General features: G+C 59.2%; 51 protein-coding genes, 1 tRNA gene and 1 pseudogene (1 of these 53 cut by a window edge). 34 read left to right on the top strand and 19 right to left on the bottom strand.

The window, feature by feature from the left end:
* The first annotated feature begins 218 nt into the window (after nt 1-218).
* The 5 genes from dapA (at nt 219) to ACA073_RS06740 (ending at nt 3,908) form a co-directional block, all read left to right on the top strand.
* A complete protein-coding gene (gene dapA, locus ACA073_RS06720; protein ID WP_497402540.1) occupies nt 219-1,097 on the top strand; it encodes a 4-hydroxy-tetrahydrodipicolinate synthase in 879 nt (292 codons plus the stop codon).
* A 17-nt stretch (nt 1,098-1,114) separates the two neighbouring features.
* Nucleotides 1,115-2,230, top strand: a complete 1,116-nt coding sequence (gene bamC, locus ACA073_RS06725; RefSeq protein WP_497402542.1) for an NlpB/DapX family lipoprotein — start codon at nt 1,115-1,117, stop codon at nt 2,228-2,230.
* 4 nt (nt 2,231-2,234) lie between these two features.
* Nucleotides 2,235-2,993 (top strand): MBL fold metallo-hydrolase, encoded by a 759-nt coding sequence (locus ACA073_RS06730; RefSeq protein WP_008034928.1) that lies wholly within the window; start codon nt 2,235-2,237, stop codon nt 2,991-2,993.
* Nucleotides 2,994-3,021: 28 nt separating this feature from the next.
* Nucleotides 3,022-3,735, top strand: coding sequence for a phosphoribosylaminoimidazolesuccinocarboxamide synthase (gene purC, locus ACA073_RS06735; protein ID WP_008034929.1), 714 nt, complete (start codon nt 3,022-3,024; stop codon nt 3,733-3,735).
* A gap of 83 nt (nt 3,736-3,818) precedes the next feature.
* A tRNA-Ser gene (locus ACA073_RS06740) sits at nt 3,819-3,908 on the top strand.
* A gap of 96 nt (nt 3,909-4,004) precedes the next feature.
* Here the strand turns inward: ACA073_RS06740 and ACA073_RS06745 are convergent.
* Nucleotides 4,005-4,289 (bottom strand): DUF3077 domain-containing protein, encoded by a 285-nt coding sequence (locus ACA073_RS06745; protein ID WP_497402544.1) that lies wholly within the window; start codon nt 4,287-4,289, stop codon nt 4,005-4,007.
* A 602-nt stretch (nt 4,290-4,891) separates the two neighbouring features.
* Here ACA073_RS06745 and ACA073_RS06750 point away from each other — a divergent pair.
* From ACA073_RS06750 to ACA073_RS06770, 5 genes and pseudogenes are all read left to right on the top strand, one after another.
* Nucleotides 4,892-5,086 carry a hypothetical protein gene (locus tag ACA073_RS06750; RefSeq protein WP_497402546.1) on the top strand — a complete coding sequence of 65 codons (195 nt, stop codon included), beginning with the start codon at nt 4,892-4,894 and terminating at the stop codon, nt 5,084-5,086.
* A 737-nt stretch (nt 5,087-5,823) separates the two neighbouring features.
* A pseudogene (locus ACA073_RS06755) lies at nt 5,824-5,928 on the top strand (hypothetical protein); the annotation flags it as partial.
* A gap of 279 nt (nt 5,929-6,207) precedes the next feature.
* The gene (locus ACA073_RS06760; protein WP_497402548.1) at nt 6,208-6,399 is read left to right on the top strand and encodes a YegP family protein; all 192 of its coding nucleotides are present in this window, start codon (nt 6,208-6,210) and stop codon (nt 6,397-6,399) included.
* A 143-nt stretch (nt 6,400-6,542) separates the two neighbouring features.
* The gene (locus ACA073_RS06765; RefSeq protein WP_497402550.1) at nt 6,543-7,469 is read left to right on the top strand and encodes a LysR family transcriptional regulator; all 927 of its coding nucleotides are present in this window, start codon (nt 6,543-6,545) and stop codon (nt 7,467-7,469) included.
* Nucleotides 7,470-7,526: 57 nt separating this feature from the next.
* Nucleotides 7,527-7,892, top strand: a complete 366-nt coding sequence (locus ACA073_RS06770) for a 5-carboxymethyl-2-hydroxymuconate Delta-isomerase (RefSeq protein ID WP_497402552.1) — start codon at nt 7,527-7,529, stop codon at nt 7,890-7,892.
* Nucleotides 7,893-7,895: 3 nt separating this feature from the next.
* Here the strand turns inward: ACA073_RS06770 and ACA073_RS06775 are convergent, their stop codons facing one another.
* A complete protein-coding gene (locus ACA073_RS06775; protein ID WP_497402554.1) occupies nt 7,896-8,831 on the bottom strand; it encodes a LysR family transcriptional regulator in 936 nt (311 codons plus the stop codon).
* Nucleotides 8,832-9,014: 183 nt separating this feature from the next.
* Nucleotides 9,015-10,199 carry a cyanate transporter gene (locus ACA073_RS06780; protein WP_497402556.1) on the bottom strand — a complete coding sequence of 395 codons (1,185 nt, stop codon included), beginning with the start codon at nt 10,197-10,199 and terminating at the stop codon, nt 9,015-9,017.
* 514 nt (nt 10,200-10,713) lie between these two features.
* Here ACA073_RS06780 and ACA073_RS06785 point away from each other — a divergent pair.
* From ACA073_RS06785 to ACA073_RS06810, 6 genes are all read left to right on the top strand, one after another.
* Nucleotides 10,714-12,096: a glutamine synthetase family protein gene (locus ACA073_RS06785; protein ID WP_497402558.1), complete on the top strand. Its 1,383-nt coding sequence runs from the start codon at nt 10,714-10,716 to the stop codon at nt 12,094-12,096.
* A 168-nt stretch (nt 12,097-12,264) separates the two neighbouring features.
* Nucleotides 12,265-13,914, top strand: coding sequence for a phosphoethanolamine transferase (locus tag ACA073_RS06790; protein WP_497402560.1), 1,650 nt, complete (start codon nt 12,265-12,267; stop codon nt 13,912-13,914).
* Between the two features lie 75 nt (nt 13,915-13,989).
* Nucleotides 13,990-14,652 (top strand): class I SAM-dependent methyltransferase, encoded by a 663-nt coding sequence (locus ACA073_RS06795; protein ID WP_497402562.1) that lies wholly within the window; start codon nt 13,990-13,992, stop codon nt 14,650-14,652.
* Nucleotides 14,653-14,775: 123 nt separating this feature from the next.
* Nucleotides 14,776-15,909 carry a ribonuclease D gene (gene rnd / locus ACA073_RS06800; RefSeq protein WP_497402564.1) on the top strand — a complete coding sequence of 378 codons (1,134 nt, stop codon included), beginning with the start codon at nt 14,776-14,778 and terminating at the stop codon, nt 15,907-15,909.
* Entirely contained in the window at nt 15,906-16,199 is a 294-nt protein-coding gene (locus tag ACA073_RS06805) for a YcgL domain-containing protein (protein ID WP_007898694.1), read from the top strand. Before rnd ends, ACA073_RS06805 begins: the two co-directional genes overlap by 4 nt.
* 120 nt (nt 16,200-16,319) lie before the next feature.
* Complete coding sequence (locus ACA073_RS06810) at nt 16,320-17,252, top strand: D-2-hydroxyacid dehydrogenase (RefSeq protein WP_497402565.1); 933 nt, start codon at nt 16,320-16,322, stop codon at nt 17,250-17,252.
* A 127-nt stretch (nt 17,253-17,379) separates the two neighbouring features.
* Here the strand turns inward: ACA073_RS06810 and ACA073_RS06815 are convergent, their stop codons facing one another.
* Nucleotides 17,380-17,973, bottom strand: a complete 594-nt coding sequence (locus tag ACA073_RS06815) for a nitroreductase family protein (RefSeq protein WP_212550555.1) — start codon at nt 17,971-17,973, stop codon at nt 17,380-17,382.
* Between the two features lie 279 nt (nt 17,974-18,252).
* On the opposite strand from ACA073_RS06815, the gene ACA073_RS06820 reads away from it, so the two are divergent.
* Together ACA073_RS06820 and ACA073_RS06825 are read left to right on the top strand one after the other, a co-directional pair.
* Complete coding sequence (locus ACA073_RS06820) at nt 18,253-18,702, top strand: YcgN family cysteine cluster protein (RefSeq protein ID WP_262164531.1); 450 nt, start codon at nt 18,253-18,255, stop codon at nt 18,700-18,702.
* 18 nt (nt 18,703-18,720) lie between these two features.
* Nucleotides 18,721-19,950, top strand: coding sequence for a hypothetical protein (locus ACA073_RS06825; protein WP_497402567.1), 1,230 nt, complete (start codon nt 18,721-18,723; stop codon nt 19,948-19,950).
* Nucleotides 19,951-20,062: 112 nt separating this feature from the next.
* Here ACA073_RS06825 and ACA073_RS06830 read toward each other — a convergent pair whose 3' ends face one another.
* The 4 genes from ACA073_RS06830 to ACA073_RS06845 form a co-directional block, all read right to left on the bottom strand.
* Nucleotides 20,063-20,440 (bottom strand): YgaP family membrane protein, encoded by a 378-nt coding sequence (locus tag ACA073_RS06830; RefSeq protein ID WP_497402568.1) that lies wholly within the window; start codon nt 20,438-20,440, stop codon nt 20,063-20,065.
* 92 nt (nt 20,441-20,532) lie between these two features.
* Nucleotides 20,533-21,003 (bottom strand): RNA methyltransferase, encoded by a 471-nt coding sequence (locus ACA073_RS06835; RefSeq protein ID WP_497402569.1) that lies wholly within the window; start codon nt 21,001-21,003, stop codon nt 20,533-20,535.
* A 190-nt stretch (nt 21,004-21,193) separates the two neighbouring features.
* Nucleotides 21,194-21,565: a YajD family HNH nuclease gene (locus tag ACA073_RS06840; RefSeq protein WP_110966870.1), complete on the bottom strand. Its 372-nt coding sequence runs from the start codon at nt 21,563-21,565 to the stop codon at nt 21,194-21,196.
* 48 nt (nt 21,566-21,613) lie between these two features.
* Nucleotides 21,614-22,300, bottom strand: coding sequence for a spermidine synthase (locus ACA073_RS06845; RefSeq protein ID WP_497402571.1), 687 nt, complete (start codon nt 22,298-22,300; stop codon nt 21,614-21,616).
* A gap of 93 nt (nt 22,301-22,393) precedes the next feature.
* Between ACA073_RS06845 and ACA073_RS06850 the strand changes: the two genes are divergently transcribed.
* Nucleotides 22,394-22,684 (top strand): hypothetical protein, encoded by a 291-nt coding sequence (locus ACA073_RS06850; RefSeq protein ID WP_497402572.1) that lies wholly within the window; start codon nt 22,394-22,396, stop codon nt 22,682-22,684.
* A 10-nt stretch (nt 22,685-22,694) separates the two neighbouring features.
* Here the strand turns inward: ACA073_RS06850 and ACA073_RS06855 are convergent, their stop codons facing one another.
* Both ACA073_RS06855 and ACA073_RS06860 read right to left on the bottom strand, forming a co-directional pair.
* Nucleotides 22,695-23,168 carry a cyclic nucleotide-binding domain-containing protein gene (locus tag ACA073_RS06855; protein ID WP_497402573.1) on the bottom strand — a complete coding sequence of 158 codons (474 nt, stop codon included), beginning with the start codon at nt 23,166-23,168 and terminating at the stop codon, nt 22,695-22,697.
* Nucleotides 23,169-23,379: 211 nt separating this feature from the next.
* The gene (locus ACA073_RS06860; RefSeq protein WP_497402575.1) at nt 23,380-25,434 is read right to left on the bottom strand and encodes a S9 family peptidase; all 2,055 of its coding nucleotides are present in this window, start codon (nt 25,432-25,434) and stop codon (nt 23,380-23,382) included.
* Between the two features lie 249 nt (nt 25,435-25,683).
* Between ACA073_RS06860 and ACA073_RS06865 the strand changes: the two genes are divergently transcribed.
* From ACA073_RS06865 to ACA073_RS06875, 3 genes are read left to right on the top strand one after another with little or no spacing between them, the layout of a single operon-like run.
* Nucleotides 25,684-26,181 (top strand): MFS transporter, encoded by a 498-nt coding sequence (locus ACA073_RS06865; RefSeq protein ID WP_497402577.1) that lies wholly within the window; start codon nt 25,684-25,686, stop codon nt 26,179-26,181.
* 30 nt (nt 26,182-26,211) lie between these two features.
* Nucleotides 26,212-26,988 carry a class II glutamine amidotransferase gene (locus ACA073_RS06870; RefSeq protein WP_475271625.1) on the top strand — a complete coding sequence of 259 codons (777 nt, stop codon included), beginning with the start codon at nt 26,212-26,214 and terminating at the stop codon, nt 26,986-26,988.
* Nucleotides 26,989-27,000: 12 nt separating this feature from the next.
* Entirely contained in the window at nt 27,001-27,543 is a 543-nt protein-coding gene (locus tag ACA073_RS06875; RefSeq protein ID WP_497402579.1) for a DUF2937 family protein, read from the top strand.
* A gap of 156 nt (nt 27,544-27,699) precedes the next feature.
* Here the strand turns inward: ACA073_RS06875 and ACA073_RS06880 are convergent, their stop codons facing one another.
* Nucleotides 27,700-28,614 carry a LysR family transcriptional regulator gene (locus tag ACA073_RS06880; protein WP_497402581.1) on the bottom strand — a complete coding sequence of 305 codons (915 nt, stop codon included), beginning with the start codon at nt 28,612-28,614 and terminating at the stop codon, nt 27,700-27,702.
* A 158-nt stretch (nt 28,615-28,772) separates the two neighbouring features.
* Here ACA073_RS06880 and ACA073_RS06885 point away from each other — a divergent pair, with 158 nt between their 5' ends.
* From ACA073_RS06885 to ACA073_RS06900, 4 genes are all read left to right on the top strand, one after another.
* Complete coding sequence (locus ACA073_RS06885) at nt 28,773-30,059, top strand: MFS transporter (protein WP_497402583.1); 1,287 nt, start codon at nt 28,773-28,775, stop codon at nt 30,057-30,059.
* A 61-nt stretch (nt 30,060-30,120) separates the two neighbouring features.
* Nucleotides 30,121-30,873, top strand: a complete 753-nt coding sequence (locus tag ACA073_RS06890) for a 5-oxoprolinase subunit PxpA (RefSeq protein ID WP_497402585.1) — start codon at nt 30,121-30,123, stop codon at nt 30,871-30,873.
* Nucleotides 30,870-31,574, top strand: a complete 705-nt coding sequence (locus ACA073_RS06895) for a 5-oxoprolinase subunit B family protein (protein ID WP_497402587.1) — start codon at nt 30,870-30,872, stop codon at nt 31,572-31,574. Before ACA073_RS06890 ends, ACA073_RS06895 begins: the two co-directional genes overlap by 4 nt.
* Nucleotides 31,571-32,497, top strand: coding sequence for a 5-oxoprolinase subunit C family protein (locus ACA073_RS06900; RefSeq protein ID WP_497402589.1), 927 nt, complete (start codon nt 31,571-31,573; stop codon nt 32,495-32,497). The genes ACA073_RS06895 and ACA073_RS06900 overlap by 4 nt, the downstream gene beginning before the upstream one ends.
* Before the next feature lie 104 nt (nt 32,498-32,601).
* Here the strand turns inward: ACA073_RS06900 and ACA073_RS06905 are convergent, their stop codons facing one another.
* From ACA073_RS06905 to ACA073_RS06915, 3 genes are all read right to left on the bottom strand, one after another.
* A complete protein-coding gene (locus tag ACA073_RS06905; protein WP_497402591.1) occupies nt 32,602-33,780 on the bottom strand; it encodes a vWA domain-containing protein in 1,179 nt (392 codons plus the stop codon).
* Between the two features lie 38 nt (nt 33,781-33,818).
* Entirely contained in the window at nt 33,819-34,664 is an 846-nt protein-coding gene (locus ACA073_RS06910) for an AAA family ATPase (RefSeq protein ID WP_007984829.1), read from the bottom strand.
* A gap of 340 nt (nt 34,665-35,004) precedes the next feature.
* Complete coding sequence (locus ACA073_RS06915; protein ID WP_497402593.1) at nt 35,005-36,081, bottom strand: DUF748 domain-containing protein; 1,077 nt, start codon at nt 36,079-36,081, stop codon at nt 35,005-35,007.
* A gap of 127 nt (nt 36,082-36,208) precedes the next feature.
* Between ACA073_RS06915 and cysK the strand changes: the two genes are divergently transcribed.
* The gene (cysK, locus tag ACA073_RS06920; RefSeq protein ID WP_497402595.1) at nt 36,209-37,183 is read left to right on the top strand and encodes a cysteine synthase A; all 975 of its coding nucleotides are present in this window, start codon (nt 36,209-36,211) and stop codon (nt 37,181-37,183) included.
* Nucleotides 37,184-37,403: 220 nt separating this feature from the next.
* Nucleotides 37,404-38,342, top strand: a complete 939-nt coding sequence (locus tag ACA073_RS06925; RefSeq protein ID WP_497402597.1) for an aspartyl/asparaginyl beta-hydroxylase domain-containing protein — start codon at nt 37,404-37,406, stop codon at nt 38,340-38,342.
* A 264-nt stretch (nt 38,343-38,606) separates the two neighbouring features.
* Here ACA073_RS06925 and ACA073_RS06930 read toward each other — a convergent pair whose 3' ends face one another.
* Entirely contained in the window at nt 38,607-39,146 is a 540-nt protein-coding gene (locus ACA073_RS06930; RefSeq protein WP_497402598.1) for a hypothetical protein, read from the bottom strand.
* A 446-nt stretch (nt 39,147-39,592) separates the two neighbouring features.
* Here ACA073_RS06930 and ACA073_RS06935 point away from each other — a divergent pair, with 446 nt between their 5' ends.
* Nucleotides 39,593-40,456 (top strand): DMT family transporter, encoded by an 864-nt coding sequence (locus tag ACA073_RS06935; RefSeq protein ID WP_497402600.1) that lies wholly within the window; start codon nt 39,593-39,595, stop codon nt 40,454-40,456.
* Nucleotides 40,457-40,888: 432 nt separating this feature from the next.
* On the opposite strand, the gene ACA073_RS06940 is transcribed toward ACA073_RS06935, so the two are convergent.
* A complete protein-coding gene (locus ACA073_RS06940; protein ID WP_497402601.1) occupies nt 40,889-41,797 on the bottom strand; it encodes a DMT family transporter in 909 nt (302 codons plus the stop codon).
* 129 nt (nt 41,798-41,926) lie between these two features.
* On the opposite strand from ACA073_RS06940, the gene aceK reads away from it, so the two are divergent.
* From aceK to ACA073_RS06955, 3 genes are all read left to right on the top strand, one after another.
* Nucleotides 41,927-43,645: a bifunctional isocitrate dehydrogenase kinase/phosphatase gene (gene aceK, locus ACA073_RS06945; RefSeq protein ID WP_497402603.1), complete on the top strand. Its 1,719-nt coding sequence runs from the start codon at nt 41,927-41,929 to the stop codon at nt 43,643-43,645.
* Between the two features lie 209 nt (nt 43,646-43,854).
* Entirely contained in the window at nt 43,855-47,766 is a 3,912-nt protein-coding gene (gene hrpA / locus ACA073_RS06950) for an ATP-dependent RNA helicase HrpA (protein ID WP_497402604.1), read from the top strand.
* Nucleotides 47,767-48,082: 316 nt separating this feature from the next.
* Complete coding sequence (locus ACA073_RS06955) at nt 48,083-49,204, top strand: beta-ketoacyl-ACP synthase III (RefSeq protein WP_497402606.1); 1,122 nt, start codon at nt 48,083-48,085, stop codon at nt 49,202-49,204.
* 227 nt (nt 49,205-49,431) lie between these two features.
* Here ACA073_RS06955 and ACA073_RS06960 read toward each other — a convergent pair whose 3' ends face one another.
* Nucleotides 49,432-50,724, bottom strand: a complete 1,293-nt coding sequence (locus ACA073_RS06960) for a putative porin (protein ID WP_497402608.1) — start codon at nt 50,722-50,724, stop codon at nt 49,432-49,434.
* A gap of 282 nt (nt 50,725-51,006) precedes the next feature.
* Here ACA073_RS06960 and ACA073_RS06965 point away from each other — a divergent pair, with 282 nt between their 5' ends.
* Entirely contained in the window at nt 51,007-52,131 is a 1,125-nt protein-coding gene (locus ACA073_RS06965) for a GNAT family N-acetyltransferase (protein WP_497402609.1), read from the top strand.
* A 315-nt stretch (nt 52,132-52,446) separates the two neighbouring features.
* Nucleotides 52,447-53,829 carry an IS4 family transposase gene (locus ACA073_RS06970; protein WP_497404001.1) on the top strand — a complete coding sequence of 461 codons (1,383 nt, stop codon included), beginning with the start codon at nt 52,447-52,449 and terminating at the stop codon, nt 53,827-53,829.
* Nucleotides 53,830-53,982: 153 nt separating this feature from the next.
* Here the strand turns inward: ACA073_RS06970 and ACA073_RS06975 are convergent, their stop codons facing one another.
* On the bottom strand, nt 53,983-55,815 hold the full coding sequence (locus ACA073_RS06975; protein WP_497402611.1) for an ABC transporter ATP-binding protein: 1,833 nt from the start codon (nt 55,813-55,815) through the stop codon (nt 53,983-53,985).
* 90 nt (nt 55,816-55,905) lie between these two features.
* Nucleotides 55,906-56,177, bottom strand: partial view of a peptidylprolyl isomerase gene (locus ACA073_RS06980; protein ID WP_214381376.1) — the 3' end only. It continues 292 nt past the right edge of the window; only the last 272 of its 564 coding nucleotides appear in the window; its start codon lies off the right edge, out of view; the stop codon is at nt 55,906-55,908.

A 56,177-nucleotide genomic window follows, 5' to 3' on the forward strand; every position in this document is an offset into this window, starting at 1 on the left:
CATTAAGGCAAGAGCGAAGGGTGGCAACGCTGGATCGGGGCTTGTGATGCCGAAAATGGAGGCTGAAACCCGGCGTACGAGCATGTCAGTACCGATCAAAGTCTGAAGGGTAGCGAAAAGCAGCGCCAAGGGGAATGGCAGCAGCGCAGTACTTCGCTTGTACAAGCATCTTGGCGCCAGTACCATTACGGCTCTCTTTTTCCGGCAGGAGCGGTTGCATGATTGCGGGCAGTATGGTGGCACTGGTCACACCCATGGATGCACAAGGTCGTCTCGACTGGGACAGCCTGAGCAAACTGGTGGACTTTCACCTGCAGAACGGCACCCACGCGATCGTGGCGGTCGGCACTACAGGCGAATCGGCCACCCTTGACGTGAACGAGCACATCGAAGTGATTCGTTACGTGGTGAAGCAGGTGGCAGGGCGCATTCCGGTGATCGCCGGTACCGGCGCCAACTCGACGCGTGAAGCCATCGAGCTGACCACCAATGCGAAGACTGCCGGCGCCGATGCCTGCCTGCTGGTGACGCCGTATTACAACAAGCCGACCCAGGAAGGCTTGTACCAGCACTTCAAGGCCATCGCCGAAGCCGTCGATATCCCGCAGATCCTTTATAACGTGCCTGGCCGTACGGCATGCGACATGCAGGCCGAGACCGTTATCCGTCTGTCGACCGTGAAAAACATCATCGGCATCAAGGAAGCCACCGGCGACCTCGATCGTGCCAAAGCCATCCTCGCCGGCGTCAGCAAAGACTTCCTGGTGATCTCCGGTGACGACGCCACCGCGGTCGAGCTGATCCTGCTCGGCGGTAAAGGCAACATCTCGGTGACCGCCAACGTTGCCCCGCGCGACATGGCCGACCTGTGCAACGCTGCCCTGAAAGGCGATGCCGTCACGGCCCGTGCGATCCATGAAAAGCTGATGCCGCTCAATAAAACCCTGTTTATCGAATCCAACCCTATCCCCGTGAAATGGGCACTGCATGAAATGGGCTTGATGCCGGACGGTATCCGTCTGCCGCTCACCTGGCTCAGCGTTGCCTGTCACGAACCGCTGCGGCAGGCCATGCGCCAGTCCGGCGTCCTGGTTTAATTGAGGAAGCACTACGCATGAAGCGATTGGCCGGACTTTCCGCACTTGCCTTGATTATCTCCAGCACCAGTGGCTGTGGATGGGTCTGGGGCCCGGAAGGTTATTTCCGTGACCGTGGTAGCGATTACCTGGAAGCGCAACAGACTGCACCGATGCAATTGCCAGCGGACGTCAGCACCGCTAAACACCTGGATCCGTTGCTGCCGATCCCGCGCAACGTGGCCGACGACACCGCCAAGGGCGAATACATCGTGCCTCGCCCGCAACCGCTGTCCGCTGCTGCCGACGCCAGTGCCTACTCGCTGCAGAAGACCGGTGACTCTCGCTGGATCGTCGCCCAGAACCCGCCGGCCGAAGTCTGGCCAGTGGCTGTGCAGTTCTTCCAGGACAACGGTTTCCGTCTGGATGAACAGCGTCCGCAAACCGGCGAATTCACCACCACCTGGCAGCATTCCGACGAACTGTCCGCAGCCATGGCCAAGCGCCTGAGCGCAGCCGGTGTCGGCGCTGACAGCGAAACCCGCGTGCGGGTCCGTATCGAGCCAGGCGTGCAGCGCAACACCAGTGAAGTCTATGTGGTCAGCGCCGAGCGTCCTGCCGGCAGCACCGCCGACGTGGCCTTCACCAACCGTTCGGTCAACAGCGGCCTGGACGCGGCACTGGTCGACGACATGCTCGCGAGCATGAGCCGCATTTCGGAGAAGGGCGGTTCGGTCTCGATGCTGGCTTCGCGTGATTTCGATACGCCAAGCCGTGTCAGCCTGAGCGAAGACGGCAGCGGCAACCCGGTTCTGAACGTCGGTAACGACCTGGACCGTGCCTGGTCGAGCGTCGGTCGTGCGCTGGAACAGGGCGAATGGCGCGTTGAAGACATCAACCGCAGCCTGGGCCTGTACTACATCAACCTGTCTGAAAAAGCCGAGAAGAAAGACGACAAGCCTGGCTTCTTCGGCAGTCTGCTCGGCAGTGGTCCGAGCAAGGAAGAAGTTGAAGCCCGTGCCGAGCGTTATCAGGTTCGCCTGAGCAAGGTGGGGGATACCGTTCAGGTCACCGTCGAGAAAAACATCAACACCGTGGCGCCGGCTGACGTGGCGCGCAAAGTGTTGAGCGTGATTCAGGACAACCTGGGCTGATCACATGCGTTTTGCCGTTCTCGGCAGCGGTAGCCAAGGGAACGGCACGCTGATAGCCAGCGCTGATACGTATGTGCTGGTGGATTGTGGTTTCTCCCTGCGAGAAACCGAAAAACGCCTGTTGCGCCTGGGTGTGAACCCGGCGCAACTGAGCGCGATACTCGTGACCCACGAACATGCCGACCACGTGCATGGCGTGGGTTTGCTGTCTCGGCGCTACAATCTGCCTGTCTACCTCAGTCGCGGCACCCTGCGCGGGATGCGCAAACCGATTGAACCGGCTGGCCTTCTGGCTGGCGGCGAGCAACTGCAGATCGGCGCACTGAGCATTGGCGTCATTGCCGTGGCCCACGATGCACAGGAACCGACGCAATATGTGTTCAGTGACGGTGAGCGACGCTTCGGCCTGTTGACCGACCTGGGCTCATACTGCAACAAGGTGCTGGACGGCTATCGGGACCTCGATGCGTTGATGATCGAGGCCAACCATTGCCGTGACATGCTGGCTCGCGGTCACTACCCGTACTTTCTCAAGCAGCGGGTGGGTGGTGAACTGGGACATTTGAACAACCACCAGGCGGCATTCCTGGTGTCCGAGTTGGGCTGGCAAGGCCTGCAACACCTGGTCCTGGCCCATCTGAGCAGCAAGAACAACCTGCCGCAGCTGGCCCGGCAATGTTTTGTCGACACCCTCGGGTGCGACCCGGACTGGCTGCAACTGGCCGATCAAGATTCAGGGCTCGACTGGCGACATATCGCCTAGCCCACCTACTTAGCAAGCGGAGCCCATCATGGAAAAACGTGAAGAACTCTACCGCGGCAAAGCCAAATCGGTTTTCAAGACCGACGACGCTGACCGCTTGATCCTGCTGTTTCGCAACGACACCTCGGCGTTCGACGGCAAGCGCATCGAGCAGCTCGACCGCAAAGGCATGGTGAACAACAAGTTCAACGCCTTCATCATGCAGAAACTCGAAGCAGCCGGCGTGCCGACCCAATTCGACAAACTGCTGGGCGACAACGAATGCCTGGTGAAAAAACTCGACATGATCCCGGTCGAGTGCGTCGTGCGTAACTACGCGGCCGGCAGCCTGGTCAAGCGCCTGGGCGTCGAAGAAGGCATGAAGCTCAACCCTTACACCTTCGAACTGTTCCTGAAGGACGACGCCAAGGGCGACCCGTTCATCAACGAATCCCACGTCGTGGCGTTCGGTTGGGGCACCGCCGAGCAACTGGTTCGCATGAAAGAACTGTCGCTCAAGGTCAACGAAGTCCTGAGCAAACTGTTCGACGACGCCGGCCTGCTGCTGGTCGACTTCAAACTGGAATTCGGCGTGTTCTCCGACGGCTCCATCGTCCTGGGCGACGAATTCAGCCCGGACGGCTGCCGTCTGTGGGACAAGGCCACCGGCAAGAAAATGGACAAGGACCGCTTCCGTCAGGGCCTCGGTGACGTCATCGAAGCCTACGAAGAAGTCGCCAATCGTCTGGGCGTACCGCTTTAATCGACGCAAGCATCTGATAGCACAGAAATATTTCGCTTAGGGGGTTCGCTTCCAGCAAAAGTGTTGTTATGATGCGCGCCGTTGGAGAGATGCCAGAGTGGCCGAATGGGACGGATTCGAAATCCGTTGTACCTTCACCGGTACCTAGGGTTCGAATCCCTATCTCTCCGCCATTACATAGAAAAAGCCCCGTAGCTGAATAAGCTACGGGGCTTTTTCGTTTCTGTAGATTTTTTCAGGGTGTTTTTAGGGGCGCCTGCAAGTAAGTACTAGGCGTCGGTATTCACCGGTGGCCATCTCGTCAACACCTTGTGTACATCATCCACAATTGCCTTGCTCATGGCGGTCAAGTAATGCGCTGCCCAAGCATGTCTATCTGTGTCCTTGGCGTAAGCCGCATCGACAGTCAACAGCTTGGCGAGGTACAGAAGGTCAGATGCTTGCGCCAAAGCATTCCCGACAGGTACGCCGGGATTTACGCGAAACAACGGCTGGTTGGAGCAATAGTGGAAGGGTGTGAGGCCAATGGTCGTCAGCTCGGGTTTGTCGCTCATTTGTCACCTCCTTCAATGAGGCAGCAGGTGAGGTCGAACTGTGAGGTTTTAGACGACTTGGAATTGCGTTGAGGGGAACGACTTCTTTTGTGCGGATTTACAGTGTCCATGTCTAGCTCCGTGACGTAGAGAGCTGCCCTTTCGTTACCAAGCGAATGGGTGGCAGCTGTGCGCAGGTTGGTAAACCGGGAGTCACGGAGACCGGCACGCCCGAAAGCGTCCCGCGCACAACCGCCATAACACAAGTTTTCAGGCGTAAAAACACCCAAGAAAATGTGAAGGGGGCGCTGTTGCGCAACTCGTCGGGTTACCAAGCCCGATCGCTGGATTTCCAGCGATGTCTGGAGAATATCTCGACGAAACGTGGAGCAACAAGACGGTGACCCGCCTTAAAAGCGGTTAACGCGCTTTCATGCGCAACTATCGGATTTTGCCTACAAACTCCACCGGAGTCACCCGCTATTCATGTCTTGGCAGATAGGAAATAGTGCTAGGCAGAACGGACTGCACAATTGGCAATCAGCGATTGGCGTCCGATTGATTTTGCCGGTTTCGCAGGAAGCAACTCTTAGGGGGCCGGATAAAACCCGAAAGGATGATTCATGTTCCAAAATGACCGCAACAATTTAGAACTCGATAAATTACAGGTCGAAATCCGAAAATTGTTGGCTGAGACTCGCAAGCTCACGGCCGAAGAAACCAAGCTAAAGCATGAAGCCATCTGGTACCCGTTTGCGGTAGGCGCGGGTATCGTGACCGCCATTGTCGCGGTTGCAGGCTTTTGGACTAAGTTCTAAGCGCTAGGACAGCAGAGTCATACATTGCCGCGCTTGAGTTTTGCCATCGCGCAGCCCACATTACTAGCATCGGTTCACATACCAGCCATGACTCGTGAGCCCCAAAGGAATACGCAAAATGCCCGCACATAGCAGGAATCAGGCAAGCATTGAGCCATTGCATCGTGATGTAGCCGCGTTGGCTGAAGAAATGCGCCGCCCGGCTCCGACCACAATCCGCGCTACGGTAGTGCCATTTAGCATCGGCGCAGCGTTCGCCCTGTCGCTCTTTGTCGCCATCGCTTTGGTGGCAAAGCTAGTCTAATCCCCTCGACTCCCCCCCGTGATATTACTCCGTCGCTGTGTTGAACACGGTGAAGCTGCTCAATCAGAGCAGCTTCGTATTAGCCCGTAAATCTTACGGCTGCGAGTGACCCAGTTTCCTCTTGATCAGCTCGTAGACATCCCTGTGGGTGGAGTTGTGCAGGGTTTTGTCCTTGCAGGCCGATTCCAGGAAAGTTTTGACCTCTTCCTTTGTATGAGGGCAGGGGCAGGGCTTTTTCGCCCTGCACGTAGCAGAGCTAGGGGCTAAGCCTGATGCTGCCAGGGGTTTGGACAAATCAGGAAGCGGCCGTCAGACGATGCCGGAGTCTGCCGCTGCACTAAACGAATAAGCCCTGCAAGCAAATCTGCAGGGCATCTCGTTTTTGCTGGAAGTGATTGTGCAAAAAAATAGATTTGTCCCCTAATCCCCCCTCACTGCGCCGCAAAATCTAAAGGGGGCGTTGTCCATGGATGTGGCGTTCTGGGTCGATCACGGTGAAGAGCTGGAGGAGCGATTCAACGCTTGGGCGAGTAATTAACAGGAATTGGCTGGACGTTGTAAAAGCGTCCAGTCTTCCGTTTGTTTTGTGAGAACCGGCATCGTCCTCGCGTAAGAAAAATAAGCCTGTTCACAAGAAAAATTACTCAGCCGAGTAGTTCGAATTACTGCCCACCGAATCCATTGGCCGCCCCGGGAATCATGGGGTTTCCCTTGAAATATCCCCTGACACTGAAAGACCTCGCCGCCCAAAAACCTCATCTACTCTGGTTTCGCAGGTCACTGATCTGCCGTTATCAGCCATCGCAAGGAGCGAACAATGTATTTTGAGATTTACAGGCAAACCCGTGGCACCCCCCATACTGGCAAAGGTCAATGGCGGTGGCGCTTGAGGGCGGGGAACAATGAAACGATTGCCAGCGGCGAGGCGTACGTCAACAAGGCGGATTGCGCGCATGCCATCAGCTTGATCAAGGGGACTCACGATCAGACCCCGGTTAAGGAAATCTAAGCCTCAAGTAGTGAAGCTGCTCAATCGGAGCAGCTTCATTTCAAGCAGACTGTCTGATCAAACGCAAACTACCTGAGTCGCATAGACGCCGATTGCGACAGCTACCTAAACTGTCAGCAGGTTTGGGGACTGGGGGGCAGTGGATGAATCGCAACGAACTACGCAAGGCGGATATCAACCTGATGGTGGTGTTCGAAACCTTGATGCTCGAGCGCAATGTCACCCGGGTGGCGGAGAAGTTGTTTCTCGGGCAGCCGACCATCAGTTCGGCGCTCAACCGCTTGCGTACGATGTTCAACGATCCGCTGTTCATTCGCGTTGGTCATCGCATGGAGCCGACCGCCAGGGCCGAGGAGCTGATTCAGTACCTGTCGCCAGCGCTGGATTCGCTGTCGGTGGCGTTGAGCCTGACCCGTGATTTCGACCCCGCCAGCAGCACCATGACCTTCCGTATCGGGCTGTCGGACGATGTCGAGTTTGGTCTTCTGCCGCCGTTGCTGCGAGCCCTGCGCCAGGAAGCGCCGCAGGTGGTGTTTGTGGTGCAGCATGTCGATTACTGGCGGATTCCCGATTTGCTGGCGTCCGGCGATATCACCGTTGGTATCAGCCAGACTCGCGGTCTCCCGGCCAATGCCAAGCGCAAATTGCTGCGGCACATCCAGCCCAGCATCTTGCGTGCCGATGCGTCCGACACGCCGCTGACCCTCGATGAATATTGCTCGCGCCCGCACGTGCTGGTGTCCCACACCGCTAATGTCAGTGGTTACGCCGATGAGTGGCTGGCGGAGATTGGTCGCACTCGCCAAGTGGTTTTATCCGTGCCGCAATACAGCTCGTTGCCAGCCTTGCTCGCCGGAACCGATCTGATCGCCAGCCTGCCGGATTACGCCGCCGAGGCGATGGCAGCCTCTGGTCAGCTGTTCACCGAGCCTTTTCCGTTCAAGACGCCGACCCTGGACCTGTCCATGGTCTGGCTCGGCCACGTCGACACCGATCCCGCTGAGCGCTGGTTGCGCTCACGTCTGGAGGCGTTCATGAGTGAGCGTTTTGAGTCGCCGCCGCCCCGGTGAGCAGGACAACTCTGTGCTATATGTACGACCTTTGCGCCAGCCTCAAGGAGCCACGTCATGCCTCACCTGCACATGGAATACACCGCCAACCTGCCCGAGCTGAATGCCGATGTGGCGCTGATCCGGCTGAACAATACGCTGGTGGCTTCCGGTCAGTTTGCTGCCGAATTCGACATCAAGAGTCGAGCGGTAAAGGTCGAGACGTTCAAGGTCGGCACGGTATTGGCTGAGCGGGCGTTCGTGCATGTGAAGCTGGCGTTGTTAAGTGGTCGCTCACCGGCGATCAAAAAACAGTTGTCCGAAAGTCTGCTGGCCGTGGTGCAGGAACTGTGTGAGTGGCCAGCGGGCGTGGAAGTCCAGCTGGCCGTGGAAATCCTCGACATCGATCGAGAGTCCTACACTAAGGTCGCCATCATCAACTGAGTTTCAGGTCATTTCCTGTTCGGTGCAGGCCTGCAGCACCTGCTCGCGTAACCAGGAATTGGCGCAGTCCTCATCGGCACTTTGACTCCACTGCATGTCGAGGGTGAACCCTGGCAGACCGTTGGGCGCTTCGCAGTGATTGAAGATGGCCTCGCTGGCCAGCAACTGCTGGATGCGTCGGGGCAGGGTGACGATGAAGTCGGTGCCGGTGATCATTTTCAGCGCCGCGCTGTAGCTGTTGGATCGCGCGACGATCTGCCGTTTTTGCGCCTGCTGCGCCAGCCAGCCGTCGACCATGTTGGTGGTGGACGTCCAGGGTGTTGGAAATACATGCCGGCGTTCGGTAAAGGCTTGCAGGCTTAAACGCTGCTCCAGCGGTGTGGCGCGTTTATCGAAGACACAGACCAGATCATCTTCCAGCAGCATCCGGGATTTGAAATCGGTGTGATTGGGATGAAAGTTAGGGCCGAAGCAAATCACCAGGTCGAGGCTGCCGTCGCGCAGTTCTTCGGCCGGGATGTCGGTTTCTAACTTGTGCATGTTGACCATCACCGGCCAATCGGCGAAATCAAACCGTTTCAACAGGCGCGGCAGGATCAACTGCTCGAAGTATTCCGGTGCGCAAATGTTGAAGGTGACCGGTTGCAAGGTGGGATCGAGCGTTGGTGCGCCGGCGTGACACAGGTTGATGCTTTCCAGAATTTTCAGCACGTGCGTGTGCATGGTGCTGGCTTTGTAAGTGGGGCGCATGCCGGCGCGGGTGTTGATGAACAACTCGTCTTCGAAACTGGTGCGCAGCTTTTTCAGGCAGTAACTCACGGTGGACTGGCTGACGCAGAGCGTTTCGGAAACGCCGGTGACGCTGCTTTGTTCATACACGGCCACAAACACCATGAGGTCCTGCATGTCGAGTTTTCTAAGCAAGTTACTGTTCAGCATCCATTCGTCTCGCTGTGATCCTTGCGCTGACTGAGCGCAAACTCGTGCGAATGATCCTAACGGAACGGTGGTGTCAGGAGAATGCTCTGTAGGAAGTTTCACTAATTGTTGTGAGGCAGTGCCGGTGTTCGTCCCATCGCTGAACCCACAGAAACCGGTGTGTTTCATGATGTCCGTTCCGGGTCAGTGAATGTGACGGGCGTAGTGCCGTGGGTTGAAGCGCAGGACCATCAGCAGCATCAGCGCCATGACGCCCGTCAGTGACCACCAGGCCCATTCGAAACTGCCGAGTTGATCCCGGATCATCCCGGCAATCAGTGGCGAGAGGCCGGCGATCAGGTAGCCGATGCCTTGAACGAAGGCGGTCAGTGCGCCCGCACGTTGGGGGTTGTGCAGGTGATCCAGCGATACGATCAGGCTCAACGGGAACAGTCCGCCGATGCCCAGCCCCAGCAGGCACGGCCACAACAGACTCAGGTGTTGCGGGCTGAGAATCAGCCCGCAGAAACCGGCCATGATCAGTGCCAGCAACACCACCAGCACCAAGCGTCGGTCACGACTTCGGTTGGCGATCGCAGGCGTCAGCAGGCCCGACAACACCTCCATGGCTGTCAGAAAACCCAGCAACAAACCGGCGGTTTGTTCGCTCCAGCCTTTTTCCACGTAGTACGGCGCCAGCCAGGCCAGCACACAGGTATAGGACGCGGTGCCCAGACCAAAGAAGATTGCGAGTAACCAGGCACGGGAATTGGCGAAGAACGACCCGTTTCGTTGCGCTTGAGCGGCCAGTGCCGGCATCCCCGAGCGATGGCCTAGCCAGAACAGCAATGCCAGCAGCGCCAACACCGCCCAGATCGCCAGGCCCATTCGCCAACTTCCGGTACGCGCCATCACCAGCGGCGCGTAGGACGCGGCAATCGCTGCGCCGCCCATGATCGACGTGACGTAGAGGCCCATGCACACGGAGACGTTGTCGCTGAAACGGGACTTGATCAGTGCGGGCATCAGCGCCTGGATCAGCGCGATACCGACGCCTGCCAGCACGGCACTGAGGATCAGTTCGGCCGCGGAGTCGAGGAACAGGCGCGACACCGTCGCCAGGCCGATGATCAGCAACGACACCACCACCGTGCGTTGTTCGCCGAGCCATTGGCTGACGCTGAGGCCGAAGAACATCGCCAGCCCCATGGCCATCACCGGCAGCATGGTCAGCAGCGATGCCAGGCTGAAGCTCAGTGGGATATCCCCGCGGATCACCGACAACAAAGGACCTACGGCGGCCATGGAGGGGCGCAGGTTCAGAGCGACGAGCATGATGCCAAGCATTAACCAAAAGGCGGGGCGAGAAGTTGCGCGAACGTTGTCCATCGATCGAACCTTGAATGACCAAGGCTCGATTAGGCGCGCGAGGCCTGGAGGCCGCAAATCAGAAAGTCCGGTGCGGTATTTAGAAATCAAATACCTCTGCCGCAACACTCATCCAAATGTGGGAGCGGGCTTGCTCGCGAAGGCGGCGTGTCAGTCAATACAAATAGTGACTGACACGCCGCCTTCGCGAGCAAGCCCGCTCCCACATTGAGTTCTAGGGTGGTCTATGGAATGTTTAGCCAACCCACTACCAAAGTTCTTCAAATCCCGATTTAACGACTTATCCAGCCATGTGACGCTGCTGCTCATCTGTTTACTGCGGTCTTCTCTATGGACGGTTGTCCGGTCGCACTTCCTTCCGAACTCGCCTTCTGGGCGTTGTGGCATTGCCGTCACGCGCGCCCGCCGGATTCCCGCCTTTCCCGTTGATTGTTCTTACAGATCCCGCCCTGAGCGCAGGGATCAGACCGGCAGCGCCTGCGCGTTTGCCTGACGCGCAAACAAGAGAATTCCTATGAGTTGTGCCACGACATCCTTCGCCACAAAGCAAGAAGCCCTGACCTTTCTTGAACAGAATCCGGATATCGAGATGTTCGAGTTGTTCATCCTCGACAACAACGGCGTGCCACGGGGCAAGTTGCTGCATCGCGATGAACTGCTGGCGGTGTACGAAAGCGGTCGGCCTCTGCCGAGCACCATTCTGGGCCTGACCATCAACGGCGATGACGTGGAAAACTCCGGGCTGGTGTGGGACGTGGGCGACATCGATTGCCGGGCCTACCCGATCAGCGGCAGTTTGTCGCGCATGCCGTGGCGATTGATTCCGACGGCGGCGGTGCAGGTCAGCATGCACCCGAAGGAGGGCATGCCGGCGACCATCGCCGACCCGCGCCACTTATTGGCGAAGGTGATCGAAGGCTTGCAGGCGGACGGTTATTACCCGGTCATGGCGGCGGAGCTGGAGTTCTACCTGCTGGATCAGCAGCGCGACAGCAACGGTCGGCCGCAACCGGCACGAGACGTTGACGGCGGGCGCCCGCGAGGCACTCAAGTCTACGGTTTGCGCGAGCTGGAGCAGATCGAGCCGTTCCTGGCCGACCTGTACAGCGCCTGCAAACTTCAGGGCATACCGGCACGCACGGCGATTTCCGAATACGCGCCGGGGCAAGTGGAAATTACCCTCGAACATCGCACCGACGCCTTGCAGGCGATGGACGAAGCCGTGCGCTACAAACGGCTGGTCAAGGGCGTGGCGCACAAACACGGGATGACGGCGTGCTTCATGGCCAAGCCTTTCGACGACCTGGCCGGCACCGGCATGCATATGCACGTCAGCCTCGCGGACAAGGACGGAAACAACCTGTTTGCCAGCGAAGCCACGGACGGTACGCCGCTGCTTAAACAGGCGGTCGGCGGCATGCTCGGCACCTTGCTCGATTCGTTGCTGCTGTTCTGTCCGAACGCCAACTCCTACCGTCGGTTCCAGACCAACAGCTACGCGCCGCTGGCCGCCACCTGGGGCGTGGACAATCGCACCGTGAGTTTGCGCGTGCCAGGCGGGCCGGCGTTCTCGCGACACATCGAACATCGCATTTGCGGCGCCGACGCCAACCCGTATCTGGCGGCTGCGGCGATCCTGGCCGGTATCCATCGCGGCATTCGCGAACAACTGGACCCGGGGGCGCCGGTGGAAGGTAACGGTTACGCCCAGGCCACGAAACTGTTGCCCACCGACTGGCTGACCACCTTGCGTGCGCTGGAAGGTTCGAGCTGGGCGCGAGATGCGTTTGGCCGTGAGTTTCTTGGCGTTTACCTCGCGGTGAAGCGGGCCGAGTACCGGCAGTTCATGGGCGAAGTCGGTGAACAGGATTGGCGTTGGTACCTGAACCAGGCCTGAACCATTCTCAAATACAACTTAAGTTTTGATCCAACACTAGAAGCCAACTAATCGTTGGCTTCTTTTTCACAAAAAATTGATGGTTGGCTGCCTAAAGTTAGTGCTGTCGCGGTAAATGAAATTTTCACATTTGCCGACGGCACTTCTTTTCAGGAACAGCCGATTATCATGTTGAAGATTAAAGCCGTGCGCCCGGAGTGGGTGACGTTGTTTGCCAGTGCCTTTCTGTTGGCCGGCTTCAATTTAGTGCTCTGGCAACACCTGTTTGAAATCACCGCATCCGACGGTAAAGGCATCGTCATGCGTGTGGCTTTCGGCTTGATGATTCTGGCTGTCTTCAACCTGGTGCTGACGCTGCTGGCGTTCCGGCCTTTAATGAAACCTGTGCTCACGCTTGTCTTTATGATCAGCGCGGGTGTTGCATACTTCATGAGTCAATACGGTGTTTTGATTGATGCCGGCATGTTGCGTAACTTCGCCGAAACCAATGTCACGGAAGCTCGCGGTTTACTCTCGATAAAGTTGATTGTTTATATTGTGTTGCTCGGTATATTGCCGTCGTGGTTGCTGTGGAGAACTCCGGTTAGTTACCGTCGCTGGCATCGCGAGTTATTAAGTAAAGTGTTGGTGAGTGTCGTGTCGGTGGCGGTACTCGGTGGCGTCGCACTGGTTAACTATCAGGGCCTGTCCTCGCTGTTTCGCAATCACCATGAATTACGCTTGATGGTGGTTCCGAGTAACTACATGGGGGCCACGTTCGGCTATCTGCGCGAACAAGTCGCTTCGGCTCGGCAACCCTTCGTCAAGATTGGTGAAGACGCGGAGAGAAACCCGGCCTGGCAAACTCACGGCCGCAAATCCCTGACCGTGCTGGTCGTGGGTGAGAGTGCCCGGGCCGAGAACTTTGGTGTGCTGGGCTACGACCGCGACACCACGCCAAAACTGGACAAGGAAGCGGGCCTGATTGCCTTCACCGATGTGCATTCCTGTGGCACGGAAACCGCCGTCTCGGTGCCGTGCATGTTTTCCAACATGGGCCGCAAAGACTACAACGCGAGCAAGGCAAAGAATGAAGAAGGCCTGCTGGATGTGCTCAAACGGGCGGGGCTGGACGTCATCTGGCGCGATAACCAGTCGGGCTGCAAAGGCACTTGTGATCGGGTCACCCTTGATGATGTGAGCAAACTGAAGGACCCGGTTCTCTGCGCCAACAGCGAATGCCGCGATGAAATTCTTCTGCAAGGTTTGCAGCACTTCATCGACACCCTGGATAAAGACACCGTGCTGGTGTTGCATCAGATGGGCAGTCACGGGCCGGAGTACTTCAAGCGTTACCCGAAAGAGTACGAGCGCTTTACCCCGGTTTGCGAAAGTAATGCGCTGAATAATTGCAGTCGCGAAAGTATCGTCAATGGTTACGACAACACGCTGGTGTACACCGACCATGTGCTGTCGACCCTGATCGATCTGTTGCGCAGCAATCAGGAAAAAGTCGATACCGCAATGCTGTATCTGTCGGACCACGGCGAGTCCCTGGGCGAGTACAACCTGTTCCTTCATGGCACGCCTTACATGATGGCGCCGGATCAACAGAAGCATGTCGCCATGCTGGCCTGGTTCTCCGACAGCTATCAGAAGTCGTTCTCGGTGGACACTCATTGCCTGCAATTGAGCCGTGACAAGCCGTTGAGTCAGGACAACCTGTTTCATTCGATGCTCGGTTTGCTGGAGGTCAACAGCAAGGTCTACAACCAGGACCTGGATCTGTTTGCCGGCTGCCGCGGTGCGGTGATTGACGGTGTCTTGGCCAAAGAGTGAGGGCCGCGACCTTTTTTTCACGTACCGGCCGTTAACCTGCGCCCCGGCAGATTTTTCCTACAAGAGCCCTCTTACATGTCCGCTCAACCCCCTTCCGCCGTCGAGCTTGAGTTCGCCCGGCGTCACGATCAGGAACACGCCCGCGTCTGCCTGCAGCCGCGCTCGCGTGGTCTCGCCGGGCGCCTGACGTTCTGGCGTGACGAGCAACTGGTGCGCAACGCGCTCAAGGTGGCCGGCGAGCCGGGGCTGATTCTTGATGTCGCCTGCGGAGCGGGGCGCTTCTGGCCGGTGCTCGCCGAGCACGCAAACCGGGTGATTCTGGCGTCCGACCCGTCTCAGGACATGCTCGATCACGCGCCGACCCACCACCCGCAACACCTGCTGAAACGGGTCAAGACCTTTCAGGGCTCGGCATTCGCCATCGGCTTGTCGGCGAATGCGGTGGACTGCATTTTTTGCATGCAACTGTTTCAGCACATCGCCAGTCCCGAACATCGGTCTGCCATGCTCGGCGAGTTCCACCGGGTCAGCCGCGATACGGTGATTGTGGCGGTGCGAGTCGATACCGGTTTCAAGCGCCGGCGGCCGGATGCACACGGCATTCAGGCCCGGCCGCTGGCCAGCAAGGCCGAAGTGGAAGGCGAGTTCAAACAGGCGGGTTTTCGTTTGCTCAGCCACCAGGACTTCCTGCCGGGTTGCGTGCGAATGCGTGTCTATGTGATGCGAAAGGCCAGATAACCTCTCTCCGTCAGACAATTCTTGCTATCAGGCAGGTATTTTCGCTAAAGCTCTTGTTCAGTGGATGCGCGGAAATCGCCGGGGGCGATATATACTGCGCGCCATTCTTCAAGGGAGAGCCGTGTGGCCATCGATATTCACTGGATTCGCGACAACGATAGCCTCGGCCGGTTTTGCGCCGAGTGGCAGACGCTGCCCTACGTTGCCCTCGACACCGAATTCATGCGGGTCGACACCTTTTATCCGATCGCGGGCCTGCTGCAGATCGGCGATGGCGTACGCGCTTACCTGATTGACCCGCTGACTATCGACAACTGGCAGCCACTGGCCGCACTGCTGGAAAACCCGGCCGTGGTCAAGGTCGTGCATGCGTGCAGCGAAGACCTCGAAGTGTTGCTGCGCCTGACCGGCAGCCTGCCAGCGCCATTGTTCGACACGCAACTGGCCGCCGCTTACCTGAATCTTGGTTTCTCCATGGGGTATTCGCGGCTGGTGCAGGAAGTGCTCGGCATCGACCTGCCCAAGGGCGAGACCCGTTCCGACTGGCTGCAACGTCCGCTGTCCGACACTCAGATCAGCTACGCCGCCGAAGACGCCTTGCACCTCGCGGAAGTTTTCGTACAGCTTCGTCCGAAACTGTCTGACGACAAATACGCCTGGGTCTTGGAAGACGGCGCCGAACTGGTGGCCAACCTGCGTCGTGAAGTTGATCCGTACGAGGTCTATCGCGAAGCCAAACTGGCCTGGAAGCTCTCCCGCGCTCAACTCGCCGTGCTGCGTGAACTCTGTGCCTGGCGCGAACGCGAAGCCCGCGCCCGTGACCTGCCGCGCAATCGCATCATCCGTGAGCATTCCCTGTGGCCGCTGGCGCGGACGCAACCGGACAACCTCGGCGCGCTGGCGAAAATCGAAGACATGCACCCGCGTACCGTGCGTCAGGACGGCGAATTTCTGCTTGATCTGATCAAGCGCTCTGGCAGTGTGTCCCCAGATCAATGGCCCCCTGCCGTACCCGAGCCGTTGCCGGTGGATGCCGCGGCGCTGATCAAACAGTTGCGTGCACTCGGTCAGGCCGAAGCCGAGCGCTTGAACGTTGCGCCGGAACTGATGCTGCGCAAGAAAACCCTGGAAGCGCTGCTCAAGAGCGGCTTTCCCAACGGTCCTTACCAATTGCCTGATTCGCTGCGTGGCTGGCGCCGCGAATTGATGGGCCAGGCGTTGCTCGACAGCCTGGCCACCGCCGGAGAACAGCCTTGAAACGTATTTGCTCCATCTATCGAAGCCTGAAGAAAAACGAGATGTACCTCTATGTGCTCAAAAGCGATGCACTGGAGCGCGTCCCGGAAAGTCTGATGGCCGCTTTCGGCAAACCGCACCATGCGTTCGACCTGGTGCTGACCCCCGAGCGCAAGTTGTCCCGCGAGGACATCACCGTGGTGCTGGAAAACCTCGAGAAGCAGGGTTACCACCTGCAAATGCCGCCGGCCGAAGACGAATACATCGAACATTTGCCGGAAGAACTGTTGCGACGCAACGATCCGATGTGATCGGCAGACAGGCTCTGTTCAGAGTCTGCGTGAAACACTGGAATGATTTTGGCGATGGCCGCGATAAGGGAGCGATACCCCGTCGGCGGCCGTCTGCCCTGCTTTTGAAAGGTTTGAACCATGCGCGTTCTGATTGCTGAACACGACCACGCTGTATATGCCCAATTGTTGCGCCAGGCAGCGCCTGATCTGGAAGTGCTGACCAGCGGCGACTCTGCCGAACTCGCCAGTCAGGCCGCCGATTGCCCGATCTGGCTGGGCCAGCCGGACCTCCTGGCGAACTTGTTGCGTCAGGGGCACCAGCCGCAATGGCTGCAATCGACCTGGGCCGGCATCACGCCGCTGCTTGCCGATGGCCTGCCACGCCACTATCGTCTGACTCGCGCGGTAGGGATTTTCGGTCAGGTCATGGCCGAATACGTGCTGACCTACATGCTGGGCCACGAACGCGAAGTGCTGCCGCGCCTGGTCAGTCAGGTCGAGCGCAAGTGGGACAGTCGTCAGGGCCAAAGCCTGGCAGGGCGCAAGGTGCTGATCGTCGGCACCGGCGACATCGGTCAGACCGTCGCGCAGTTTTTGCTGCCGTTTGGCGTCGAGTTGTATGGCATCGCCAGCGAAGCCCGGGAACAGGCGCCGTTTGTCGAAGTGGGGGCGCTGGCGGACTTGCCGCGCCTGGTCGGTGAAGTGGATTACGTGATCAATCTGCTGCCGAACACCCCGACGACCCACGATCTGTACGACGCGGCGCTGTTCAAGCAGTTCAAGCCGACCGGGTTGTTCATCAACGTCGGGCGCGGCGTGGCGGTGGTCGATGCGGATCTGGTGGAAGCCTTGAAGGAAGGGCATCTGGCGGGCGCGGTGATCGACGTCTGCCGTCAGGAACCGCTGCCGCAACGTCATCCGTTCTGGACAGCGTGGGGCTTGCTGCTGACCGGACACAGTTCGGCACCGACTTCGCCGACGATGATGGTGAAGCTCTTTGTCGAGAATTTGCGGGCGTATCAGGCGGGAGAAGCGTTGCGCGGGGAAGTGGATTTCAATCGCGGCTACTGAACCCACCCTAAATCGAAATGTGGGAGCGGGCTTGCTCGCGAATGCGGAGTGTCAGTCGATACAAATGGTGACTGACACACCGTATTCGCGAGCAAGCCCGCTCTCACAGTTGGTTTTGCGCTGTGGCTTAGAGGGTGAAGTCGCCTTCAGCCGCCAACTCGCTCAACGGACGACGCGGGCTCGGTTCTTCACGCGCTTGCAGGTAATCCGCCAGCGTCGCTTTATCCCCCAGTTTGCCCACCGCTACCGCCGCGTGCAGCGCGTAACCTTCAGGAATGTTCAGCTCCTTGCGGGTCAGCTCCTGATCGAAACCGGCCATGCCATGGGTGTGCCAGCCGCTGATGCTCGCTTGCAACGCCAGATGACCCCAGGCCGAACCGGTGTCGAAAGTGTGCCACAGCGCTGGAGTCTCTTCGGTGGCGCCAGGTGCGGTGAAGGTGGTTTTCGAAATCACGATCACCAGTGCCGAGGCGTGTTGCGCCCAGCTGCGGTTGAATTCGTTCAGCAGACCCAGGTAACGCTCCCAGTTCGGCGTATCGCGGCGCGCGTAGAGAAACCGCCAAGGCTGCGAGTTGTAGGCCGATGGCGCCCAGCGTGCGGCTTCGAAAAAGCTCAGCAAGGTTTCTTCTGGAATGGCTTCGCCCGTGAAGGCGCGGGGCGACCAGCGATCGGTGAATTGAGGGTGGATGGCGTATTCGGCAACGCGTGGATTGGCACTCATGCAGAGATTCCTTGCGACGTGTGAGTCAGAGGGTAGTAAAAAACCGGCGGGCGCAGTTGAGCTGGGCGATGAGGTTTTCCGTGAGCCTGGCATTTCATCCGAATGCAACGCGGTGGGGCGTTAATGGCACGCAGGCCTGGCTCCTTGCGACTGGCAAAGCTACTTGGCGGCGCAGTAACTGACAAGTCCCGTTCTACCGGCAGTCGCCAACGCTTGGCCCGCGGGCCGCTGCGCACTAGACTGGCGGCCTTTTCACCACCTGATGTTGATGCTTGAGCCATGGCCGCCAAAGTCGAACCGTTCTGGATACGCAAAACCCTCGATCAACTCGATCAGGAGGAATGGGAGTCGCTGTGCGACGGTTGTGGTCTGTGCTGCTTGCAAAAGCTCGAGGATGAAGAGGACAACAGCGTTTACTACACGCGCATCGCCTGCAAGTTACTGGACCTGAAAACCTGCCAGTGCAGCGATTACCCCAACCGCCGCGATTTCGTGCCGGACTGCATCCAGCTCACGCCGGGCAAGGCCGATGAGTTCAAATGGCTGCCGCCGACCTGCGGTTATCGCCTGGTCAGCGAGGGCAAGGACCTGCCACTTTGGCACCACTTGGTGTGCGGTGATCGCGATGCCGTGCATCACGAACGCATTTCCCAGTCCGGGCGCATGCTCGCCGAAGGCAGCGTGGCCGAGGACGATTGGGAAGACCATCTGATTTTCCGGGCAGGTTAGTTTTACAAAGGAGTGTGTATGGCTGTGGGAATGCGGCTGGCGTTGGCCGTTGGGCTGTTGGCCCTGAGTTCGTCCGTGTGGGCGGCGAAGAAGGTCGATCTGGATTACCACGTGCGCCTGTTGCCGCAAAGCGATCAGGCTGAAGTGCGCCTGACCCTGGCCCAGGGATCGGCCGTGCGCAGTCTGGATTTCGACCTCGGCGACGGCAGCCGCTACAGCGACTTCAAGCCCGACGGTCAATGGCAGCTCACGCCGGGCAAGCAGGCCCGAGGTGTCTGGCACCCGGCCGCCGACAAGGCCAGCCTGACCTACCGCGTGCGCATCAGCCACGGCCGCAAGAGCGGCAGCTTCGACACGCGCATGACGCCGACCTGGGCATCGATGCGTGGTGACGATCTGGTGCCCGCCGCCAAACTCGATCAGCAGGACGGCGTCGAGCTGGTTTCACGTCTTGAATTCGAATTGCCCACCGGCTGGAAAAGCGTCGAAACCGCCTGGCCCCGAATCGGCAAGAACAAGTTCCGTATCGATAACGTCTCCCGCCTGTTCGACCGGCCGACCGGCTGGATGCTCGCCGGCCACCTCGGCAGCCGTCGCACCCGACTGGGGGAAACCGAAGTCACCGTCGCCTCGCCGCAAGGTCAGGGCATGCGCCGCATGGACGTGCTGACGCTGCTGACGTTTGTCTGGCCGCAAGTGCAGGACGTGTTCCCGCGGCATCCCGCCAAATTGCTGATCGTCGGCGCCAACGACCCGATGTGGCGGGGCAGCCTGGCGGCGCGTGAGTCGATCTATTTGAATGCGCGTCTGCCGCTGGTCAGCGAAAGCGGCAGCAGCGCGCTGGTGCGTGAGTTGGCCCAGGTGTTTGGCCGGGTCAATGACAAGCTGCGCAGTGACTGGATCAGCGAGGGCCTCGCCGAATATTACGCGATCGAACTGGTGCGCCGCGCTGGCGGGATGAGTGACGAGCGGTATGAAAGTCTGCATGGCAAGTTGGTCAAGGACAGCCAGAAGGTCACCACGCTGCGTGACGAGCAGGCCAGCCCGGCGCAGGTGGCCAAAGCGGTGTTGTTGCTACAGGAACTGGATCGCGAGATTCGCCTGAAGACGCGCAACAAGCGTTCGCTGGATGATGTGATGCGCGGGGCGATGCGGTTGGAGAGTGTGGATACCAAGGAGTTTGTTCAACTGGCCGAAAGTGTTATCGGCGAGTCTTCCAGGGTCCTCGATACCGGGTTGCTTCAGTAACACCGCCTTCGCGAGCAAGCCCGCTCCCACATTGGTCTTGTGTACGACGCAGAGCCAGTGTGGGAGCGGGCTTGCTCGCGAAGAGGCCATAAGCTTCAACGGATATCCCGGATCAAACCCCGGCTTTCGGCGACTTCAACGAATCATTCCCTGTCACAGTCGCAGTGTTGGTCGCCGCCTCGGCATTCGCCTTCAGCCGACCCAACTCTTCCCCGGCACGCTCGATCTTCGCCCGTACGTTGCTCATGTCCTGACGGCTTTTCTCCAGCAGGCTCTTGGCCGAACTGTGGCCGGTAATGCCACGGGCCAGCGCTACACCGCCGATGGCGATCTGGATCAAACCGAATAGACCGCCGCGACGCAGGCCTTTGCCGACCATCACCACGCCACCGGCGATAGATCCGGCGCGTTCCCAACCGTGAACGTTCTGGTCGGAATGAGTCTGGAACGGGGTGGATTCGATGCGCTCGACGCGATTGAGTTCGCTCATGATCTGTCTCCTGGCGGGTATGACTGCTTCAAGAATAGATAATTAAGCTGACTGCCGAGGCGGGCGGCTTGTTCCATCGGATGTGTGTCGGTTCAGCGGAATTTCGGACCAGAGCGGGTATTGAGGCCCTTGGCCATGCGGTCGTAGAGCACGACGTTGACCGTGGCCGCGAGGTTCATGCAACCGGTGGTCGGGATGTAGACCACGTCTTCGCACCAGTCGCGAATCTCTTTATCCAGCGAGCCGTCTTCCGGGCCGAAGATGTACAGCGCGCGATCCGGGTGGGTGTATTCCGGCAGCGAACGGGCTCCCTCGACCAGCTCCACGGCGACCGGTACGCAGCCCAGGGGCAGGATCTTTTTCAGGTCGTCGATGCCGATCAGCGGGATGTCGTAGTGGACACGCTTGGTGTCGGTGACAAAGTCGGCGGCGCGCTCGTAACGCTTGCCGGTGTAGAACACGGACGCCACGTTGTAGCAGCCGGCGGCGCGCATGACCGAGCCGACGTTTTCCGGTGATTTGGGGTTGAACAAACCAATGCAGCTGTACCGTTTGTCTGCCACGAGCGGGGTGCCTTCGGGGAAAAAACGGCGATTATACGGGGATTGGGGGAGGGGTGTTCAGTTTGAGATTGGTGGTGTCTGGGCAGCCGCCTTCGCGAGCAAGCCCGCTCCCACATTGGATTCGTGTCACGGCGCAGATCAAATGTGGGAGCGGGCTTGCTCGCGAAGAGGCCGGCTCAGGCGCTGAAGATTACTCGTCTTTCTTCATCAAACCAGCCAACGCCGCAAACGGGTTATGCGTGGCTTTAGCGATCTTCGGCGTGCTCAACGAGCCCTCACCGAAATACTGCTGATCGGTGTAACGCGAGTGCTCATTGTCATGGCAATACAGGCACAACAGTTCCCAGTTCGAACCATCCTGCGGATTGTTGTCGTGGTTGTGGTCGCGGTGGTGCACGGTCAGTTCGCTCAGGCGCTTGCCGGAAAACTCGCGGGCGCAGCGGCCGCACACGTGCGGGTACATTTTCAGGGCCTTGTCGCGGTAACCCATTTCCTTGTCGCGCTGGTTGTCGGCGAGGATGCGGTCCAGCTTCGAGGTGTTGGTCGGTGTTGACGAACTCATGGGTTCACCTTTGTAAAAGACTAATGACGGTTATGAACGAAGTTTAGCTCAGCCCTTGAGCTTCTCGGCAATCCAGATCGTGTGGCGGGTGCCCTTGTTGCCGTGGGCGAAGACCTGGACTTCCTCGGCCTTGAAGCCGGCTTTTTTCAGTTTGTCGGAAAACTGCTTGTCGGCGCTGGCCGACCAGACGGCCAACACCCCTTTTGGCCGCAGGGCTTTGGCGCAAGCGCTCAGACCACCAGCGGAATAGAGCCAGCTGTTGGCCCTCTGAGTCAGGCCTTCGGGGCCGTTGTCGACGTCGAGCATGATGGCGTCGAAACCTTGCGGTTCGGCTTGCAGCACCTTGGCCACGTCTTCCATGCGAATCACCGTGCGCTTATCGAGCAACGGGTTGCCGGCTTTCTCGCCCAATGGCCCGCGATTCCACTCGACCACGCCGGGCACCAGTTCGGCGACCACCACTTCAGCGCTCTTGCCCAAATGCTTGAGGGCCGAGGCGAGGGTGAAGCCCATGCCCAGGCCACCGATCAACACCCGCGAATTCGGCCGGCCGGCGACCTTTCGGCACGGGATCTCGGCCAACGCATCTTCGGAGCCATGCATGCGCGTGTTCATCAGCTGTCCGCCGTCACCGCCCTGGATCTTGATGACGAAATCCTCACCGTATTCGAACAGGCACAGGGCACCGCCGTTTTCAGGGATGGGGGCGGTGTCGAGCAGAACGAAACGTTTCATGGAGCACTCTTGAGAAGATTGGGCATTGGAGAAAGCAAACGAACGCAGTTGGGAGTAGCCTGCAACCAGACAACAAGGCCAACGGAGCCATTGATGAAGCGCACCATTCTAACGGTCATTGCCTTGGCCGCGCTCTCGATAACTGCAGTGCAGGCCCAGCAGTTGCAAACCATTCCGACCAGCCCGGCGCCGCTGTCCGGTTCACCCGGCACCGCAACGCCGACGCCGTATCCGCAGATCACCCCCAACAGCGTGCCCAAGGCCGGGCCCGGCAGTGGCGGGCCGCCGCTGTTGCCACCGATCGAAGTGCCCAGCCCGCCCAAGGACCAGCCCTTGCCGGGGCTTGAGCAGAACCGCACGAAGATCAAGTCCCCCGGCGGTTAAACCAGCGTAGTTAAACCTGCTGCGAAAGCAGTTGCCCGTCGGCCATACGCAGGCGTCTGGACAGGGAAACGGCGAGGGCGCGAATGATCTTGGCGGCGATTTTCGGCGCGTCGTTAAGCATCTTTTCCAGCGAGTCCTTGCCCAGGTTCAGCAACTGGCAATTGCTCGCGGCCACGCAACTGGCTGAGCGTCGCTCGCCATCGAGCACGGCCATTTCGCCGAACGCCCGACCGCCGCGCAAGGTGGCCATGGTCACTCGCTGCTCGTCGCTGTTGGTTTTCTGCACCGCCACCTGGCCGGTGTGGATGATGCACATGAAGCTGCCGGCATCGCCTTCATGGAAGATTTCTTCGCCTTCGGCCACCGTGCTGATGCTGAAGTAGCCCGAAGCGGCAGCGAAGTCGGCCGGCAGCAGTTGGTCGAACAGGCCGCAGTCCATCAGCCAGTCACGGATTTCGTTGTTCAGTAGGGTCGGTTCTGACATGTCGTGCGGTCTTTTTCTTGTGTCTGATTCCGGTTTTTTTGGATGCCTTCAATACCTTGTGGGAGCGGGCTTGCTCGCGAAGGCGGTGTAACAGCCAACATTGATGTTGAATGTGATGGCCCCTTCGCGAGCAAGCCCGCTCCCACAGTGGAGATGTGTTGTATCGGCTTCCGGTGTCTGGTGTTAAGACCGGATCGTCGAGCCAAGTTCCTCAGACAATCCCCAAAACCCCGAAAACAAATGCGTATTCGAGTGCTACGTCACGCAATCCCTGATAACGACCGCTCATCCCGCCATGCCCGGCGCCCAGCTCGGTCTTGAGCAGCAGCGTGTTGTTGTCGGTTTTAGTCGCGCGCAATTTCGCTACCCACTTGGCTGCTTCCCAATACTGCACGCGACTGTCGTTGTAGCCAGCGATGACCAGTGTTGCCGGATACGCTTGCGCAGTGACGTTTTCGTACGGGGCGTAGGCCTTGATCCGATCATAAACATCCGGCTCTTCAGGGTTGCCCCACTCGTCGTATTCGGTAACGGTCAGCGGCAGATCCGGGTCGAGCATGGTGTTCAGCACGTCGACGAACGGCACTTCGGCAATTGCCGCGCCGAACAGCTCCGGACGCATGTTGAGCACCGCGCCAATCAGCAAACCGCCAGCACTGCCACCGCTGATCGCCAATTGCTTTGAGGTGGTGAAGCCGTTGGCGATCAGGTGCTCGGCGCAGGCGATGAAGTCGCTGAAGGTGTTGTGCTTGTGTTCCTGTTTGCCGGCGCGATACCAGGCTTCACCCAGTTCGCCGCCGCCACGCACGTGGGCGATGGCAAACGCCACGCCGCGATCCAGCAGACTCAGGCGCGCGTGGGAAAACCACGGGTCGAGGCTTTCGCCGTAGGCGCCGTAGCCGTACAGATAAAGTGGCGTTGGCTTACCAAGGGCTTCGCGTTTGACGACCAGGCTGATCGGCACTTGCGTACCGTCCGGTGCTGTCGCCCACAGGCGTTGGCTGACGTAGGCGTCGGCGTCGAACGGGCCGAGCACCGGGGTTTCCTTGAGCACTTTCTGTTCGCCGCTGACCAGTTCCAGTTGGCGGATCTGCGCCGGACGGTTCAGCGCTTCGTAACGCAAGCGGATGCGGTCGCTGACGAACTCCAGGCTGTTTTGCACATGCAGGCTGTAGGCCGCATCCGGCAACTGCACGCGGTAGCTCGGCAGGTCTTGCGGGTGGACTTCGATGATCGGCAAGCCGCCTTCACGCAAGCTGAGGCTCATGGCCCCGGCGTTAAGGCTCATGCCGTCGATCATCGTCGTGTCGCTGTGGGGAATCAGGTTCTGCCAATCGGCTTCGGTCGGCGCAATGCCGGTGTCGACAGCCGTGTACAAGGCAAAGTTGATGCCGTCGCGGTTGGTGCGAATGAACCAGGTCCATTGGCCATCGAGTGCGCCGTGATCGACGTCATACTCATGGTCTTCAACCCTCGGCGCGATGCAGGTAAACGCCTGCTGCGGCTGGAATGCGTCAAGCACCCAGACTTCGCTGGTGGTCTTGCTGCCCAGCGACAGCAGCAATTGCTGCTCGGAACTCGAGCGGTAGCAATGCATGAAGAAGCGACCGTCCGGTTCATGGAACACTTCTTCGGCGGCCGTGCCGTCCAGCCGATAGCGGAACAGTTTGTGTGGACGGTGAGTGTCGTCCAGTTCGCCGAAGAACAGCGTCAGGCTGTCGTTGGCCCAGGTCATGCTGCCGTCGCAGTCCGAGAATTCCAGTTCGCTGACACGACCGCTGGATAATTCCTTCACGAACAGGGTGTAAATCTCATCGCCGGTGGAGTCGATGCTGTAGGCCAGGCGCTGGTGGTCCGGGCTGATGCTGAACGCGCCGAGGGAAAAGAAGCCGCCATTGGCCAGTTCGTTCGGGTCCAGCAGCAGTTGTTCCTGGGCTTCATCGAGCTGCAGGCTGTCGTCGGCCGGGCGCGGGCAGCGGTAGTGGCGGGCGTATTCGTCACCGGCCGTGGTGCGTGTGTAATACAGATACGGGCCCCACGGGGAGGGCAGCGACAGGTCGGTTTCGAGAATCCGGCCCTTGATCTCTTCGAACAGGGTTTCGCGCAGCCCGGCCTGATCGGCGGTTTGCGCTTCCTGGTAGCGGTTTTCAGCCTTGAGGTAATCGAGCACCGCGTGGGTGTCGCGTTCCTGCAGCCAGGCATACGGGTCAGAACCTTCAGCCTGGTGGGCAATCGGGGCGCTGGTGATGTTGGCGGATACGGGCATGAAGGGCTCTCGGACGATGTACGGAATAGAGGGCTTCGCAGGCGATATGCAAATCTTGATGTCTCTGCAGACCCCTGTGGGAGCGGGCTTGCTCGCGAAAGCGGTGGGTCAGTCGCCATGGATGTTGCCTGACAGGACGCTTTCGCGAGCAAGCCCGCTCCCACAGGGTTTGTGCACAGCCGACTGGCATTGGGGCAAGCCTGACGTGCGAAAAGTCGTTACTATAAGCGCCTCTTTGCCTGCCTTGCCATGGACACCATGACCGAGAACGACTATCTGATCGCTTGGGGCCTCTACGCCTTCGCCGCTTTAGGCTGCCTGTTGGTGTGGATGCGCATGACCCGCTGGGTGTGGCGTTGGTTGCGGGAGCCGTTGCGGCTGCTGGTTGCCGTGTTGCTGTTCAGCCCGACGATCATCGATCCGGTAAAGGAAAAGGTCGCCCCGGCCATCGCCATTACCGCCCTCGACCTCGCGTTCAAGGTTGGCAACAACGCCTGGCGGGCCATCTCCGACCTGCTCATGTACGGCATGATCGCCTTCGGCATTTATCTGGTGTTTGTCGCGATCCGCTTCCCGATCGAGCGCGCCGCCAATGCGCGCAAGGAACGCACGGCGGCTGCCAAGGCTGCGGTCCGGGCCGACGATCCTGAAGACGATCATCCCTTCGGCGGTGCCGGTGATGACCGTTATGGTCGTCCGCCAGTCCCGAGCAACCCTCAGCGTATGCGGGTCGAACCGCGTTTGTGACCTTGCCCCTGCCTTACAGAGAGTCCGTGCATGTGTGAGTTATTGGGCATGAGCGCCAATGTCCCGACCGATATCGTGTTCAGCTTCACCGGGCTGATGCAGCGCGGCGGCCGTACCGGTCCGCACCGTGACGGGTGGGGCATCGCGTTCTATGAAGGCCGTGGTCTGCGGTTGTTCCAGGACCCGGCGGCGAGTTGCGAGTCGGAAGTCGCGAACCTGGTGCAGCGTTACCCGATCAAGAGTGAAGTGGTGATCGGGCACATCCGTCAGGCCAACGTCGGCAAGGTTTGCCTGTCCAACACCCATCCGTTCGTGCGCGAACTGTGGGGGCGCAACTGGTGTTTCGCCCACAACGGCCAGCTTGCGGATTTTCAGCCGATCAAAAGCTTTTACCGCCCGGTCGGCGATACCGACAGCGAAGCGGCTTTTTGCGATTTGCTGAATCGTGTGCGCGCAGCGTTCCCGGAGCCGGTAGAGATCGAAGAACTGCTGCCGGATCTGGTGGCCGCGTGCGCCGAATACCGCAGCAAAGGCGTGTTCAACTGCCTGCTCAGCGATGGCGATTGGCTGTTCTGTTACTGCTCGACCAAACTGGCGCAGATTACCCGTCGAGCACCGTTCGGCCCGGCGCGCTTGAAAGATGTCGATGTGATCGTCGACTTCCAGGCCGAAACCACGCCCAATGATGTGGTCACGGTGATCGCCACCGAACCCCTGACCGAAAACGAAACCTGGACCCGTTACGAACCGGGCCAATGGAGCCTGTGGCGACGCGGTGAATGCGTCAGCCAAGGCAAGACCGAATAAGGATTCTCCCCCATGTTGCTCAGTTATCTACGGCTGGTGTTGTTCGCGGCGGGCCTGTTGGTCGGTGTTCAGGTGCCGGGGTTCATCAACGATTACGCCAAGCGGGTCGAAGCCCACCTGATTGAGGCGCAGACCGGCTTGAGCGGTTTTCAGGGCACCGCCGGTCAATTCTTCAAGGGTGACATGGAGGCCCTGGTCGCCCATTACCGCGCCAGCGAAGACCCGATCTTTCGCAGCGATGCCGACAGCCTGAGCAACCTGCTCACCCGTCAGCTGGCCCTCGATAAACAATTCCAGGCCATGCAAGGCCCGTGGTACATCCGTTTCCTGCAAGTGGTGCTGGCCGCCGACCCGGATATCCGCAAGGAAACCTGGAACGGCTACAGCTACCAGATCCTGCTGACGCCGGAAGCGATGATCTGGGGCATGAGCGGCGCGTTGCTGTTGTCGTTCGGGATTGAATGCCTGTTCAGGCTGATCGACTGGGTGGTGCTGGGCGGCAAACGCCTGCGCCAGAGCCGGCCGATTGAAGATCGGGATGTGCGCGGGTTGTAACTGTGGCGATGAGCTTTTGTGGCGAGGGAGCTTGCTCCCGCTGGGCTGCGAAGCAGCCCCGAACCCGCCACTCAGTGTGTCAGATAAACCGCGGTTACCGATTTTACGACTGCTGCGCAGCCGAGCGGGAGCAAGCTCCCTCGCCACAGAGCCGCGTCAGTCAGCCAGAATGATGTAGCGCTCACCCACCTTGCGCGCATACGCCGCCAGCACCTGCTGACACAACGCCACAATCTCCTCGACCCATTCCGCCCCGGTCCGCCACGACACCACCACCTGCAAATCAGGCGGTCGTTGATCGATGGCCAGCAAGGTCAGTTCCCCCCGCGCCAGTTCCTCCGCCACCAGCACCGGTGGCAATGCGCCAATGCCGAAACCGTCCCGCAGCAACCGGGTAATCGCCGACACCGAGTTCACGCAGTTCAGCCGCGGCGTCATGACGCCGTTGGCCTGCATCAGCGCGAGAACTTCCTGGTGCGGGTGTGAGTTCTTCGAGTAAGTAATGATGCGCTCCCGCGCCAGATCGGCCACGCCGGAATACTCGCGGTTGTAGATGGAATTACTGGCAGCAATCCAGCCCATCGGGTGACTGGCCAGTTCCAGGCTACGCACGCTTTCCTGACGCAGCAGATCGGTTTGCAGGATCAGGTCGAGGAAGCCTTTTTGCAGCTGATCGCAGAGGTTGAGCGAGGTATCGGCAACCAATTCGATTTCAACCCGCGGATAGTGATCCGTCATCTGCGCCACCAACGGACTGAGCCAAGTGTGAATCACCGTGTCCATCACGCCGATCCGCACCCGTCCGGCCTTGCTTGAACGGGTCTCGATCGACTGCTTGAGCGCCTGCATGGTGTCCATCATCTGCTCGGCGTATTCGAGCACTTTCAAGCCTTCGGGCGTCAGGCTCACGCCGCGCGAATCACGCAGAAACAGCTTCACCCCGAGCTCGCCTTCGAGCACGGCGATGCGGCTGGAAATCGACGCCTGGGTGGTGCACAGCTTGTCCGCCGTCAGGCGAAAACTCTTGAGTCGGGCGACCCAGACGAAGGTCTCGAGAAACTTCAGGTTCATGGGGTCAGCTCGTAGATAAAGTTTTCTTATGTCTAAGGCGGGTTTTTATTAGTTGGACGCAGCAGGGCCGGGCGCCCAAAAATCAGGCCATCCGGTTCCCACGATAGGCGTCGTCGGGGCTCAGAACAATACCAATAAAATTTGCACGGAGATTTTCCATGAGTGCGCCCGACAGCACCTCCATCCCGAAAGCCACGGCTCGCCCGGGACCTTTCGACTGGTATCGCAACATCAATCAGCAGGAACGCCGCACGTTCTGGAGCTGCAAGATCGGCTACGGTCTGGACGGCATGGACACCCAGATGCTCAGCTTCGTGGTGCCGACCCTGATTGCGATGTGGGGCATCACCACCGGTCAAGCCGGACTGATTCACACCAGCACCCTGATCGCCTCGGCCATCGGCGGTTGGGTGGCAGGGATTCTGTCCGACCGCATCGGTCGCGTGCGCACCCTGCAACTGACGGTGCTGTGGTTCGCCTTCTTCACCTTCCTTTGCGGTTTCGCGCAGAACTACGAGCAGTTACTGATCAGTCGCACCTTGATGGGCTTCGGTTTCGGCGGTGAGTGGACCGCCGGTGCGGTGCTGATGGGCGAAGTGATTCGCGCCAAGGACCGCGGCAAGGCGGTGGGCATGGTGCAATCGGGTTGGGCGCTGGGTTGGGGGATGACGGCGATTCTGTATGCGCTGCTGTTCTCGGTGTTGCCGCCAGAAGACGCGTGGCGTGCACTGTTCATCCTTGGCATCGTCCCGGCAATTTTCGTGATCTTTGTCCGCCGCCTGGTCAAGGACCCAGAGATTTACCGCGAAGCCAAAGCCAAACAGGAGCCTAGCAACCCGGCGAAGTTCTACGAGATTTTCGCCCCCGGCATCCTCTTCACCACGCTTCGCGCTTCGATATTGACCACCGGCGCGCTGGGCGGTTACTACGCGATTACGTCCTGGTTGCCGACGTTCCTGAAGAACGAGCGCGGTTTGAGCGTACTCGGCACGGGCGGTTATCTGGCGATGGTGATCGTCGGGTCCTACGTCGGTTATGTCATCAGCGCGTATTTGACTGACATCCTCGGGCGCAAAAAGAACTTCATCCTGTTCGCGGTCGGCTCGTTCACCATCGTGCTGCTTTACACCCAACTGCCGGTCAGTAACGGCGTGATGCTGTGGCTGGGCTTTCCGTTGGGCTTCTTCGCCTCAGGGATCTTCAGCGGCATGGGCGCATTTTTGACAGAGCTGTTTCCCACGCGGATTCGCGGCTCGGGCCAGGGCTTTTGCTACAACATCGGCCGGGCGCTGGCGGCATTGTTCCCGCTGTTGATCGGCTTGATGAGCCAGAAGGTGCCCTTGAGCGTCGGCATCGGGGCGTTTGCGGCGGTGTCCTACGGGGTGGTGATTCTTGCGGCGTTGAGCTTGCCGGAAACCCGTGGCAAGCAACTGGAAGCCGAGTAGCTGATAATCTGCGGGCATCTGCCCACAGCTAAAAAGAATAAAACCTACAGGAGTGTTCTCCGTGAGCCGCCTGCTATTGAACTGCGACATCGGCGAGAGTTTCGGCAACTGGACCATGGGTCTGGACGCCGAGGTCATGCCCTTCATCGACTGCGCCAACATTGCCTGCGGCTTCCATGCCGGCGACCCGAGCATCATGCGCAAGACCGTCAGCCTGGCCCTGAGCAACGGCGTGCAAATCGGCGCCCATCCGGCCTATCAGGATCTGGCGGGTTTCGGCCGTCGCTCCATGGCGTACACCGCCCAGGAACTTCAGGACATTCTGCACTACCAGATCGGCGCCCTCGACGGCCTTTGCCGGGCTCAGGGCGGGCGTGTCAGCTACGTCAAACCCCACGGCGCGATGTACAACGACATGATGGCCAACCCGGCGCAATTGCGCGCTGTGCTGCAAGCCGTGGCGTCTTATGACAAGACATTGCCGCTGATGCTGATGGCCACCCGCGACAACAGCGCCGCGCAGCAATTGGGTGATGAGTTCGGCGTGACGCTGTGGTTCGAAGCCTTCGCCGATCGAGCTTACGACAGTGCCGGCAGGCTGGTCTCGCGACAACTGCCGGGCGCGGTGCATCACGATCCGGAAACAATCATCGAACAGGCGCTGACCATTGCTCGTGGCGATACCCTCACCGCCAGCGACGGCAGCGCCTTGCACTTGCAGGCCAACACGCTCTGCGTGCACGGCGACAACGCCAGTTCGGTGGCAGCCGTGCGCCGGATTCGTGAAGCTCTTGATCAGCAGAGCGCACCATGAAACCGCGCATAGAAGTGGTCGCACTGGATTGCCTGATGGTGCGGCTGTTCGATGAAATCGCCGAAGCCAACATGCCGTGGATGCTTGCTGCCAGCGAGAATCTGCGTGCGGCGTTCGCTGCCCATCTGATTGATCTGGTGCCCTCGTACACGACGTTGATGGTGCATTACGATCTGAGTGCGTTGAGCCCGGCGCAGGCGCGAGAATTGATCGCCGAAGCACTGATCGATCTGTCGCCCAATACCCGCACCGGCGGCAAATGTCATGTGCTGCCGGTCTGGTATGACTTGAGCGTCGGTCCGGAGTTGAGCCTGTTGTCTCAGCGCAGCGGGCTGGCCGTGGAGGAGGTGATCCGCCGCCACAGTGAGCGTGAGTATCAGGTGTTCGCCTTGGGCTTCGCGCCCGGTTTTGCCTTTATGGGGCTGGTGGAGGAAGTACTCGCTGCACCGCGTCTGAATACGCCGCGCAAAAAAGTCGCGGCCGGCAGTGTGGGGATCGCCGAGCGGCAAACCGCTGCTTATCCGGTGGTGTCCCCCGGCGGCTGGAACCTGATCGGCCGCACCCCCGCCAGATTGTTCGATCGCGAACGCGACGGCTACAGCCTGATGCAACCGGGTGACACCGTGCGTTTTGAAGCGGTCGGTCATGCCGAGTTCATCAACCTGGGCGGCGACGACACACCATTGGAGGCGCAGGCATGAGCCGTCTGTTGATTGAAGCGAGTACACCGCTGTGCCTGTTGCAGGACGCTGGCCGGTTTGGCGTGCGGCATCTGGGTGTCACTCAGGGTGGCGCACTGGATTGGCGCTCGATGTCCTGGGCCAATTGGCTGCTGGGTAACGCGCTGGACGCACCGGTGATTGAAATCACCCTGGGTGGGTTCAGCGTGGTGGCCGAGGATGATTGCCTGTTGGCGCTGGCCGGCGCGGACCTTGGCGCGCAGCTGGACGGTCAGGCGTTGGCGCCATCGCGCAGTTTTAAACTGCGCAAAGGTCAGCGTTTGCAGTTCACTCAGCCGCTGCTGGGGGCGCGGGCTTATCTCGCGGCGCCGGGCGGGTTTGATGCGCCAAAGGTGTTGCGCAGCAGTGCGACGGTGGTACGTGAAGAGCTGGGTGGTCTGGACGGCATGGGCCGGGCGTTGGCCAAAGGTGCATCGTTGAGTTACTCCTCTGATGCGCCGCAGCTGGTGCGCGAGTTGCCGTTTGAGCAGATGCCGGATTTCAGGCTCGATTCACCCCTGGACCTGGTGATCGGCGCGCAGATCGGTGAGTTCAGCGGCCAGAGTCTGTTCGATGCGTTCAATAGCGCATGGACCCTCGACAGCCGCGCCGATCGGATGGGTATTCGCTTGCTGGGAACTGCCTTGGCGTATCAGGGCAAGCCGATGATTTCCGAAGGCATACCGCTCGGCGCGGTCCAGGTGCCGCCGGACGGGCAGCCGATTGTCCTGCTCAATGATCGGCAGACCATTGGTGGTTACCCGCGTTTGGGGGCATTGACGCCGTTGGCGTTGGCGCGGCTGGCGCAGTGTCTGCCGGGGGCGACGGTACGGTTGCGGCCGGTGGTGCAGGAGGTTGCGCATCGGCAGCACGTCGAGTATTTGCGCCGGTTTTCTGACCGCTAAAAGCTTCGCGAGCAAGCCCGCTCCCACATTGGATCTGTGCGTACACAAAACCAATGTGGGAGCGGGCTTGCTCGCGAAGGCGGCATCACTGGCAACAACGAACTCTATTTGGAGAGAAACCGCATCCCTTCTTCAAGCCCCCGCAACGTCAGCGGGTACATCTGATCATCAATCAAATCCCGCACGATATTGGTCGACGACGTATAGCCCCAGGTATCTTTCGGATACGGGTTAATCCAGATGAGCTTCTTGTACTTCTCCTTGAACCGCTGCATCCACACGTAACCCGCTTCTTCGTTCCAGTGCTCGACGCTGCCGCCGGCCTGGGTGATTTCGTAGGGCGCCATGGCGGCGTCGCCAATGAAGATCACTTTGTAGTCGGCGCCGTACTTGTGCAGCAAGTCATGGGTCGAGGTGCGCTCGGAGGTGCGGCGCATGTTGTTCTTCCACACCGACTCGTAAATGAAGTTGTGGAAGTAAAAGTACTCAAGATGCTTGAACTCGGTCTTGCAGGCCGAGAACAGTTCCTCACAGATCTTCACATGCGCATCCATCGAGCCGCCGATGTCGAACAGCAGCAACAGCTTGACGGTGTTGCGCCGCTCCGGCCGCATCTGGATATTCAGCAACCCGGCATCTTTAGCGGTGTGGTCGATGGTGCCATCGATGTCGAGCTCTTCCGCCGCACCCTGACGGGCAAATTTACGCAGCCGGCGCAGGGCAACCTTGATGTTGCGCGTGCCCAGTTCCACCGAATCGTCGAGGTTCTTGTACTCGCGCTGATCCCAGACCTTGACTGCCTTGCCCTGGCGCTTGCCGGCATCGCCGACCCGAATGCCTTCCGGGTTGAAACCGCCGGAGCCGAACGGGCTGGTGCCGCCCGTGCCGATCCACTTGTTGCCGCCGGCATGGCGTTCTTTCTGTTCTTCCAGACGCTTCTTGAACTCTTCGATCAGCTTGTCCAGGCCGCCAAGGGACTGGATCGCCGCCCGCTCTTCATCGGTCAGTGATCGCTCGAATTCCTTGCGCAGCCAGTCTTCAGGGATCAACGCCTGAAGGTGGTCGTCGAGTTTTTCCAGGCCATTGAAGTAAGCACCGAAGGCTCGGTCGAACTTGTCGAAATGCTTTTCGTCCTTTACCAGAATCGTCCGGGACAGGTAGTAGAACTCGTCCATGTCGGCGAAGGTTACGCGCTGTTTCAGCGCGTTGATCAGGTCCAGCAGCTCGCGCACCGAGACGGGCACCTTGGCTGCACGCATTTCATTGAACAGGTTGAGCAGCATGGCGTTAGCCCCCCGCTTTTGTTAAAAAAAAGCAGAGCTTAGCGAGTACCGCGACGGCTCATGAACGCCAGACGCTCAAGCAATTGCACGTCCTGTTCGTTCTTTACCAAAGCACCGGCCAGCGGCGGAATCGCCTTGGTCGGATCGCGTTCGCGCAGCACCGCTTCGCCGATGTTGTCGGCCATCAGCAGCTTCAGCCAGTCCACCAGTTCGGAGGTCGATGGCTTTTTCTTCAGGCCCGGCACCTTGCGCACGTCGAAGAACACGTCCAGCGCTTCGCTGACCAGATCCTTCTTGATATCCGGGTAGTGCACGTCGACGATCCGCTGCATCGTGACGCGATCCGGGAAGGCGATGTAGTGGAAGAAGCAGCGGCGCAGGAACGCGTCCGGCAGTTCTTTTTCGTTGTTGGAGGTAATGATGATGATCGGGCGCTTTTTGGCCTTGATGGTCTCGTCGATCTCGTAAACGTAGAACTCCATCTTGTCGAGTTCTTGCAGCAGGTCGTTCGGGAACTCGATGTCGGCCTTGTCGATTTCATCGATCAGCAGAATCACCCGTTCTTCGGACTCGAAAGCCTCCCAGAGCTTGCCTTTTTTCAGGTAGTTGCGAACGTCGTGGACCTTTTCCGTGCCCAGCTGCGAATCGCGCAGACGGCTGACCGCGTCGTACTCGTACAGGCCCTGATGCGCCTTGGTGGTGGACTTGATGTGCCAGGTGATCAGCTTGGCGCCGAAGGACTCCGCCAACTGCTCGGCCAGCATGGTCTTGCCGGTGCCCGGCTCGCCCTTGACCAGCAGCGGACGCTCCAGGGTGATGGCGGCGTTGACCGCCAGCTTCAGGTCATCGGTGGCGACGTAGGCCTGGGTGCCTTCGAACTTCATCTGCTAATCCTCGAACGGTAACGCCGACCTGACAGGGCAGGGCGGGGTGCAGTAATTGTAGTACCCGACTATAACGCGCTGCCCGGTCGACTGTGAACGCAGACGGCTTATTCAGTCCCTGAATGGGGCGTCACATATTGACTCAGTCTCGGCGGCTGGCCAGTATTTAGCTATCGCAATTGCTGGAAGCGCAGGCCTTCAAAGGTGCAACCCCGGGCAGTGCTCGTGAAGCCGTGCCCCGATCATTGGCCCTGGCCTGTCTGGGCTGGGATTTTTTGCAGCAGCGAGACCAGGCGCGGGCAGCCGAAGAGACCGGCCGCTATACCGTTACGCGCAGACCTTAACTGTTATCTGGCTTCGACCGCTCATATCGGGCATTGAAGGCTTGAACGAAACCGTTGCGCAATATCTGCAAAAACGCCTGGAACGCGCTGATATCTTGTCGATGCACATTTCCGCTCAGTTCCACGCGCGTCGCAAACTGATTCTTGCCCTGGTTTTTCAGCACGTTTTCGGTTCCACCGACGATGGCTTCCCAAATGGAGCGGAAAATCCCTTTATCCTTGTTTTCCACATCCTGCTGCCAATTAAACACGTCGACGTCCTTTAACAGCGGTTTGATGTAGCCGGTCAATTTGGCCTTTTTCGCTTGCGCTTCAATCACCACATCACCGTGCCCGGCATTGAAATCGAACTTGCCATAGGCCGAGGCGAAGTCGTTCATACGCTTGAGCTGGATGTTCCTGGCCCGCAGGCGGAACTCGAAGTCTTCAAAGTTACTCAGCGGGTCGAAAGTCGCGGTGGTTTCCAGTGGTGCGTGGCCCAGCAACAGCGCTTTACCTTCGAAGCGTGCGTCGCGCTTGCCGTCTTTGTCGGCGACGTTGGTCAGGTTGTAAATGCTGGCGTTGACCTGGGTCGCATTCATGTTGACGGGGGGCTTGGAATTGAAGTTTCGAAAGCTGATCTTGCCGTCGAAGATTCGTATTTCGTCGAAGGTGATCGGCGCCAGTTTGCTCAATTGCGCACGCCAGTCGGTACCCTGACCGGTTTGCGAGTTTTGCTTGTTGGCACCGCCGTCGACGAAGTTCACCTCAGGGTTGAAGAACTGCACCTTGGCCACGACGGCGTGGTCGTACCAGAGCGAGTGCCAGCTGACAGAAAGGTCGATCAACGGCGCATTGACGAATGGCACCGGGACCTTGCCGTCGACCTTGACGATTTTCAGCCCGTTGATTTTGTAGGCGCCGCGCCACAGCGCCAGATCTACGTCGGTGATCTGTCCGCGGTAGTCGCCCATGTCGGCGAGCTTGTCGTTCAGGTAGTCACGCACCATGTAGGGCAGGGCAAAATGCAGGGTAATCAGTAGCACAACGAGGCCGAGGAGGGTCCACAGGGGCCAGCTGTATCGACGTTTCATGATGGCAAATCTCCGACGATGTAAAACCATTGACTGCGGTGGTCACCGGACGTTCGACCCGACTGGACGACCACGAGCAACAGGCATACCGTGAAGGGCTAATTCAACGCTGCATAAGGACCCAGCCATGAGCCGTATTTTTGCTGACAACGCCCATTCCATCGGTAATACGCCGCTGGTGCAGATCAACCGTATCGCTCCGCGTGGCGTGACCATCCTGGCCAAGATCGAGGGTCGCAATCCTGGTTATTCGGTCAAGTGCCGGATCGGAGCGAACATGATCTGGGACGCCGAAGGCACCGGCAAACTCAAGCCTGGCATGACCATCGTCGAGCCCACTTCCGGCAATACCGGCATTGGTCTGGCGTTCGTTGCCGCAGCACGGGGCTACAAGCTGATGCTGACCATGCCGGCGTCCATGAGCATCGAGCGTCGCAAAGTGCTCAAGGCGCTGGGCGCAGAACTGGTGCTGACCGAGCCGGCCAAGGGCATGAAAGGCGCGATCGAAAAGGCTGCCGAAATCGTCGCCAGCGACCCGTCCCTGTACTTCATGCCGGCGCAGTTCGAGAACCCCGCCAACCCGGCCATCCACGAGAAAACCACCGGTCCGGAAATCTGGAACGATACCGACGGTGCGGTCGATGTGCTGGTGGCAGGCGTTGGAACGGGCGGAACCATTACCGGCGTTTCGCGGTATATCAAGAATACCCAGGGCAAGCCGATTCTGTCGGTGGCGGTGGAGCCGGTGGTGTCGCCAGTGATCACTCAAGCAATGGCCGGTGAAGAGATCAAACCGAGCCCGCACAAGATTCAGGGTATCGGTGCCGGTTTTGTGCCGAAGAACCTGGACTTGTCGATGGTGGACCGTGTCGAACTGGTGACCGACGATGAATCCAAAGCCATGGCCCTGCGCTTGATGCAGGAAGAAGGCATTTTGTGCGGTATCTCTTGTGGTGCTGCCATGGCCGTGGCCGTACGCCTGGCGGAAACCCCGGAAATGCAGGGCAAGACGATCGTGGTGATCCTGCCCGATTCTGGCGAACGCTACTTGTCGAGCATGCTGTTCAGTGACCTGTTTACCGAGCAGGAGAATCAGCAGTAGGAGCTGCCGCAGGCTGCGATCTTTTGATCTTATGGTCGGGGCTGATTCAAGTCAGCCCCCGCTCAGGAGACTTATGGTAACAAGTGCTTTATTGCACAATCCTGAACAATGAATGTTGAGTTATGCGGGTTATTCCCTTGGCCGGTAATGTTTATCATCACCGGCTGCCACGTCGGGTAAATGGCGTTGTGCAGAGTTGGTTATTATCAAGGAGGTGTAGATGACCTTTTCTTTTGCCGCGAAGGCGTCGCTGTTGCTGCTGTTTATGGGCAGCACGCTTTATGTGCATTTGCGCGGCAAGGCGCGTTTGCCGGTCTTGCGTCAGTTCGTCAATCACTCAGCGCTGTTCGCGCCTTACAACGCGTTGATGTATCTGTTCTCCAGCGTACCGTCCACGCCCTACCTGGACCGCAGCAAATTCCCGGAGCTGGACTTGCTCAAGGACAACTGGGAAGTCATTCGCGGCGAAGCGATGCATCTGTTTGACGAGGGTTACATCCGCGCCGCCGAAAAGAACAACGACGCCGGGTTTGGCTCTTTCTTCAAGAAAGGCTGGAAGCGTTTCTACCTCAAGTGGTACGACAAACCCCTGCCATCGGCCGAAGCGTTGTGCCCGAAAACCGTGGCTCTCGTCAGCAGCATTCCCAACGTCAAGGGCGCCATGTTCGCGTTGCTGCCCGGCGGCAGTCATCTCAACCCGCACCGCGATCCGTTTGCCGGTTCCCTGCGTTATCACCTGGGGTTGTCGACCCCTAACTCTGACGATTGCCGAATTTTCGTCGATGGTCAGGTTTATGCCTGGCGCGATGGCGAAGATGTGATGTTCGATGAGACCTACGTGCATTGGGTCAAGAACGAAACCGAGCAGACTCGGGTGATCCTCTTCTGCGACATTGAACGCCCGTTGAGCAACCGCCTGATGATCCGTCTCAACCGCTGGGTCAGCGGGTTGTTGGGGCGCGCCACGGCGCCGCAGAACCTCGACGATGAGCGGGTTGGCGGGATCAACAAGGCTTATGCCTGGACCAAGAATTCCAGTGACAAGATCAGCGGCGTGGTCAAGCAGTGGAAGCGTCGTAACCCCAAGGCGTACCGCGTGCTGCGACCTGTGCTGGCGGCGGTGGTGTTGACGGGGTTGGGGTATTGGTTATTTGGGTGATGTATCCGAAAAAAACCGCTCCTTGTGAGCGGTTTTTATTTTTATTAGGTAAAGATGAACGACGCCCCTGCGAGGACCCCCATCGGCTCTTCGGCTACGGGGTTTTCCAGCGTATCTCTGATACGACGTAAAACATTCTCTGGTAACTCTGTGGGAGGTCGCTTCCGAGCTATCTTGATCGGTTGTCTATCTGAAGTATTTTTTTCAGCGAGAGCTTTCATTTAACCTCCAGTATTGATCATTAAATGAGCAGTTGGCCCGATATTAGTCGCACTCCATAAGCATCACAAGCCGACCTTCCAGGTCGAACTCAAAGCCAAGCTGCTGATAGATCGCGATAGCCCCTTTTACGGGCTCCTGAATTTCGATCTGCCTGCTGCCAATGATTTGCGCAAAGTGAGTAACGGCGGTCAGTGTGAACGAAGCAATCAGACTCTTCAGGGGATGGCCTTTTTCTGGATTACCCTCCAATCGTACAATCTTCACACGTTGACGGCTCTGGTTCGGATTCGCAAAACACAACCCGCATAACTCCTGATCAAACCAGATCGCCAGATCGAAACACATCGGCTCTTTGGCCTTCCATCCAACGACCTCATTCCATGAAAAGTGCGAATCGTTCCATTGTTGGAATGCGTTCAATGCTTGTGCATTGATCGCTTCGAAACGAATCCTGGAGAAATCGAAACCGACTTGCCCGGTATGTTCCAGTTCTTGATAAAGTCGGGAGAGGGTGGCAGTTGCGAGCTTTCGAGCATTTGATCTGTACAACTGATACCGAAGTTGAGTCCGTTCCCTTGGCATTTAATCTTTAGCATTCCGTGTCCCCGCTATCGGGCGTTTGTGTTCCTTTCCAAGGTAGGGAACTCGAAGCGAGCTGTCGCTACTGGCCCTTTGTCCAAGTCATTGCAATCCATGTCCCCTGCTGGTTATAGTCGGCGCTCGGTGGTTTCCAACCCACCGTCCACCTCATCAAAAAAGATCAGCCCATGTCAGCTTCCCTCATCAACGCGGTAGTCGATTCAGCGGTCAACGCTGGCGTCGTGCCGTGCGGGAATCAGCAGCCTGTGCAGATCAGTCATTACCCCCCACCTGTCCGTAGCGCGCCGGTGTGCGCAGTCGTATCACCGCCGGGCGTTGGCTTTTCGGGCTGATCAGCATCTGTTTGCTGTTCACCCTGCCTGCCTGAAAAAACTACTGGATTTCAGCTTCGGCTGAGTTGGCTTCTTGCCTGACTACAGGTGGTATTCATGTTTGTCCTTTCGAAAAAGTCCGCGCTCGCGGCGGCGTCCACGAGCCTGTTCGTCCTGCTGTGGAGCAGTGGGGCGATTTTCTCCAAATGGGGCCTGGCCCACGCGTCACCCTTTGCCTTTCTGCTGATTCGCTTCGCCATCGCGCTCTGTGGATTGGTGCTGCTGATACCGTTGCTCAAGCTGAAACTGCCCAAGGGCGGCAAACCCATGCTGTATGCGATGGCCACGGGCGTGGTGTTGCTGGGGGCTTATCAGATTTTCTATCTGCTGGCCCTGGACCTGAAAGTCACGCCGGGCGTGATGGCCACGATCATGGGCGTGCAGCCCATTCTTACGGTGGTGATCATGGAGCGGCAGCGGTCAGCCAGCCGAATGTTCGGTCTGACCCTGGGCCTGGCCGGTCTGATCATGGTGGTTTACCAGGGCATCGGTCTGGCGGGCATGTCGCTGGCGGGGATGCTCTTCGGTTTGCTGGCGTTGGCGAGCATGACGTTCGGCTCGATCATGCAGAAACGCATCACTGAAAATCCCCTCGGTACGTTGCCCGTGCAATACCTCGCGGGCTTGTTGCTCTGTGGGATCTTCGTGCCGTTCCAGCCTTTTCACTTCGAGCACAGTAGCGGCTTTGTCGTGCCGGTGTTGTGGATGGGGCTGGTGGTGTCGGTGCTGGCGACGTTGCTGCTGTATCGGCTGATCGCCCGGGGTAATTTGGTGAATGTCACCAGTCTGTTCTACCTGGTGCCGGGGGTGACGGCGGTGATGGACTATCTGTTTTTCGGCAACAAACTTGCGGTATTGAGCATGCTGGGAATGGTGCTGATTATCGTCGGTCTGGTGTTTGTATTCCGTAAGACAGGGTAAAGCGGTCGGGGCATATCCATTTCTGCGGTTACGGCTTCTGGCGGTTTCGCCCTTACGGCGAGTCACTTGGAAAAGCGCCAAGTAACCAAGCGCTTTTGCCCCTTTCGTTCGGTGCCTCGCCTAGGCTCGGCATGCCCTCGCTCCGGTCCTGCTCCGTGGGCCCGCCGCCATCGGCCATCCATGGCCGGGGGAGGCTAACCCGGCATCCATGCCGGGTTGCCCACTACGCAGAACCTCCACTCGGCCTCTCGAGGGGGCAAGTAGATCAAAAGCCAGATCAAAAGCTACAGCGAGGCGGCCTGATAGCCGACCTGACGTTTAGTCCGGTCATGTCATTGGCGGTAAACGGCGAACACTAATCCCATGCCCCCACAAAAATCTAACTGTGGGAGCGGGCTTGCTCGCGAAGGCGTCATCAGCAACACCACATCACTAACGGGCCACCACCCCAGCGGCCTTCGCCACCGTCCGCTTCAACACCAACCACAACGCCGCCGCAATCAACACCCCGCCATAGACATGCGCCATCGACAGCGGCTCATCCAGCAACAACGCCCCCCACAATACCCCGAACGGCGGAATCATGAAGGTCACGGTCATCGATTTCACCGGCCCGATCGAACTGAGCAGCCGGAAGTAAATAATGTACGCAAAGGCCGTGCACCCAAGGCCCAGACCCAGCAACGACAGCCACACACTCCAGCCGCCCCAGCTCGCCGGAGGCTGGCTGATCACGCTGTAGCCGAACAGCGGCAGCAGAAACAAGGTCGCTCCGAGCATGCTGCCCAGCGCCGAAAGACGGCTGTCCAGACCGCCGGCCTGATCGAGCCAGCGGCGGGCGAGGAAACCGGCGAAGCCATAGCAAGTCGTGGCGAGCAGGCAGGCGAGGGCGCCCATCAGCAATTGCAGGTCGAACGCCACCGGGCCGGCACGGGTCAGGATGCCGACGCCGAACAGGCCGAGGAACACCCCGCCAAGCTTGGCTACGGTGAGTCGTTCACTGAAGAACAGGCCGCCGATCAACACGCCCATCAATGGCGTGGTGGCGTTGAAGATTGCCGAATAACCGGCCGGCAGCACCTGGGCCGCCACGGAGTAGAGGGTCGCCGGAATCCCGGAGTTGATCACCCCGAGCAACATCACGGTTTTCAATTTGCCTTTGAAATCCCAGCTGATTCGCATCAGCCCGATAATCACCAGCAACCCGACCGCGGCGATCGACACCCGGAAAAAAGCAGTGGGGATCGTGCCAATCACTGGGGCGATAATGCGCATGAACAGAAAGCTCGCGCCCCAGATGGCGGCAAGCGACAACATACGCAGAATATCGACGGGGTTCACAACGCGTTCCTTCCTTGATTGGCGCGCAAGTGTCGCGCCAGTCAGGTCGCAAGGCAATGGTTGCTTTGCGTCACAAAGGAACACTAAGCTCAGGCCCAATAATAAGCATCAGCCGCCGAGGTTTTACCTATGCCGCAGCAATGGCCAGCCGCCGACATCGCCCGCATGATCCTCGATGGCTTTGACGATTACCGCGAGCATTTCCGTCGAATCACCGACGGTGCCCGGGCCCGCTTCGAGCAGGCCCAGTGGCAGGAGACGCAAGTCGCCTCGGCGGCGCGGATCAACCTCTACGAAGAAAAAGTCAGTGAAACGGTCGACCGGCTGCACATCGCTTTCGACGCCGACACGCTGGATGTCAGCTGCTGGCCGCTGGTCAAAAGCGCCTACATCAGCCTGATCGACCTGCGCTTCGACGATGAACTGTCCGAGACCTGGTACAACTCGATCTTCTGCGGGCTGTTCAGTCATGACCTGATCAGCGACGGCTGCATGTTCATCCACACCACCCGGCCGAGCCTGCGCCGGGCGCGCGCCGCACAGACCCGCACCTACAAACCTCAGGGGCAGTTGTCGGGCATGTTGGCGAACATTTTTGCCGACTACCGCTTCAGCGAGGATTACGCCGATCTGACGGGCGATCTGCGTCGTCTCGAAGCGCAACTGCGCGAGAACCTGCCGGACTGGGTGTGCAAGGATCCGGAACTGAACGTCGAGCTGTTTTCCTCGGTGCTCTACCGCAACAAGGGCGCGTACCTGGTGGGCCGAATCTTTACCCGGGAGGAGCAGTGGCCGCTGGTGATTCCGCTGCTGCACCGCGAAGGGCGGGGGATTCAGATCGATGCGTTGATCACCGATGAAGCGGACGTGTCGATCATCTTCTCGTTCACCCGTTCGTACTTCATGGTCGACGTGCCGGTGCCGGCGGAGTTTATCGGTTTCCTGCGGCGCATTCTGCCGGGCAAACACATCGCCGAGCTGTACACCTCGATCGGTTTCTACAAACACGGTAAATCCGAGTTTTACCGGGCGCTGATTAACCACCTGGCCAACACCGACGACCAGTTCATCATGGCCCCCGGTGTGCGCGGCATGGTGATGAGCGTGTTCACCCTGCCGGGGTTCAACACCGTATTCAAAATCATCAAGGACCGTTTCTCACCGTCGAAAAACGTCGACCGCGCCACGGTGATCGAGAAGTACCGTCTGGTGAAAAGTGTCGACCGGGTCGGGCGCATGGCCGATACCCAGGAGTTCGCCGACTTCCGTTTCCCGTTGAGCAAGTTCGATCCGGCGTGCCTGGAAGAATTGCTGGAGGTGGCCGCGTCCACGGTTTCGGTGGAGGACGACACCGTGTTGATCCGCCACTGCTGGACCGAACGGCGGATGACACCGTTGAACCTGTACCTGGAAAACGCCAACGAGGCGCAGGTGCACGAGGCGCTGGAGGATTACGGTCTGGCGATCAAACAACTGGCGGCGGCGAACATCTTTCCCGGCGACATGCTGCTGAAAAACTTCGGCGTCACCCGTCACGGGCGCGTGGTGTTTTATGACTACGACGAGATCTGCTTCCTGACCGAAGCCAACTTCCGCCACATCCCGCAACCGCGCACGCCGGAAGACGAGATGGCGTCCGAACCGTGGTATTCGATCGGACCGCTGGATGTGTTCCCCGAGGAGTTTCCGCCGTTCCTGTTCGCCGATTCCGGTCAGCGACGCTTGTTCGATCAGTTGCATGGCGAGTTGTACAACGCCGATTACTGGAAAAGCCTGCAAGAGGCGATTCTTGCCGGCAAAGTGATCGACGTGTTCCCGTATCGGCGCAAGGGCCTCGACAACGAGTAGGTATACCGTTTCTGTTGTCGGGGCTGACGCCTTCGCGAGCAAGCCCGCTCCCACATTGGATCTTCGCCGTGGCACAAATCCAATGTGGGAGCGGGCTTGCTCGCGAAAAGGTCAGGCATGCTGTCGTGTCATGCGCCTGACCATCATTTATGCGCCCAAATCTGCGACAATCCGCCCCCTGCGCCACTAGACGACTTATTGCGTACCTGATGACTGACGAATCGCCTTCAATCGACAAACTGCTGAAAAACCTCGATCACGCCATGCTCGCCGACCGCCACCGGCTGCGGCGCCAGTTGCTGGAGCTGCGCAAGAAGCCCGACGAGGCCAAGCTGGCCCAGTGGGTGACGCGCATGCAGGCGTCCTGTGATCAGGTGCTGGCGCGACGTGCCAGCCTGCCGGTGATTCGTTACGACGACAGCCTGCCGATCGCCGCCAAGCGCGACGAAATCAAGGAAGCGTTGCTCAAGCATCAGGTGCTGATCATCGCCGGCGAAACCGGCTCGGGTAAAACCACCCAGTTGCCGAAAATCTGCCTGGAAATCGGTCGCGGCCAACATGGCCTGATCGGCCACACCCAGCCGCGTCGAATTGCGGCGCGCAGTGTCGCCAGCCGGGTCGCCGAAGAACTGGCGACGCCGTTGGGCGCGCTGGTCGGCTATCAGGTGCGGTTCGAGGATCAGAGCGATGCCAACACCCTGATCAAACTGATGACCGACGGCATCCTGCTGGCGGAAACCCAGAACGACCGCTACCTCGAGCGCTACGACACGATCATCGTCGACGAAGCTCATGAACGCAGCCTCAACATCGACTTCCTGCTCGGTTACCTGAAAACCCTGCTGCCCCGTCGTCCGGACCTGAAGGTCATCATCACCTCGGCGACCATCGACCTGGAGCGCTTCTCCAAGCATTTCGACGATGCGCCGATTGTCGAAGTCTCCGGCCGCACCTTCCCGGTGGAAACCTGGTATCGCCCGCTGACCCTGGAACAGGATGAAGAGGGCAACCGCGTCGAGGATGACTTGACCGTGGACCAGGCGATCCTCGCGACCCTCGACGAAATCGCCGCGTTCGAACGCAGCGAACGCAAGAGCCCCGGCGATGTGCTGGTGTTCCTGCCCGGCGAGCGCGAGATTCGCGACGCCGCCGACATGCTGCGCAAGGCCCAACTCAAACACACTGAAATCCTGCCGTTGTACGCGCGGCTTTCGCCCGCCGAACAGCAGCGGATTTTCCAGTCGCACCCGGGGCGTCGCGTGGTGCTGGCGACCAACGTCGCGGAAACTTCGCTGACAGTGCCGGGCATTCGTTACGTAATCGACAGCGGCACTGCGCGCATCAGCCGTTACAGTTACCGCGCCAAGGTCCAGCGGCTGCCCATCGAAGCGATTTCCCAGGCCAGCGCCAACCAGCGTAAGGGTCGTTGCGGACGGGTCGAGCCGGGCATATGCATCCGCCTCTATGGCGAGGAAGACTTCATCGGTCGCCCGGAATTTACCGATCCGGAAATCCTGCGGACCAACCTGGCCGCCGTGATCCTGCAGATGCTGCACCTGCGCCTCGGCGAGATCACCGATTTTCCGTTTATCGAGCCGCCGGATGGCAAGGCGATCAGCGACGGTTTCAACCTGCTGCAAGAACTCTCGGCGGTGGACCGCAACAGCCAGCTGACCCCGCTGGGGCGCAACCTGGCGCGTTTGCCGGTAGACCCGCGCATGGGCCGCATGCTGCTGGAAGCGGCGAAACTCGGCAGCTTGCAGGAAGTGCTGATCGTTGCCAGCGCCATGTCGATTCAAGACCCACGCGAGCGTCCGCCGGAGCGCCAGCAAGCGGCGGATCAGGCCCACGCGCAATGGAAAGACGTGGACTCGGACTTCGCCGGGCTGGTCAATCTGTGGCGCGGTTTCGAAGAGCAGCGCCAGGCGTTGACGGCCAGTCCGCTGCGCAACTGGTGCCGCAAGAATTTCCTGAATTACCTGCGCCTGCGCGAGTGGCGTGACTCTCATCGGCAGTTGAGCCTGATCTGCCGCGACATGCAACTGAGCCTCAACAAAGAGCCGGCGGATTACCCGAAACTGCACAAAGCCGTGCTCTCGGGCTTGCTCAGCCAGATCGGCCAGAAAACCGATGAAGGCGATTACCTCGGCGCCCGTCAGCGGCGGTTCTGGATTCACCCGTCATCGGGCCTCGGCAAGAAGCGTCCGCAATGGCTGATGACCGCCGAACTGGTGGAAACCACCAAGCTCTACGCACGCATGGTCGCCAAGATCGACGCCGACTGGATCGAGCCGCTCGCCGGGCACCTGATCAAGAAAAACCACTTCGAACCCCATTGGGAGAAGAAGCGCGGTCAGGTCGTGGCGTTCGAGCAGATCACCTTGTTCGGGCTGATCGTGGTCGGTCGCCGGCCAGTGCATTACGGGCCGGTCGATCCGGTGGTCTCCCGCGAGTTGTTCATTCGTGAAGCGCTGGTGCGTGGCGAGATTCAGTCAAAGGCCAAATGCCTGACGGCCAACAAACAACTGCTGGAACAACTCGACGAACTGGAAGCCAAGGCCCGTCGTCGCGACATCCTGGCCGATGAAGAAACCCTGTTCGCCTTCTACGACGCGCGGCTGCCGGCGGAGATTCACCAGACGGCGACCTTCGATAGCTGGTATCGGGTCAACAGCCAGAAAGATCCGCAGTTGCTGATCATGCGCGAAGAAGACGTGCTGGCCCGCGAGGCCAGTGAAGTCACCGCTGCACATTACCCGGACACCTTGCACATCGGCGATCTGGAACTGGCGCTCAGTTACCATTTCGAACCGAACCATCCGCGCGATGGCGTGACCCTGCGTGTGCCGGCGCCGTTGTTGCCGATGCTGCCGCCGGAGCGCCTGGAATGGCTGGTGCCGGGTGTGATCGAGGCCAAGTGCATCGCGCTGGTGCGCAATCTGCCCAAGGCGCTGCGCAAGAATTTCGTACCGGTGCCGGATTTCGTCAAAGCCGCGTTGCAACGCATGACCTTCGCCGAAGGTTCGCTGCCTCAAGCGTTGGGTCGCGAGTTGCTGCGCATGACCGGTGCGCGGGTCAGCGATGAAGCCTGGGCTGAAGCGGCGCAGCAGGTGGAAAACCATTTGCGGATGAACCTGGAAATCGTCGACGGCCAGGGCAAGTTCCTGGGCGAAGGACGTGATCTGGCGGAGCTGACCGCTCGATTCGCTGAAGCGAGTCAGGCTGCATTGGCCGTCCCGCAAACGGCGAAAAGCCAGCAACCGGTCGAGGCGAAAGTCTTCGCGGCTGTGGCGCAAAAGACTCAACAGAAGATTGCCGGGTTGTCGATGACAGTGTATCCGGCGCTGGTGGAAGAGGCCGGCACGGTCAAGGAAGGGCGTTTTTCCACGCCGGCCGAAGCCGAGTTCCAGCATCGCCGCGCCTTGCAACGCTTGCTGATGCAACAACTGGCCGAGCCGGCGAAATTCCTGCGCGGCAAGTTGCCGGGGCTGACCGAACTGGGCCTGATGTACCGCGACATGGGCCGCATCGACAGCCTGGTGGAAGACATTCTGCTGGCCAGTCTCGACAGCTGCATCCTTGATGGCGAAGAACCGTTGCCGCGTGATGGCGCCGGACTGGCGGCGTTGGCCGAGCGCAGGCGTGGCGGCTGGACCGAGCACGCCGAGCGGCTGGCGAAACTGACCCTGGAGATTCTCAAGCTCTGGCACGGTCTGCAGAAGCGCTTCAAGGGCAAGATTGATCTGGCGCAGGCCGTGGCCCTGAATGACATCAAGCAGCAGCTCAGTCATCTGGTGTATCCGGGGTTTGTCCGCGAAACGCCGATGCAGTGGCTCAAGGAGCTGCCGCGTTACCTGAAAGCCATCGAGCAGCGGTTCGAGAAACTCGGTGCCCAGGTGCAGAAGGATCGGGTCTGGAGCGGTGAGTTGTCCGGCCTCTGGACCCAATACCAGACCCGCGCCGGCAAACACGCCCAGGAAGGCAAGCGCGATCCGCAGCTTGAGCTGTATCGCTGGTGGCTGGAGGAATACCGGGTTTCGCTGTTTGCGCAACAGCTAGGGACCAAAGTGCCAATCTCCGACAAACGCCTGAACAAGCAATGGACCCAGGTCGAGCCATAGCACAATACCTGTGGGAGCGGGCTTGCTCGCGAATGCGGTGTGTCAGGCAACGTTGATGTTGAAGCTGACGGCCTCTTCGCGAGCAAGCCCGCTCCCACAATAGGTACGCCACAGCTCTCGCAAAAGGCGCCAAACCCCAACGTTTATGGCAAACTTCGCGCCTATAAACGCCGGCCCCGCGGTTTTGAGCCTCTCAAGGCTCGGGCGGAACGGATTAAAGCGATGCCAGGTTTGATTCCTCTGACGGGAACAGACCCTTTATGCGTTGGTGCGTCGGTGCCAACGCTTTCTGACTGAACAGTTTAGAGAAACGACCATGCATAATGTCGTCATCAGCGGCACCGGCCTGTACACCCCGGCCAACAGCATTTCCAACGAAGAGCTGGTGCAGTCTTTCAACGCTTACGTCGCGCAATTCAACGCCGACAACGCTGACGCCATCGCCCGTGGCGAAGTCGAGGCATTGACCGAGTCAAGCGCCGCGTTTATCGAAAAAGCCTCCGGCATCAAAAGCCGCTTTGTCATGGACAAGGACGGCATTCTCGACCCGCAACGCATGGCGCCACGCCTGCCGGAGCGCTCGAACGACGAGTGGTCGGTGCTGTGCCAAATGGCGATCGGCGCGGCCGAGCAAGCCTTGCAGCGCGCCGGCAAAACCGCTGCCGACATCGACGGCGTGATCGTTGCCTGCTCCAACCTGCAACGCGCCTACCCGGCCATCGCCATCGAAGTTCAGGAAGCGCTGGGCATCCAGGGTTTCGGTTACGACATGAACGTCGCCTGTTCCTCGGCGACTTTCGGTATTCAGGCGGCCGCCAACAGCGTGCAACTGGGCCAGGCCCGGGCGGTCCTGATGGTCAACCCGGAAGTCTGCACCGGTCACCTGAACTTCCGCGACCGTGACAGCCATTTCATCTTCGGCGATGCGGCCACCGCGGTGATCATCGAGCGCGCCGACCTGGCGACGTCCAAGTACCAGTTCGACGTGGTCAGCACCAAGCTGTTGACCAAATTCTCCAACAACATCCGCAACAACTTCGGCTTCCTCAACCGCGCGGCGGAAGAGGGTATCGGTGCCAAGGACAAACTGTTCGTGCAGGAAGGTCGCAAGGTGTTCCGTGACGTGTGCCCGATGGTGGCCGAGCTGGTCGCGACTCATCTGGAAGAAAATCAGCTTCACGTCAGCGACGTGAAGCGCTTCTGGCTGCACCAGGCCAACCTCAGCATGAACCACCTGATCGTGAGGAAACTGTTGGGCCGCGAAGCCACCGAACAGGAAGCCCCGGTGATTCTCGACACCTACGCGAACACCAGCTCCGCCGGTTCGGTGATTGCGTTTCACAAGCATCAGGATGATCTGGCCGCCGGTTCGCTGGCAGTGCTCAGCTCGTTTGGCGCCGGGTACTCGATTGGTAGCGTGATTCTGCGCAAGCGCTGATTTCAACTGTAGGAGCGAGCTTGCTCGCGATGGTCGTTAACGATAACGCTTGAAACCTGACACCCCGTGGCGTTCTTGAGTTCATCGCGAGCAAGCTCGCTCCTACAGGGGATCAGCAAAAACAAAAAAACTCGCGCTGCTGTATCGGACGGATGATGGGGACCGATACAGCAACGCGAGTTAGTAAAAGCAGTTCGGGCTTCCTTGCCCGAACCGTGTAGCAGGGATCAGAACTTGGCTTCGGCATCCAGTTGCAGGGTGTTGATTTTCGAATCCCGCAGAGTGGCGTTGGTGTAGTCGGAATCAGCCATGAAGTACGTCGCGCCGAGGGCGAAGTTCTTGTCGATCTCGTAGTTCACTTTCAGCTTGCTGCCGCGCGAACCAGTGAAACCGTTGGCGAAGTCGGAGTCGGTGAAGGCGCCGACCACCGCGTTACGTTGTACGTCGCGATAGTTGTAGTCCACGCCGAAGCCGAAGATCTTGGTCTTGACACCGGCCAACCAGCCCATGTCCTGATCGTTGCTGGCACTGTCGTTGTTGACAATTTGCCCGTATAGCGACAGCGGCATTGGCAGGCCGCCGAGATCGATCTGACCAAAGCCTTCGTACACTTTGAACTCTTCGCCCGCGCTGTTGCCGTTGACGGCCAGTGTGGCGGTGTCCTCGTCGTTGTCGTAAGCGTAGACGCTGCCACCCAGTGTCATTTTCAGGTTGTCAGTGATCGCGAAGCGCGCGCCCAACTGGCCCGCGTACAGACGCAGGTCGTGACGGAACTGCTTGCCTTCGCCGTCAACGTTGTCCTGGAGGGTGTAGTGGCCGGCGCTACCGAATAGCTCGGTGCTGCCGCCCAGCGGGTATTTGTAAGTCGTTGCCAGACCTTCCGGGCTGATGTCGCTATCCCAGATGATGTCGCCCATGCTCACCCATTGTTGTGGCATCTTGCCGCCAACGAGGTGCAGGTTCTTGATGGCGTCAGGGTGGTAGTCGACGTAGCCCTGGTCCAGCCAGATATCTTTCTTGGAGAAGTTGCCTTCCAGACTCTGGTTGGTGGAGCGAGCATCGTTGTTGTTGCCAGTGGCGATGCGAATGCCGGTGTCCACTTGCGGGTTGATTTCAGTGTAGGCACCCAGGCGGGCACGAATACGTTGACGATCCTGGTCGCCGGTGTTCGATACGCCATCGTTCTTGACCGTTTCCTGACGGAAACGCACGTCACCCTTGAACTGGGTCTTGGCGGCCCACGCCAGCTTCTGGTCGAAGGTGCTCAGCTCATTGGTTTTCTTCGCTGTTGCTGCGATCTGCTCGTTGCTCTCTTGTTGAGCCTGGCGGGCGATTTGCTGTTCTTTCTGATCCCGGGCCAGTTCGGCTTGCAGTTCGTTGTACTGCGCATTGTTAATCGAACCGTTAGCCTTCAGCATGTCGAGCAGTTTGGCGTCGACTGCGGCACTGGCCGGAACACTCATGGCCAGCAACAGTCCGCCACACAGGGCCGCCGCAGTTTTCGTGGAAGCAAGACGCATATCAATCTCCGAAGATGAAAGGGGATGACTGAGCCATCCGGGGCACAACCGACCGTTGAAGGGCGGAAACAGTGGCCGGGCTAGAACCCGACGCTCTAAAAACTGGCGTCAGTATCGCGATGGATTATGACAAAGCGGTGGCAATGTGATGGCGTCTCGATGACGAAACAAAGCTTTTACGAACTTTTTACTCGCCGGTCTGTCGGCGGATCGCGGGGGTGTGGCGCAGGCGTCGATAAGCGATACTCGCAGGGCTTTACGCCGCGAAGTGGAGAGAAGTGGATGCCGTTGCAACGTCTGGAAAAACTGTCTGATATAGCACCGCACACTTGGGATGCCCTGGTGCCGGATGCTCAGCCGTTTCTGCGCCATGCCTTTCTCGGTGCACTGGAGGACAGCGGCAGCGTCGGTTCGCATTCCGGGTGGCAGCCCGAGCATTTGCTGCATATGGAAAGTGGCCGGTTGATCGCCGCGCTGCCCAGTTACCGCAAATGGCACTCCTACGGCGAGTACGTGTTCGATCACGCCTGGGCCGATGCGTGCGAGCGTGCCGGCATCGACTATTACCCCAAATTGCTGACTGCCGTGCCCTTCAGTCCGGTCAGCGGGCCGCGTTTGCTGGCGGCCACGGTTGAGGACGGTTTCGAACTGCTGAAGAGTTTGCCCGGCTACCTTGAGATCGAAGAACTCTCCAGCGCTCACATCAACTTCACGGACCCGTTCACCGACGCAGCACTGGCCGAACAACCCGGCTGGCTGCAGCGCATCGGCTGTCAGTACCACTGGCAAAATCGCGGGTATCGGGATTTTCAGGACTTCCTCGACGTCCTCAGCTCACGCAAGCGCAAGCAGATGCGCAAGGAACGCGAGCAGGTGGCAGGGCAGGGCTTCGAATTCGAATGGCTGGAAGGCCGGCAACTGGATCAGGTGCAGTGGGATTTCATTTACGCCTGTTACGCCAACACCTATGCAGTGCGTCGGCAACGGCCTTATCTGACGCGAGAATTTTTCAGCCTGTTGGCCGAACGCATGCCGGAATCCATCCGTGTGGTGCTGGCCAAACAAGGCTCACGCCCGGTGGCGATGGCCTTCAGCCTCGTGGGCGGCGACAGTTTTTATGGACGTTACTGGGGCTGTCTGGCGGAGTTTGACCGTCTGCACTTCGAGACGTGTTTCTATCAAGGCATGGACTACGCGATTGCCAACGGCTTTCAGCGTTTCGATGCCGGCGCTCAGGGTGAGCACAAGCTGATTCGCGGGTTTGAACCGGTGATTACTCATTCCTGGCACTACTTGCGCCATCCTGGCCTGAAAGCGGCGGTAAAGGACTTTCTTCATCAGGAACGGCTCGGGGTGTTGGCGTATGCCGAGGAAGCGAGGACTGCTTTGCCTTATAGGCAAGACTGATCCTTCGTCCGTGGGCTCAGATGCCTTTCTTGCTGGAATTCCAGCGAGCATGAAAAAACCGCCAGGGCCTGTGGCTGGCGGGCTGTGGCGGTTTTTTTGGATTGGGGGGCATATCCGTTTCTGCGGTAACGGCGGCTTATGGTTTCGCCCTTACGGCGAGTTATTTGGAAGAGCCCCAAGTAACCAAGGGCTCTTGGCCGAATGGCACTTACTTAGCTGCCGGCAACGTCATTTACGCTGTGAAATTGGAGAAGGCTGGCCTTGGTCTACGGTGATAGTTGCGAACACACGCCGAAAACCAAGGACACAGCCCAGATGAATCGTAGACGCCAAATTGTTCAGCATCAACAACATCGCCTGCGTCAGCACGCCTCCAACGCCGACGCCTACGCATTCTTCGATTTGCTCACGGCCCCGCAGCTATTGCCCGTTGTAGAGTCCTCACTGCCCGAGCATCGGGAGCGGTTGTTTCCGCCGACCGAAACGCTTTCCATGTTTCTCGCCCAGGCGATGGGGGCTGACCGCTCCTGTCAGAATGTCGTCAATGATTTTTCAATAAAACGCGTCTGTGGAGGCTTGAGCCCTAGCAGTACCAGGACCGGGGCCTATTGCAAAGCCAGAAAACGACTGCCTGTCGAAATGGTCTCTACATTGCTCCATCACACGGGCGCGTTGATCAGCGATCATGCCCCGACATCCTGGCGCTGGCTGGACAGGCCGGTACGACTGGTGGATGGCACTACGATCAGCATGCCCGACACGGCGGCAAACCAGGCCGCCTACCCTCAATCTCGTGGTCAGAAAGTCGGTATTGGTTTTCCACTGTCTCGAATGGTCGGTATCGTTTGTTTGTCCAGTGGCGCTGTCTTAAATGCTGCCGTGGGCCGTTTCCAAGGCAAGGGCGGGGATGAGCAGACGCTCCTCAGGTCGATGCTGGATACGCTGAAAACAGGCGATATCCTTTTGGGCGATGCCTATTACGCCACTTATTTTCTGCTTTGCGAATTACAGCGCAGAGGCGTGGACGGTGTGTTTGAACAATACGGTATACGTCGGCGCAGTACTGACTTTCGACTGGGCCAAAGTTTGGGCACAGAAGATCACCTGATCGAATATCAAAAACCTGCGCGACGACCTGTGTGGATGAGCCAGCGGTATTTTGAACAGGCCCCGGAGCGATTGCAGGTTCGGGAACTTAGAGTGGATGGCAAAACCTTGGTTACCACCCTGAGGTGCCCCAGGCAGGTACCGAAGACGGCGCTCAAGTCGCTGTACAAGAACCGCTGGCATGTGGAGCTGGACTTACGCAATCTCAAAGCGACGCTGGGCTTGGGGAAGCTGAGCTGCAAGACGCCGGATATGGCTATCAAGGAGCTGTGGGTTTATTTACTGGCGCACAACCTGATTCGAATGATCATGGCGCAGTCGGCCGCACTGGCAGACTGTTTGCCACGAGAGCTGAGCTTCAAGCACAGCCTCCAGCTTTGGCTGGCACTGAGGCAATACGGCGATCCCGGAAGAGACAATTTTTTAACATTGCTGGAATTGATCGCCCAACGACGCGTTGGAAATCGCCCGGGCCGCATCGAGCCGCGTGCTGTTAAACGACGACCCCAAGCCTACCCTTTGCTGACCAAGCCACGTTCGCTGGCAAGGGCAGAGGTTCGGGCGAATGGTCATCCGAAACACGTTAAGTAAGTGCCATTCGGGCAAGAGCCCTTGGTTACTTGGGGCTCTTCCAAGTGACCCGCTGTAAGAGCGGAACCAATAGTAGCCGTTACCGAAGAAACGGATATTCACCCAATCCCCAATCAATCAATCAATCAATCAATCAATCAATCAATCAATCAATCAATCAATCCCAACAAATCCCCCAGTCTGGTGCTGCCACAACCGCGCATACAACCCACCATGCGCCAACAATTCAGCATGGGTCCCCGTCTCGGCAATCTTGCCTTTCTCAAGCACCACCAACCGGTCCATCCGCGCAATGGTCGAGAGCCGGTGAGCGATGGCAATCACGGTCTTACCCTGCATCAGGGTTTCGAGACTTTCCTGAATCGCCGCTTCGACTTCCGAGTCCAGCGCCGAGGTGGCTTCGTCCATGATCAGGATCGGCGCGTCCTTGAGCAGCACCCGCGCGATGGCAATCCGCTGACGCTGACCGCCGGAAAGTTTCACTCCGCGTTCACCGACATGGGCATCGAAACCGGTGCGGCCTTCGGCGTCCGACAGTAACGGGATGAACTCGTCGGCACGGGCCTTGTGCACCGCTTCCCAGAGTTCGGCGTCGGTGGCATCGGGTTTGCCGTAAAGCAGATTGTCGCGGATCGAGCGATGCAGCAGCGACGTGTCCTGGGTGATCATGCCAATGCGCTCGCGCAGGCTTTCCTGACCAACGTCAGCGATGTTCTGGCCGTCGATCAGGATTTGCCCGCCCTGCACGTCGTAGAGGCGCAGCAGCAGGTTGACCAGGGTCGACTTGCCTGCGCCGGACGGGCCGATCAAGCCGATTTTTTCACCGGGTTGGATCGTCAGGTTGAGGTCGCCGATGATCCCGCTTTTCTTGCCGTAGTGAAAATCCACGTGCTCGAAGCGCACTTCGCCACGGGCAACAGCGAGTGGTTTTGCCGCTTCACGGTCGGTGACGCTGACCGGTTGCGAGATGGTCTGCAAACCGTCCTGAACCATGCCGATGTTTTCGAAGATGCCGGTGACCACCCACATGATCCAGCCGGACATGTTGACGATCCGAATCACCAGGCCGGTGGCCAGGGCAATGGCACCGACGGTGATCAGCGACTGCGTCCACAGCCACAACGCCAGTCCCGTGGTGGTGACGATCAGCAAGCCGTTCATGCTGGTGATGACCACGTCCATGCTGGTGACCACGCGGCCAGCCAGTTGGGCTTTTACGGTCTGTTCCTGGATGGCTTCCTTGGCGTATTGCTGTTCGAAATTGGTGTGGGCGAACAGCTTCAGCGTGGTGATGTTGGTGTAGCCATCGACGATCCGGCCCATGAGCTTGGAGCGCGCATCCGAGGACACCACCGAGCGTTCTTTCACCCGTGGCACGAAGTAGCAGAGGGCGCCGATGTAGGCGGCGATCCAACTCAACAACGGGATCATCAGGCGCCAGTCGGCTTCGGCGAACAGCACCAGTGAACTGATCGCGTAGATCAGCACATGCCACAGCGCGTCCACCGCTTGCACGGCGGAATCGCGCAGCGAGTTGCCGGTCTGCATGATGCGTTGGGCGATGCGTCCGGCGAAGTCGTTCTGGAAGAAATTCAGGCTCTGCTTGAGCACGTAGCTGTGGTTCTGCCAGCGGATCATGCTGGTCATGCTCGGGCTCAGGGTCTGGTGCACGAGCAGGTCATGCAGGCCCACGAACACCGGGCGCAGGATCAGCGCCACGACTGCCATCCAGGCCAGTTCGATGCCGTGTTCCTTGAAGAAATTGACGTTCGGCGTGCCTTGGGCCAGGTCGATGATGCGGCTCAGGTAACTGAACAGCGCCACTTCGATCAGTGCGCCGAACAGGCCGACGGTCAGCAGGGCGGCGAAACTCGGCCAGACCTGCTTCAGGTAATAGGTATAGAAGGGGAAAACACGGTCCGGCGGAGCCGCCGTCGGGGCGTCACGGAATACGTCGATCAGTTGTTCAAAACGGCGATAAAGCATTTGTTCTCCGCCCGCGCGCGGGCTCTCCTTTAAACGCTATGAGCGGCGCCGAAGGCCGGCGGCCGCTCAACATCCCTGTGCCTGTGGGTCTTAGTCGATGCGCTTGGCCGACTTGATCAGCACCGGGTCGATCGGCACATTCTGCATGCCGCTTTTGGTGGTGGTCTGGGAGTTGACGATGATGTCCACCACGTCCATGCCCTTGACCACTTTGGCGAACACCGCGTAACCGGCGTCACGGCCCGGATCGAGGAACGCGTTGTCGGCGACGTTGATGAAGAACTGGCTGGTGGCCGAATCCGGGTTCGACGTACGCGCCATCGACAGCGTGCCACGCACGTTATGCAGGCCGTTGCTGGCTT

This window comes from Pseudomonas sp. LBUM1670 (assembly GCF_059695695.1).

Bases quoted from the DNA above. Each gene is read 5' to 3' on its own strand.
- ACA073_RS06840 (WP_110966870.1), bottom strand. From the start codon at position 21,565: ATGAGTTCGTCAACACCGACCAACACCTCGAAGCTGGACCGCATCCTC.
- ACA073_RS06975 (WP_497402611.1), bottom strand. From the start codon at position 55,815: ATGCTTTATCGCCGTTTTGAACAACTGATCGACGTATTCCGTGACGCC.
- ACA073_RS06925 (WP_497402597.1), top strand. From the start codon at position 37,404: ATGACCTTTTCTTTTGCCGCGAAGGCGTCGCTGTTGCTGCTGTTTATG.
- ACA073_RS06970 (WP_497404001.1), top strand. From the start codon at position 52,447: ATGAATCGTAGACGCCAAATTGTTCAGCATCAACAACATCGCCTGCGT.
- ACA073_RS06850 (WP_497402572.1), top strand. From the start codon at position 22,394: ATGAAGCGCACCATTCTAACGGTCATTGCCTTGGCCGCGCTCTCGATA.
- ACA073_RS06930 (WP_497402598.1), bottom strand. From the start codon at position 39,146: ATGCCAAGGGAACGGACTCAACTTCGGTATCAGTTGTACAGATCAAAT.
- ACA073_RS06960 (WP_497402608.1), bottom strand. From the start codon at position 50,724: ATGCGTCTTGCTTCCACGAAAACTGCGGCGGCCCTGTGTGGCGGACTG.
- ACA073_RS06855 (WP_497402573.1), bottom strand. From the start codon at position 23,168: ATGTCAGAACCGACCCTACTGAACAACGAAATCCGTGACTGGCTGATG.
- ACA073_RS06760 (WP_497402548.1), top strand. From the start codon at position 6,208: ATGTATTTTGAGATTTACAGGCAAACCCGTGGCACCCCCCATACTGGC.
- ACA073_RS06965 (WP_497402609.1), top strand. From the start codon at position 51,007: ATGCCGTTGCAACGTCTGGAAAAACTGTCTGATATAGCACCGCACACT.
- ACA073_RS06745 (WP_497402544.1), bottom strand. From the start codon at position 4,289: ATGAGCGACAAACCCGAGCTGACGACCATTGGCCTCACACCCTTCCAC.
- ACA073_RS06815 (WP_212550555.1), bottom strand. From the start codon at position 17,973: ATGAGTGCCAATCCACGCGTTGCCGAATACGCCATCCACCCTCAATTC.
- ACA073_RS06750 (WP_497402546.1), top strand. From the start codon at position 4,892: ATGTTCCAAAATGACCGCAACAATTTAGAACTCGATAAATTACAGGTC.
- ACA073_RS06865 (WP_497402577.1), top strand. From the start codon at position 25,684: ATGGACACCATGACCGAGAACGACTATCTGATCGCTTGGGGCCTCTAC.
- bamC (WP_497402542.1), top strand. From the start codon at position 1,115: ATGAAGCGATTGGCCGGACTTTCCGCACTTGCCTTGATTATCTCCAGC.
- cysK (WP_497402595.1), top strand. From the start codon at position 36,209: ATGAGCCGTATTTTTGCTGACAACGCCCATTCCATCGGTAATACGCCG.
- dapA (WP_497402540.1), top strand. From the start codon at position 219: ATGATTGCGGGCAGTATGGTGGCACTGGTCACACCCATGGATGCACAA.
- ACA073_RS06790 (WP_497402560.1), top strand. From the start codon at position 12,265: ATGTTGAAGATTAAAGCCGTGCGCCCGGAGTGGGTGACGTTGTTTGCC.
- ACA073_RS06895 (WP_497402587.1), top strand. From the start codon at position 30,870: ATGAAACCGCGCATAGAAGTGGTCGCACTGGATTGCCTGATGGTGCGG.
- ACA073_RS06910 (WP_007984829.1), bottom strand. From the start codon at position 34,664: ATGAAGTTCGAAGGCACCCAGGCCTACGTCGCCACCGATGACCTGAAG.
- ACA073_RS06775 (WP_497402554.1), bottom strand. From the start codon at position 8,831: ATGCTGAACAGTAACTTGCTTAGAAAACTCGACATGCAGGACCTCATG.
- ACA073_RS06955 (WP_497402606.1), top strand. From the start codon at position 48,083: ATGCATAATGTCGTCATCAGCGGCACCGGCCTGTACACCCCGGCCAAC.
- aceK (WP_497402603.1), top strand. From the start codon at position 41,927: ATGCCGCAGCAATGGCCAGCCGCCGACATCGCCCGCATGATCCTCGAT.
- ACA073_RS06915 (WP_497402593.1), bottom strand. From the start codon at position 36,081: ATGAAACGTCGATACAGCTGGCCCCTGTGGACCCTCCTCGGCCTCGTT.
- ACA073_RS06880 (WP_497402581.1), bottom strand. From the start codon at position 28,614: ATGAACCTGAAGTTTCTCGAGACCTTCGTCTGGGTCGCCCGACTCAAG.
- ACA073_RS06870 (WP_475271625.1), top strand. From the start codon at position 26,212: ATGTGTGAGTTATTGGGCATGAGCGCCAATGTCCCGACCGATATCGTG.
- ACA073_RS06875 (WP_497402579.1), top strand. From the start codon at position 27,001: ATGTTGCTCAGTTATCTACGGCTGGTGTTGTTCGCGGCGGGCCTGTTG.
- ACA073_RS06810 (WP_497402565.1), top strand. From the start codon at position 16,320: ATGCGCGTTCTGATTGCTGAACACGACCACGCTGTATATGCCCAATTG.
- ACA073_RS06765 (WP_497402550.1), top strand. From the start codon at position 6,543: ATGAATCGCAACGAACTACGCAAGGCGGATATCAACCTGATGGTGGTG.
- ACA073_RS06820 (WP_262164531.1), top strand. From the start codon at position 18,253: ATGGCCGCCAAAGTCGAACCGTTCTGGATACGCAAAACCCTCGATCAA.
- ACA073_RS06730 (WP_008034928.1), top strand. From the start codon at position 2,235: ATGCGTTTTGCCGTTCTCGGCAGCGGTAGCCAAGGGAACGGCACGCTG.
- ACA073_RS06845 (WP_497402571.1), bottom strand. From the start codon at position 22,300: ATGAAACGTTTCGTTCTGCTCGACACCGCCCCCATCCCTGAAAACGGC.
- ACA073_RS06935 (WP_497402600.1), top strand. From the start codon at position 39,593: ATGTTTGTCCTTTCGAAAAAGTCCGCGCTCGCGGCGGCGTCCACGAGC.
- ACA073_RS06900 (WP_497402589.1), top strand. From the start codon at position 31,571: ATGAGCCGTCTGTTGATTGAAGCGAGTACACCGCTGTGCCTGTTGCAG.
- ACA073_RS06905 (WP_497402591.1), bottom strand. From the start codon at position 33,780: ATGCTGCTCAACCTGTTCAATGAAATGCGTGCAGCCAAGGTGCCCGTC.
- ACA073_RS06825 (WP_497402567.1), top strand. From the start codon at position 18,721: ATGGCTGTGGGAATGCGGCTGGCGTTGGCCGTTGGGCTGTTGGCCCTG.
- ACA073_RS06830 (WP_497402568.1), bottom strand. From the start codon at position 20,440: ATGAGCGAACTCAATCGCGTCGAGCGCATCGAATCCACCCCGTTCCAG.
- ACA073_RS06780 (WP_497402556.1), bottom strand. From the start codon at position 10,199: ATGGACAACGTTCGCGCAACTTCTCGCCCCGCCTTTTGGTTAATGCTT.
- ACA073_RS06795 (WP_497402562.1), top strand. From the start codon at position 13,990: ATGTCCGCTCAACCCCCTTCCGCCGTCGAGCTTGAGTTCGCCCGGCGT.
- ACA073_RS06785 (WP_497402558.1), top strand. From the start codon at position 10,714: ATGAGTTGTGCCACGACATCCTTCGCCACAAAGCAAGAAGCCCTGACC.
- purC (WP_008034929.1), top strand. From the start codon at position 3,022: ATGGAAAAACGTGAAGAACTCTACCGCGGCAAAGCCAAATCGGTTTTC.
- ACA073_RS06770 (WP_497402552.1), top strand. From the start codon at position 7,527: ATGCCTCACCTGCACATGGAATACACCGCCAACCTGCCCGAGCTGAAT.
- hrpA (WP_497402604.1), top strand. From the start codon at position 43,855: ATGACTGACGAATCGCCTTCAATCGACAAACTGCTGAAAAACCTCGAT.
- ACA073_RS06885 (WP_497402583.1), top strand. From the start codon at position 28,773: ATGAGTGCGCCCGACAGCACCTCCATCCCGAAAGCCACGGCTCGCCCG.
- ACA073_RS06860 (WP_497402575.1), bottom strand. From the start codon at position 25,434: ATGCCCGTATCCGCCAACATCACCAGCGCCCCGATTGCCCACCAGGCT.